General features: G+C 29.8%; 55 protein-coding genes and 3 other annotated features. Of the genes, 6 read left to right on the forward strand and 49 right to left on the reverse strand.

Features of this window, described 5'->3' with window-relative positions; translation table 11 throughout:
• Positions 1-55 precede the first annotated feature (55 nt).
• From DW911_RS06375 to DW911_RS06480, 22 genes are all read right to left on the reverse strand, one after another.
• Positions 56-679 (reverse strand): ribonuclease HII, encoded by a 624-nt coding sequence (locus DW911_RS06375; RefSeq protein WP_118607615.1) that lies wholly within the window; start codon positions 677-679, stop codon positions 56-58.
• The gene (gene ylqF, locus DW911_RS06380) at positions 672-1,529 is read right to left on the reverse strand and encodes a ribosome biogenesis GTPase YlqF (protein WP_233541817.1); all 858 of its coding nucleotides are present in this window, start codon (positions 1,527-1,529) and stop codon (positions 672-674) included. The genes DW911_RS06375 and ylqF overlap by 8 nt, the downstream gene beginning before the upstream one ends.
• Before the next feature lie 2 nt (positions 1,530-1,531).
• Positions 1,532-2,077, reverse strand: a complete 546-nt coding sequence (lepB, locus tag DW911_RS06385) for a signal peptidase I (RefSeq protein ID WP_118431693.1) — start codon at positions 2,075-2,077, stop codon at positions 1,532-1,534.
• A gap of 82 nt (positions 2,078-2,159) precedes the next feature.
• Positions 2,160-2,510: a 50S ribosomal protein L19 gene (gene rplS / locus DW911_RS06390; protein WP_118431695.1), complete on the reverse strand. Its 351-nt coding sequence runs from the start codon at positions 2,508-2,510 to the stop codon at positions 2,160-2,162.
• A gap of 107 nt (positions 2,511-2,617) precedes the next feature.
• Positions 2,618-3,337: a tRNA (guanosine(37)-N1)-methyltransferase TrmD gene (trmD, locus tag DW911_RS06395; protein ID WP_118431697.1), complete on the reverse strand. Its 720-nt coding sequence runs from the start codon at positions 3,335-3,337 to the stop codon at positions 2,618-2,620.
• A complete protein-coding gene (gene rimM, locus DW911_RS06400) occupies positions 3,327-3,815 on the reverse strand; it encodes a ribosome maturation factor RimM (protein WP_233541818.1) in 489 nt (162 codons plus the stop codon). The genes trmD and rimM overlap by 11 nt, the downstream gene beginning before the upstream one ends.
• Before the next feature lie 37 nt (positions 3,816-3,852).
• The gene (locus tag DW911_RS06405; protein ID WP_118431701.1) at positions 3,853-4,101 is read right to left on the reverse strand and encodes a KH domain-containing protein; all 249 of its coding nucleotides are present in this window, start codon (positions 4,099-4,101) and stop codon (positions 3,853-3,855) included.
• Between the two features lie 2 nt (positions 4,102-4,103).
• The gene (gene rpsP / locus DW911_RS06410) at positions 4,104-4,376 is read right to left on the reverse strand and encodes a 30S ribosomal protein S16 (protein ID WP_118607616.1); all 273 of its coding nucleotides are present in this window, start codon (positions 4,374-4,376) and stop codon (positions 4,104-4,106) included.
• Between the two features lie 84 nt (positions 4,377-4,460).
• A complete protein-coding gene (ffh, locus tag DW911_RS06415; protein WP_118431705.1) occupies positions 4,461-5,855 on the reverse strand; it encodes a signal recognition particle protein in 1,395 nt (464 codons plus the stop codon).
• Between the two features lie 9 nt (positions 5,856-5,864).
• Positions 5,865-6,194, reverse strand: a complete 330-nt coding sequence (ylxM, locus tag DW911_RS06420; protein WP_118431707.1) for a YlxM family DNA-binding protein — start codon at positions 6,192-6,194, stop codon at positions 5,865-5,867.
• The gene (gene ftsY / locus DW911_RS06425; protein WP_118431709.1) at positions 6,194-7,177 is read right to left on the reverse strand and encodes a signal recognition particle-docking protein FtsY; all 984 of its coding nucleotides are present in this window, start codon (positions 7,175-7,177) and stop codon (positions 6,194-6,196) included. The genes ylxM and ftsY overlap by 1 nt, the downstream gene beginning before the upstream one ends.
• Positions 7,178-7,190: 13 nt before the next feature.
• Positions 7,191-10,142, reverse strand: a complete 2,952-nt coding sequence (locus DW911_RS06430; RefSeq protein ID WP_118607617.1) for a chromosome segregation protein SMC — start codon at positions 10,140-10,142, stop codon at positions 7,191-7,193.
• A 15-nt stretch (positions 10,143-10,157) separates the two neighbouring features.
• Positions 10,158-11,543, reverse strand: a complete 1,386-nt coding sequence (locus tag DW911_RS06435) for a sensor histidine kinase (RefSeq protein ID WP_118431713.1) — start codon at positions 11,541-11,543, stop codon at positions 10,158-10,160.
• Positions 11,540-12,214: a response regulator transcription factor gene (locus DW911_RS06440; protein WP_118431715.1), complete on the reverse strand. Its 675-nt coding sequence runs from the start codon at positions 12,212-12,214 to the stop codon at positions 11,540-11,542. The genes DW911_RS06435 and DW911_RS06440 overlap by 4 nt, the downstream gene beginning before the upstream one ends.
• A 98-nt stretch (positions 12,215-12,312) precedes the next feature.
• Complete coding sequence (locus tag DW911_RS06445) at positions 12,313-13,962, reverse strand: CvpA family protein (protein WP_233541819.1); 1,650 nt, start codon at positions 13,960-13,962, stop codon at positions 12,313-12,315.
• Complete coding sequence (locus DW911_RS06450) at positions 13,943-14,893, reverse strand: DHH family phosphoesterase (RefSeq protein ID WP_118431717.1); 951 nt, start codon at positions 14,891-14,893, stop codon at positions 13,943-13,945. Before DW911_RS06450 ends, DW911_RS06445 begins: the two co-directional genes overlap by 20 nt.
• Before the next feature lie 79 nt (positions 14,894-14,972).
• Positions 14,973-16,193 (reverse strand): acyltransferase family protein, encoded by a 1,221-nt coding sequence (locus DW911_RS06455; RefSeq protein ID WP_118431719.1) that lies wholly within the window; start codon positions 16,191-16,193, stop codon positions 14,973-14,975.
• Between the two features lie 103 nt (positions 16,194-16,296).
• Positions 16,297-17,496, reverse strand: a complete 1,200-nt coding sequence (locus tag DW911_RS06460; RefSeq protein ID WP_118431721.1) for an acetate/propionate family kinase — start codon at positions 17,494-17,496, stop codon at positions 16,297-16,299.
• Between the two features lie 115 nt (positions 17,497-17,611).
• Positions 17,612-17,827 carry an alpha/beta-type small acid-soluble spore protein gene (locus DW911_RS06465; RefSeq protein WP_118431723.1) on the reverse strand — a complete coding sequence of 72 codons (216 nt, stop codon included), beginning with the start codon at positions 17,825-17,827 and terminating at the stop codon, positions 17,612-17,614.
• A 56-nt stretch (positions 17,828-17,883) separates the two neighbouring features.
• On the reverse strand, positions 17,884-19,080 hold the full coding sequence (gene thiI, locus DW911_RS06470) for a tRNA uracil 4-sulfurtransferase ThiI (RefSeq protein ID WP_118431725.1): 1,197 nt from the start codon (positions 19,078-19,080) through the stop codon (positions 17,884-17,886).
• Positions 19,081-19,083: 3 nt separating this feature from the next.
• Positions 19,084-20,217 (reverse strand): cysteine desulfurase family protein, encoded by a 1,134-nt coding sequence (locus DW911_RS06475; protein ID WP_118431727.1) that lies wholly within the window; start codon positions 20,215-20,217, stop codon positions 19,084-19,086.
• Between the two features lie 65 nt (positions 20,218-20,282).
• Positions 20,283-22,025, reverse strand: coding sequence for a septation ring formation regulator EzrA (locus tag DW911_RS06480; RefSeq protein ID WP_118431729.1), 1,743 nt, complete (start codon positions 22,023-22,025; stop codon positions 20,283-20,285).
• Positions 22,026-22,123: 98 nt separating this feature from the next.
• Between DW911_RS06480 and DW911_RS06485 the strand changes: the two genes are divergently transcribed.
• On the forward strand, positions 22,124-22,759 hold the full coding sequence (locus DW911_RS06485) for a gamma-glutamyl-gamma-aminobutyrate hydrolase family protein (RefSeq protein ID WP_158568163.1): 636 nt from the start codon (positions 22,124-22,126) through the stop codon (positions 22,757-22,759).
• Here DW911_RS06485 and DW911_RS06490 read toward each other — a convergent pair.
• The 3 genes from DW911_RS06490 to truB are packed head-to-tail and all read right to left on the reverse strand — an operon-like array spanning position 22,741 to position 25,378.
• Positions 22,741-23,583, reverse strand: a complete 843-nt coding sequence (locus tag DW911_RS06490) for a DMT family transporter (protein ID WP_118431733.1) — start codon at positions 23,581-23,583, stop codon at positions 22,741-22,743. The genes DW911_RS06485 and DW911_RS06490 overlap by 19 nt on opposite strands.
• A gap of 38 nt (positions 23,584-23,621) precedes the next feature.
• A complete protein-coding gene (locus tag DW911_RS06495) occupies positions 23,622-24,536 on the reverse strand; it encodes a bifunctional riboflavin kinase/FAD synthetase (RefSeq protein ID WP_158568165.1) in 915 nt (304 codons plus the stop codon).
• Positions 24,536-25,378: a tRNA pseudouridine(55) synthase TruB gene (gene truB, locus DW911_RS06500; protein WP_118431737.1), complete on the reverse strand. Its 843-nt coding sequence runs from the start codon at positions 25,376-25,378 to the stop codon at positions 24,536-24,538. The genes DW911_RS06495 and truB overlap by 1 nt, the downstream gene beginning before the upstream one ends.
• Positions 25,379-25,473: 95 nt before the next feature.
• On the opposite strand from truB, the gene DW911_RS06505 reads away from it, so the two are divergent.
• Positions 25,474-26,220, forward strand: coding sequence for an ATP-binding protein (locus DW911_RS06505; RefSeq protein WP_199669463.1), 747 nt, complete (start codon positions 25,474-25,476; stop codon positions 26,218-26,220).
• Here DW911_RS06505 and DW911_RS06510 read toward each other — a convergent pair.
• The 17 genes from DW911_RS06510 to DW911_RS06590 all read right to left on the reverse strand — a co-directional run bounded on the left by DW911_RS06510 (position 26,217) and on the right by DW911_RS06590 (position 44,884).
• Positions 26,217-26,768, reverse strand: coding sequence for a phosphatase PAP2 family protein (locus tag DW911_RS06510; RefSeq protein ID WP_118431739.1), 552 nt, complete (start codon positions 26,766-26,768; stop codon positions 26,217-26,219). The two genes, DW911_RS06505 and DW911_RS06510, sit on opposite strands and share 4 nt — an antisense overlap.
• 1 nt (position 26,769) lies before the next feature.
• Positions 26,770-27,639 carry a DUF368 domain-containing protein gene (locus DW911_RS06515; RefSeq protein ID WP_118431741.1) on the reverse strand — a complete coding sequence of 290 codons (870 nt, stop codon included), beginning with the start codon at positions 27,637-27,639 and terminating at the stop codon, positions 26,770-26,772.
• A 90-nt stretch (positions 27,640-27,729) separates the two neighbouring features.
• The gene (locus DW911_RS06520; RefSeq protein WP_118431742.1) at positions 27,730-28,434 is read right to left on the reverse strand and encodes a response regulator transcription factor; all 705 of its coding nucleotides are present in this window, start codon (positions 28,432-28,434) and stop codon (positions 27,730-27,732) included.
• Positions 28,427-29,584 carry a sensor histidine kinase gene (locus DW911_RS06525; RefSeq protein WP_118431744.1) on the reverse strand — a complete coding sequence of 386 codons (1,158 nt, stop codon included), beginning with the start codon at positions 29,582-29,584 and terminating at the stop codon, positions 28,427-28,429. The genes DW911_RS06520 and DW911_RS06525 overlap by 8 nt, the downstream gene beginning before the upstream one ends.
• Before the next feature lie 80 nt (positions 29,585-29,664).
• Entirely contained in the window at positions 29,665-30,897 is a 1,233-nt protein-coding gene (gene tyrS / locus DW911_RS06530; RefSeq protein WP_118431746.1) for a tyrosine--tRNA ligase, read from the reverse strand.
• Positions 30,898-30,929: 32 nt separating this feature from the next.
• Positions 30,930-31,129, reverse strand: a binding site (T-box leader).
• A 37-nt stretch (positions 31,130-31,166) separates the two neighbouring features.
• Positions 31,167-32,417, reverse strand: a complete 1,251-nt coding sequence (locus tag DW911_RS06535; protein ID WP_118431748.1) for a chloride channel protein — start codon at positions 32,415-32,417, stop codon at positions 31,167-31,169.
• Positions 32,418-32,450: 33 nt separating this feature from the next.
• Positions 32,451-33,461, reverse strand: a complete 1,011-nt coding sequence (locus tag DW911_RS06540) for a LacI family DNA-binding transcriptional regulator (protein WP_118607618.1) — start codon at positions 33,459-33,461, stop codon at positions 32,451-32,453.
• Positions 33,461-33,940 carry a YtxH domain-containing protein gene (locus DW911_RS06545; protein ID WP_118431751.1) on the reverse strand — a complete coding sequence of 160 codons (480 nt, stop codon included), beginning with the start codon at positions 33,938-33,940 and terminating at the stop codon, positions 33,461-33,463. The genes DW911_RS06540 and DW911_RS06545 overlap by 1 nt, the downstream gene beginning before the upstream one ends.
• Positions 33,941-33,958: 18 nt before the next feature.
• Entirely contained in the window at positions 33,959-34,243 is a 285-nt protein-coding gene (locus DW911_RS06550) for a DUF948 domain-containing protein (protein ID WP_118431753.1), read from the reverse strand.
• 46 nt (positions 34,244-34,289) lie between these two features.
• A complete protein-coding gene (locus DW911_RS06555; protein WP_118431755.1) occupies positions 34,290-35,600 on the reverse strand; it encodes a UDP-N-acetylmuramate--L-alanine ligase in 1,311 nt (436 codons plus the stop codon).
• Positions 35,601-35,714: 114 nt separating this feature from the next.
• On the reverse strand, positions 35,715-36,788 hold the full coding sequence (locus DW911_RS06560; protein ID WP_118431757.1) for a M24 family metallopeptidase: 1,074 nt from the start codon (positions 36,786-36,788) through the stop codon (positions 35,715-35,717).
• Complete coding sequence (aspS, locus tag DW911_RS06565; RefSeq protein ID WP_118607619.1) at positions 36,775-38,529, reverse strand: aspartate--tRNA ligase; 1,755 nt, start codon at positions 38,527-38,529, stop codon at positions 36,775-36,777. The genes DW911_RS06560 and aspS overlap by 14 nt, the downstream gene beginning before the upstream one ends.
• Positions 38,522-39,805 carry a histidine--tRNA ligase gene (gene hisS / locus DW911_RS06570; RefSeq protein ID WP_118431760.1) on the reverse strand — a complete coding sequence of 428 codons (1,284 nt, stop codon included), beginning with the start codon at positions 39,803-39,805 and terminating at the stop codon, positions 38,522-38,524. The genes aspS and hisS overlap by 8 nt, the downstream gene beginning before the upstream one ends.
• A gap of 34 nt (positions 39,806-39,839) precedes the next feature.
• Positions 39,840-40,035: a binding site (T-box leader), on the reverse strand.
• Positions 40,036-40,092: 57 nt separating this feature from the next.
• Entirely contained in the window at positions 40,093-42,321 is a 2,229-nt protein-coding gene (locus DW911_RS06575; RefSeq protein WP_118431762.1) for a RelA/SpoT family protein, read from the reverse strand.
• 42 nt (positions 42,322-42,363) lie between these two features.
• Entirely contained in the window at positions 42,364-42,882 is a 519-nt protein-coding gene (locus DW911_RS06580; protein WP_118431764.1) for an adenine phosphoribosyltransferase, read from the reverse strand.
• A gap of 50 nt (positions 42,883-42,932) precedes the next feature.
• Positions 42,933-44,558, reverse strand: a complete 1,626-nt coding sequence (recJ, locus tag DW911_RS06585) for a single-stranded-DNA-specific exonuclease RecJ (protein ID WP_118607620.1) — start codon at positions 44,556-44,558, stop codon at positions 42,933-42,935.
• Between the two features lie 38 nt (positions 44,559-44,596).
• Positions 44,597-44,884 carry a post-transcriptional regulator gene (locus tag DW911_RS06590; RefSeq protein ID WP_118431768.1) on the reverse strand — a complete coding sequence of 96 codons (288 nt, stop codon included), beginning with the start codon at positions 44,882-44,884 and terminating at the stop codon, positions 44,597-44,599.
• A gap of 64 nt (positions 44,885-44,948) precedes the next feature.
• On the opposite strand from DW911_RS06590, the gene DW911_RS06595 reads away from it, so the two are divergent.
• Positions 44,949-46,244 (forward strand): oligosaccharide flippase family protein, encoded by a 1,296-nt coding sequence (locus DW911_RS06595; protein ID WP_118431770.1) that lies wholly within the window; start codon positions 44,949-44,951, stop codon positions 46,242-46,244.
• Here the strand turns inward: DW911_RS06595 and DW911_RS06600 are convergent.
• The 7 genes from DW911_RS06600 to DW911_RS06630 all read right to left on the reverse strand — a co-directional run bounded on the left by DW911_RS06600 (position 46,230) and on the right by DW911_RS06630 (position 52,611).
• Positions 46,230-47,339, reverse strand: coding sequence for an aminotransferase class I/II-fold pyridoxal phosphate-dependent enzyme (locus DW911_RS06600; RefSeq protein WP_118431772.1), 1,110 nt, complete (start codon positions 47,337-47,339; stop codon positions 46,230-46,232). The two genes, DW911_RS06595 and DW911_RS06600, sit on opposite strands and share 15 nt — an antisense overlap.
• The gene (locus DW911_RS06605) at positions 47,339-48,067 is read right to left on the reverse strand and encodes an amino acid ABC transporter ATP-binding protein (protein ID WP_118431774.1); all 729 of its coding nucleotides are present in this window, start codon (positions 48,065-48,067) and stop codon (positions 47,339-47,341) included. Before DW911_RS06605 ends, DW911_RS06600 begins: the two co-directional genes overlap by 1 nt.
• On the reverse strand, positions 48,060-48,740 hold the full coding sequence (locus tag DW911_RS06610; protein ID WP_118431776.1) for an amino acid ABC transporter permease: 681 nt from the start codon (positions 48,738-48,740) through the stop codon (positions 48,060-48,062). The genes DW911_RS06605 and DW911_RS06610 overlap by 8 nt, the downstream gene beginning before the upstream one ends.
• 2 nt (positions 48,741-48,742) lie before the next feature.
• Positions 48,743-49,480: a transporter substrate-binding domain-containing protein gene (locus tag DW911_RS06615; RefSeq protein WP_118607621.1), complete on the reverse strand. Its 738-nt coding sequence runs from the start codon at positions 49,478-49,480 to the stop codon at positions 48,743-48,745.
• A gap of 52 nt (positions 49,481-49,532) precedes the next feature.
• Positions 49,533-49,735: a binding site (T-box leader), on the reverse strand.
• 59 nt (positions 49,736-49,794) lie between these two features.
• Positions 49,795-50,049 carry a hypothetical protein gene (locus DW911_RS06620; protein WP_118431780.1) on the reverse strand — a complete coding sequence of 85 codons (255 nt, stop codon included), beginning with the start codon at positions 50,047-50,049 and terminating at the stop codon, positions 49,795-49,797.
• Positions 50,050-50,059: 10 nt separating this feature from the next.
• Positions 50,060-50,827 (reverse strand): Cof-type HAD-IIB family hydrolase, encoded by a 768-nt coding sequence (locus DW911_RS06625; RefSeq protein WP_118431782.1) that lies wholly within the window; start codon positions 50,825-50,827, stop codon positions 50,060-50,062.
• A gap of 38 nt (positions 50,828-50,865) precedes the next feature.
• Positions 50,866-52,611 (reverse strand): ABC transporter ATP-binding protein, encoded by a 1,746-nt coding sequence (locus DW911_RS06630; RefSeq protein WP_118431784.1) that lies wholly within the window; start codon positions 52,609-52,611, stop codon positions 50,866-50,868.
• A gap of 75 nt (positions 52,612-52,686) precedes the next feature.
• Here DW911_RS06630 and DW911_RS06635 point away from each other — a divergent pair, with 75 nt between their 5' ends.
• The 3 genes from DW911_RS06635 (at position 52,687) to DW911_RS06645 (ending at position 56,533) form a co-directional block, all read left to right on the forward strand.
• A complete protein-coding gene (locus DW911_RS06635; protein ID WP_118607622.1) occupies positions 52,687-53,619 on the forward strand; it encodes a Na/Pi cotransporter family protein in 933 nt (310 codons plus the stop codon).
• A 90-nt stretch (positions 53,620-53,709) separates the two neighbouring features.
• On the forward strand, positions 53,710-55,380 hold the full coding sequence (locus tag DW911_RS06640) for a Na/Pi cotransporter family protein (RefSeq protein ID WP_118431787.1): 1,671 nt from the start codon (positions 53,710-53,712) through the stop codon (positions 55,378-55,380).
• 97 nt (positions 55,381-55,477) lie between these two features.
• Positions 55,478-56,533 (forward strand): hypothetical protein, encoded by a 1,056-nt coding sequence (locus DW911_RS06645; RefSeq protein ID WP_118431789.1) that lies wholly within the window; start codon positions 55,478-55,480, stop codon positions 56,531-56,533.
• Positions 56,534-56,608: the final 75 nt, after the last annotated feature.

Raw genomic sequence — 56,608 nt, forward strand, 5'->3', positions numbered from 1 at the left:
CTAAAGTTGTCCCCTAAATAATTTGGCTTTCCCCCTAAATTATTTGGTTACCCCTTTATACGTCTAAAGATAATTGTTTTTGTAATACCGCTTGTACTGGCTTAAAACTTTTACGATGAATAGGACATGGTCCGTATTGAGCTAATGCTTCTTTGTGGTATTTAGTTACATATCCTTTATGCTTTTCAAAACCATATTGAGGATAAGTTTTACTATGTGCTATCATTAAACGATCTCGCGTTACTTTGGCTAAAATACTAGCTGCTCCAATTGACATTGAAAGAGCATCTCCCTTAATAATTGCTAGATGTTCAATATCGTGTAGTGGCATAGCATCAGTTAAAGCAAAGAGCCCATCACGTTTTAATGCTTCTACGCATTTTTCCATTCCCAGTTGACTGGCACGATAAACATTCAATTCATCCACATCTTCAACAGAAATGATTTCAATATGATAAGCAAGTGCATTTTTAATAATTTCATCATAAAGCAAAGATCGTTTCTTTTCACTCAGTTGCTTTGAATCGTTAATCCTTTCATCATAATAACCTTTTGGAAAAATAACACCAGCAACAACTAATTCACCAGCCATAGGACCTCTTCCCGCTTCGTCAAGACCGATAATATACTGATAACCCTGTTGATAGTACTCGTTTTCAAATTTCAAATGATCAATCATGTGGCGTCTCCCAAGTGATACGAGCGACTGCACCGTCGAAAATATCTTTAAAAACCAATTCAATCACACGATCATAATCCGTTTGTCCTCGTATTGGTTTGATTTTACGATTATTAGCAATATCATCAAAACACTTTTCAACCCAATCCCCATCTAAATCAATTTCAATTTGATAACGGTCTTCAAAAGCTCCAGGATAATGATTAACAATATATTTTACAGCATAAATAAACAAATCATCTAAAGGTAAAATTTGTTGCTTAATTGATCCAATTAATGCGATATTTCTTGCTACTTCTTCACTTTCAAATTTTGGCCATAGTACTCCTGGTGTATCAAATAATTCAAAATCTTTATCAACCTTAATAATTTGTTGTGCTTTAGTTACCCCTGGCTTATTACCCGTCACTGTTGCTTTTCTTTTAGCTAAACGGTTAATAAATGTAGATTTACCAACATTAGGAATACCTAAAACCATTGCTCTCATTGCTCTTGGTTTTAAACCTTTTTTGCGTTCGCGCTCCATTTTTTCTTTTAAAATATCTTTACACATAGAAATGATTTGTTGATATTCATTAAAGTTTTTTAAATTAACAAGCATTGCATAATAGCCCTTTGCTTGATAAAAATTCAACCATTGTTGACTCATCAAAGGGTCAGCAAGATCTTTCTTTGTCATTACTATCAAACGGGGTTTTTGGTTGATAATTCCATCGAACATAGGATTTTTTGATGCGTAAGGAGCCCTTGCATCCACAAGTTCAATAACAATATCAATTAATTTTATTTTATCATTTATTTCTCTTTTTGCCTTAGCCATATGACCAGGAAACCATTGTATTTGTGCCATCTTTAATCCATCCATTTCATATGATTAAAAGGATATAAAACTAATCCTCTTTTTCCTAAAATATCTTTAAAATGAAAAGTACCTAAAGTTCTTGAATCAGCTGAATGCAAACGATTATCACCTAAGACAAAAAATTCATTATCTTTCAAAGTAATTGAAAAATCGTTTGTAAACTGTTCGGCATGACTTTCTTTTTTGGCTTGTTCAACATACTTTTTATTCAAGTAATTTTCTTCATAAAACTCACCATTAATATAAAGTTTATCGTTTTTATAAACAATTGTTTCACCCGGTAAACCTATTACTCTTTTGATAATCTTTTTATCCAATACTTCACAATTTAAAACAACAACATCAAAACGCTTAATGTTTTTTTTGTTTAAATTAACCATTGATACTAAAGCAATATCTTGATCACTCAATGTGGGATACATTGAACTTCCTTCTACTTTAATTGGCAACAACAAATATTGAAAAGTTACAACCATAGCTAAAACCATTGCTAATAGTTCAATAATTATTTTAATCCACTGCGATATTTTCTTCATATTATTTCCTCTTATTCATGTAATAAGATTATACTCTTTTTTATTTGTCAAAGAAAGAAAAAAAGAAATGGTTTCCCATTTCTTATTTTCTAATTTCTTTAATTCTTGCAGCTTTTCCAGATAAACCACGTAAGTAATGTAATTTTGCTCTGCGTACTTTACCAACTTTAACAACTTCGATACGATCGATAATTGGTGAATGAACTGGGAAAGTTCTTTCTACACCAACTTGGTAAGAAATTTTTCTAACTGTAAAAGTTTCAGCAATTCCTTGACCTTTCTTAGCGATACAAACCCCTTCAAATAACTGAATACGGTATTTATTACCTTCTTTAATTTTTACATATACTTTTAAAGTATCTCCAGCTTTGAAATTAGGGATATCAGATTTTAATTGTTTTTTTGTAATTTCTTCAACTAATTGTAAATTCATCTTCATTCTCCTCTTTCTTCATTAATAGTCTTAGATGTTCATTCGATTAACCAGCGGAACATTTGCAGTCTTGCGACTTGTATATTATACCATTATTAAATAATAAATCAATGTTTTTCTTCTATTTCTGCCAACATTTTTAATTCTTCTTCATTAAATTCATAATTTTCTAGCAAATCTGGTCTTTTAATATATGTTTTCTTTAATGATTGATATTTACGCCACTTACGGATATTTTCGTGATGACCAGAAAGCAACACTTCTGGAACATCATTACCATCATAACTAAAAGGACGCGTATATTGTGGATATTCTAATAAGCCAGCAGCAAAAGAATCATCATCGTGACTTTCTTGACGAATAGCACCATCAAGTAAACGAATAATAGCATCACTCACTACCATACTCGATAATTCACCACCCGTTAAAACATAATCACCTATTGATAACTCTAAATCCACATAATCTCTTACTCTTTCATCGAAACCTTCATAATGACCACAAATAATAACAAGATGTTTAAATGTCGATAATTTTTGGGCTACACCATGATTTAAAGTCGTACCTTGAGGCGACATTAAAATAACAAAGCTATCATCATCAACAGTTGTTTTTAAACAATCAACAATTGGCTGACACATTAACACCATCCCTTGTCCTCCGCCATAGGGATAATCATCAACATGTTTATGTTTATCAAGTGTAAACTCTCTAAAATTATGAAGGTTAATTTCAACAAGGCTCTTATCAATTGCTCTTTTGATAATTGATGTATTTAAAAATCCAGTAAACATTTCAGGAAAAAGTGTGAGTATATCAATCTTCATCAACAAACCCCTTAATTAACTCAACATCAATACGTTGATTATCAATGTCCTCATTTTTAATAAATGCATCAACATAAGGAATAGACACTTTTTTCTCATTTGTTTTTATAACTAAAATATCATGAGCCCCATTATTAGATATTTCAATAACTTTTCCAAGATAATTTTGATAATTGTAAACATCGCATCCAATTAAATCCTCATAGAAATACTCACCTTCATCTAATTCGATATCATCTTTTGAACCATATACAAATAATCCTATATATTTTTCAACCAAATTGATATCTTGCATATCTTTAAAGCTCACTAAATAGTTTCCTTTATGCATTCTTACTGTTTGAATAACGAAAGGGTTTTGATCAATATAAATAACATTCCCTACAACAAATCGTTGATCAGAAAAATCACTATATGATCTAATTTTTAATTCACCTTTTAATCCGTGTGTTCCTAAAATTTTACCTATCTTTAACATTCTCATTCCTCCAAAAAAATAGATGTGCCAAGCACATCTATTCATAAGATTCGAACTTAATATCTAATTTTTTATCAGATAAACGTCCTGCAACAGACATGAACTGACGCATCGAATTTGCCATAACACCTTTACGTCCAATAAGTTTTGCAATGTCACTCTTTGCAGAGAATACATGTAAAACCACAACGTTTTCATCTAATGAAGGCATTTGTCGAACTTCTAGATGTTCTTTGTCTTCTACCAATTCAATTGCAATATCTTTTAATATTTTTGCGTAATCCATAATTATTTTCCTGATTTAGATTCAGCAAATTTTTTCATGATACCTTCTTTAGATAATAAGTTTCTAACAGTATCAGATGGTTGAGCTCCAGTGTTTAACCATTTTAAAATGTTTTCTTCTTTTAAAGTAACTTGAGCTGGGTTTTTAGTAGGATCATATGTTCCTAATAATTCGATAAATCTACCATCTCTTGGTGCTCTTGAATCAGCTGCTACGATTCTATAGAAAGGTGCTTTTTTAGCTCCCAATCTAATCATTCTTAATTTAACTGCCATTTATATTTCCTCCTATAATTTCTAATTAACATGGTTAATTTAACATACTAAAGAAAAGGTGTCAAGTATTTTTACTTAACACCTTTATTTTTTCTTTCTTTTTTTATGACGGACTTTTTTACGATTTGCATTTCCTACAAAATGATTACCACCACGTCCAGGCATAGGCATTCCTGTATTAGGATCTAAACCTGACATTTTTTTCATCATTTGTTTAGATTGATCAAATTGCTTTAATAAACGATTTACTGCTTGTAAATCTTTACCACATCCAGCAGCAATTCTTTGTTTTCTAGATAAAGAAATAATACTTGGGTCTCTTCTTTCCTCTTTTGTCATTGAGAAAATAATAGATTCAGTTTCTTTTAATCTCTTTTCTGAGTCCTCATCATTAATATTTGGCATTTTAGGCATTCCAGGAATCATTTTTAAAATTCCTGATAATGGTCCCAACTTTCTTAACTGTTGCATTTGTGCCAACATATCATCTAAACCGAATTGTCCTGATTGCATACGATTAAATGCTTTCATTGTTTCTTTTTCATCATAAACATCTTGTACTTTTTCAACTAAAGAAACAACATCTCCCATTCCTAAAATACGATCAGCCATACGATCTGGATAGAATAAATCAATAGCATCTAATTTTTCACCAGTACCAATAAATTTTATAGGTACATTTGTAATGTGACGAATTGATAAGGCACCACCACCACGTGAGTCCCCATCTAATTTCGTAAGCACTGCACCAGTAATAGCTAATTTATCATTAAATGATTGTGCTACATTAACAATATCTTGTCCAGTTAAGGAATCGACAACCAATAAGATTTCATCAGGATTCGCAATCGATTTGATATTTGCTAGTTCTTGCATTAATGGTTCATCAATGTGTAAACGTCCAGCTGTATCAATAATAATAACATCATGATGATTTTCTTTTGCATAAGCCATCGCTTCTTCAACAATCGACTCTGCACTTTGACTTGTTCCTTTTTCATAAACAGGTACTTCTAATTGTTCTCCTAATATAACTAACTGATCAACTGCAGCAGGACGATAAATATCAGCTGCAACAAGTAATGGTTTTTTCCCATATTTTTTTGTAATTAATTTAGCAATCTTCCCTGAAGTAGTTGTTTTACCAGAACCTTGTAAACCTACCATCATGATTACTGTTGGTGATGTATCAAAAGAAACCTCACTAACACTACCACCTAGTAATTCAACTAATTCATCATGAACGATTTTTACTAAAACTTGTCCTGGTTTTAATGAACCTACTACATCAGCACCTATCGCTTTCTCTTTTGTCGTTGCGATAAAGTCTTTAACAACTTGATAATTTACGTCTGCTTCCAATAAGGCTAACCTAATTTCAGTTAGCATTTCTTCAATGTTTTTTTCTGTTAACTGACCTTGCCCAGATACTTTCTTTAAAGTACTTTGCAATCTTTCAGATAATGAATCAAATGCCATATAATCCTCCTATATTTCTCTTAACATCTTTAAATGATCCTCAATATTTTGATGATCCGACTGAATTTCTTCTTCTAATTGGTTAATTAATTTCAATCTTTCCTGATGTTTTTTTAATAATTGTAATTTTTCTTCATATTTTTCTAAAGAGTGAATTGCTTTTTTAATATTGTCATAAATTGCATTTCGACTTACATCTTTCATTAATGCAATTTCAGATAAGGATAAATCATCATCATAATAAAGATGTAAATACTCTCTTTGCTTATCCGTTAACAAATTTTCATAACAATCCATCAATAAATTAATATGTTGCTTTTTCTCTAATAAATCTTCCATTATTGACCCTCAACCAAATTCTTACATAAACCATAAATATATTGTTCAAGATCAAATTCTTGTAAATCATCAACCTGTTCTCCCAAGCCTACAAATTTAACGGGTATATTTAATTGATCTTTAATAGATAAAACAATTCCACCTTTGGCTGTTCCATCCATCTTAGTCAAAACAATTCCTGTAATATCAGTGATTTTTGAAAACTCGACAGCTTGCGAAATACCATTTTGTCCTGTTGTTGCATCAACTACTAATAATGTTTCCTGTGGACCATCAGGAACAACTCTTTTAATAATACGATTCATCTTTTCTAATTCGTTCATTAAATTCACTTTATTTTGAAGGCGACCAGCAGTGTCACAAATCAAAACATCTGCCTGTGATTCTTGTGCTTGTTTTAAAGCATCAAAAACAACTGCTGAAGGATCACCACCCTCTTTACCTTTAACAATATCTACACCAACGCGTTTTGCCCATACATCAAGTTGATCGATTGCACCCGCACGGAATGTATCTCCCGCAGCCACAATAACTTTTTTTCCTTCTTGGCTAATACGATGTGCTAGTTTTCCGATTGTTGTTGTTTTACCAGCGCCATTAACACCAACCATCAAAATAACAGTAAGTCCTTCACTAGCGTAATTAATCTTAGTAGACATGACGCTTTCGTTTGCATAAATCACAAACATTTTATCAACAATAATATCATTAATTAAACGAGGATCAGTAATATTTTGTAATCTCACTTCCGTTTTAATTTCACCGACAATTTTGATGACCATTGAAACGCCAACATCAGCCATAATTAAAATATTTTCTAATTCTTCAAAATACTCATCATTAATTTCTCTAAAACGAGCTGCTAGTTCATTGATACGATCAGACAAAGTTGTATTCGATTTATCTAATCCGGCCACATATTTTTCATTTTGTTTTGCTGATTTACCAACTAATTTTTCTTTAACTTGCTTAAAAAATCCCATTTTCTATCCTCCTTTATGCCTGATTATCAGAAAGGCCTATTGCTTCTTCAAGTTTAACACTTACCAACTTAGTGACCCCTTTTTGTTGCATTGTTGCCCCATACAAAAGATCGCATTCTTCCATTGTTCCTTCACGATGAGTAACAACAATGAATTGTGTTTGCGTAGAAAATTCTCTTAAATATTTAGCAAATCTTTCCACATTGGCAATATCCAACGCTGCTTCTACTTCATCTAAAATACACATTGGTACTGGTTTAACACGAAGTATCGCAAATAAACATGAAATTGCAATTAACGCTTTTTCTCCTCCAGAAAACAAAGTAATATTTTGTACTGCTTTTCCCGGAGGTTGGACATCTATATCTATTCCTGTTTCTAAAATATTATCAGGATCAGTATATTTAATTTCAGCATGACCACCACCGAATAATGATCTAAACACATGATTAAATTCATAATTGATTTTTTCAAATGTTGTCGAAAAACGTTCAATCATAATTTCATCCATTTCATTAATGGCCTTAAGAATCTTATCTTGAGCAGCAATCAAATCAAGTCGTTGTGTATTCATTGATTCATAACGTGAAGATACTTCTTTATATTCTTCAATCGCATCTACATTAACATGTCCTAAAGCATGAATTTCATTTCTTAATGTGGCAACTTGATATTTTGCATTTTCAATATCTATTTCTTCATGATAAGTTTCTAAAGCAAATTCATATGTCATTGAATAATCTTCATTTAAACGATTTAAATAATTATTTAAATCTCTTTCTTTAGTTGCTGCAAGAATTGCTTTTTCATTTAATTTTGCTTGAATGCCGTCTTTTCCTTTTCTTAAATCTCTTAATTCAACATCTAACTGTTCATTTTGATTTGTATAGTTCATTCGAATTGCTCTTGAAGAACGTAACTGTTCATCAAGATCTTCTTTTTTCTTAACCGCATTATTCAATTCGTTAATTAAATTATTATTGGTTTTTCCAGAAGAAAAATCTTCAAATTCTGTCTTTTGTTGAGATAATGTCTCATATTCTCCTTTAGCAAGAGTGATTTCTTCTTTTTTATTTTGAATCACAACTTCCAATTTTGCATAAGACATTTGTTTTTGTAATAAAGATTGAGAAATATCTCGTGATTTATTTTCTAGTTTATGTAATAAATCCCTTTTTTCAATCATGTTCATCTCTTCATTTTTAATATCAACAGTTAATTGTTCAAGTTCTCTTTTTTGTGCCATAGTAGAATGATTTTTTCGATTGAGCGAACCACCTGTTAATGAACCACCAACATTGATAATATCGCCATCTAATGTTACCACTTTATAACGTGTAAAAGTGGCTTTAGATATAGCACTTGCATGCTGTAAAGTATCAGCAAGAATAACATTTCCAAGTTGATTTAAAATAACATTATCGATTTGCTTTTCACTTGTAACATAATCACTTAAAACACCGAGATATCCGTCACTATTTTGGCAAATCAGATGATGTTCTTGACGTAAAGTTCGTGGTTCCATGATTGAAACTGGTAAAAAAGTAGCTCGTCCAGCACGATTATCACGTAAAAATTTAATAGCTTTACGTGCTTGAATATCATCTTGAGTAACCACAAACTGCATAGCTCCTCCAAGAGCCACACTAATAGCAAGATCATACTTTTCATCATATTCTAATAAATCACCAAAAACACCTACAATTCCAGGATTAGAATGAGCTAAATCCATAATTGCTTTTACTCCGGCATGATAATTAGATCGACTTTCTATTTGTTCTTGTAAAATATCTTTTCTTGATTTATCTCTTTGAATTGAAGAAGTTAAACGTGTAATCTCATCTTTTAAAGATGACATTGTCCGTTGCATTTCATCTTGATCATTTCGCATTTGATTCAAATCTTTTTCTGTTTGTTGGAAACGATCAATACGATCGTTATACTCTTCAATAGCTTCTGATATCATTTCTTTTAAATGACTTAATTTTAGTGCAATATCTTCATTATTTGTATTTTCTAAAACATATTTACGCTTTTGATCAATTTCAACTTTTGCCATTTCTAATCGTGACACATCAGACATCGCTGTATAAACTTGTTCTTGTAATTGATCAATGTGACGATCTAAATTATACATTTCTTTTTTTATTTCATCATTAGCATTTTGTTTTAATAAAATATCAGCATCTAAAGATGCTTGTTTTTCATTAAGTTCTTTAATAATACCACTTAATTCATCAAGTACAATTTTTGTATCATGTATTTCTTTAACTAAAACATTCACTTCAACTGATTTAAGTTTTTCTTTTAAATCTAAATATTTTTCAGCTTTTTCCTTTTGCCTTTTTAAAGGATTCACTTGCTTTTCTAATTCATAAACAATATCCGCAATTCTTTCTAAGTTATCTTGTGTTCTCTCTAATTTTCTAATTGACTCTAGTTTTCTCTTTTTGTACTTAGATACACCCGCCGCTTCTTCAAAAATAGCACGACGATCTTCTGGCTTGTTATCTGCAAAATGAGAAATATTGCCCTGAGAAATGATAGATAAAGAATCACGTCCTAATCCTGTATCCATAATAAGTTCAGTAATATCTTTTAAACGACATTGCTGCTTATTGATATAGTATTCAGCTTCATTTCCTTGACGATATAATCGTCTTGTAATTTCAACTTCATTATAATCATACTTCATAGTACGATCAGTATTATCAAAAACCAGTGTAACCTCAGCAACATTTTGCGCACGACGATCTTCTGAACCAGCAAAAATGACGTCAGCCATATTGCTTCCACGTAAAGATTTTACAGATTGCTCACCTAAGACCCAACGTACTGCATCAGAAATATTTGATTTTCCACAACCATTAGGTCCTACAATTCCTGTAATACCAGGTTGAAACTCAACATTGACTTTATCTGCAAACGACTTAAAGCCATGCAATTCTATTCTTTTTAAATACATATTTTAACCTTTCTTTTAAGATTTATTAAATGATAATCTTTCTTTTAAAGATTCTTTTTCTATTGGTAATTTTACAATAAAAGTTGTTCCAACATCGACCGTTGATAGAACATCAATTTGACCATGATGTAAATCTACAATAGATTTAACTATCGCTAAGCCTAGTCCATTACCATCAACACTGCGTGCCTTATCTTCGCGATAAAATCTTTCAAAAATATGAGAAATAACTTCTTTACTCATACCAATACCTGTATCTTCAAAAGTAAGTTCAACTTCTTTAGATGTCTTTTTAATCATAATTGTAATTAAACCATTTTGATTTGTATATTTGATTGCATTTGACAATATATTAGTCCATACCTGCTCTAATCTTTGTTCATCACCTACAATAAATATATCTTTTTTAGGTTTTTCAAATACTATCTCAATATCTTTTTGGTTTGCTTGAGACTCTTGTAAAGAAATAACACGATTTATTTGATCTACTAGTGAAAATGTAGTCATTTCTAAAGTAATTTCTTCTCTATCAAGCAGTGTCAATTGTAGCATATTTTTAGCTAATGTTGAAAGTCGTTTACTATTAAATAATATAATATCTAAATATTTTTCTCTTTGTTCTTTTGGCAAATCTTCCTCTTTTAAAATATTAGCGAACCCTTGTATCGAGGTAAGGGGTGTTTGAAACTCATGAGAAACATCTGAAATAAACTTTTGCCTTGTTTCATCTTGCTTGGCAAGTTGTTGTGCCATCTGATTAAACCCTTGATTCAAACGAGATAACTCGTCTGTTCCAACACAATCTACTCTTACATTATAATTACCTTTTGATAATTCCTTTGTAGCTTTTGTAAGTCTTGTAATAGGTTTAACGATTATGTCTGCCACTGCCAGAAAAACAACACTTCCTGACAAGAAAATACATCCTAAAATTAAAACAGCAGAACTAATAAAAGAATTTTTATCACGGCTCATATCTTTTTGAACAAAAATATAATAATCTTTATTTTTAATATGTCTCAAATGACCATAAGAAAGAATATTGTGCTTATTAACATAAACCTTTTCATCGTTATTATCTTTCAAAAAATATTCAGCTATTTTTTCTTTTGAAACAGCATTACTTTTTTTACCATAAACATGATAACCATTATCCATTGAATAACAAACAACCGTATTTTCTGAAGATAAAGCATATTCTTGTAATGTATGATCAATCTTATCATCAGGAACATTTTCAATTAAACCACATACAAAATCACCTGTAGATTCTAATTCTTCTTGTACGTTTGATTCTATTTGACTGTAATTGCTTCTTACTGCTATATATCCTGTTACTGAAAAAGAAAAGATAATTGTTACTAAAAAGCCAAAAATAAGTTTTGCATAAATCGATTTCATCGATCAACCTCTATTTTATATCCTAGACCTCTTACTGTAACCACACTAAATCCCGGTAAATGACCAATATTTTCCCTAATTCTTTTGATATGAACATCCACAGTACGATCAAAACCATCATAATCCATTCCCCATATTTTTTCGATTAATTGCTCACGAGAAAAAATCTGATCTGGATGTTTAGCAAGTTCAAAAACAAGTTCAAACTGTTTTAAAGGCAAATGAATAATTTCATCATGATAACGTATTTCATATTTATCACCATCAAAAGCAACTTCACCTAATCGAATTACATTTGAGGTATTAATTTCATATCGTTTCATAATAGCTCGAACACGTGCCATTAATTCATTAGGATCAAATGGTTTTACTACGTAATCATCAACCCCTACTGAAAATCCTCTCAATTTATCTTTACTTTCTGCTTTTGCAGTTAACATAATACAAGGAATATCTTTAAATTCTTTTAAATTTTCAACTAACTCAAAGCCATCCATTTTAGGCATCATGACATCAATAATAGCTAAGTCTATATACTCTGATTCTAAAAGATTTAATGCTTCTTCACCATCACCGGCTTCAATGACATCGTATCCTTCTTTATTTAAATAAAATTTAATTAACTCTCTAATATCTTTTTCATCATCTACAACTATGACTTTTGGTTTCATAAATTACACCTCGATTCATGTATAAGATTATATCATAATTTATCTAAAATGAATATACTAACTCCTCAACGTAAAAAAGGCAGATATGAACATCTGCCTTATTGATATTCGATTTCACTTACAACTTGTGATGAGGAAGAAGTATCAAGAAAATGAATAGTAACTTGTTGTCCACTTTGTAATAGAGGCAAGTGATCTGAAATACTTATTGGTGCAATATAAACCGTATCACTACCTTCTAATTTGAAATAATAATAACTATTTCCTTCTTTTACTGCTGCTGTAATTTGACTTACTGTCCCTGTGAGTTTGACTTTCTTAGTTTTTGTATGTGTTTTGCCATTATCTCCAAGTGTTGCATAATATGCTTTTTCTGCTTCTGCAACAGTGCTTCCTGTTGCTACAATTTGATAGTTTTTAACACTAACAAATGCGTACTGTTTAACCAAGTTAGAACTATCTTTTAAAGATAAAAAGTATGTTGGTTCTCCACCCGCATTAATAAGAATTGGGAAAGTAGCATCATAGTGTAGATTTTGTACTTTTCCTTCTGCCGAAGACATTGCTGAGTATTCTTCAGCTCCTGATATATTATAATATTTTCCTTCTTTAGTTCTTAAATTAATCAAAGCAAATCCGACATTACTTGCATCTTTAGAAACTGATGTTAATCCTGTATATAAATAAACATCATCATTTAATGCCAAATAATTATAACCATCCGTTGGTTGTAATACACCCTTTTGAGAAAGTAAAGTATTAAGATATCCTTTACCATATTTACCATAGTTTTCTAATTGATTAATAATCAACTTAGCTGGATAAACACGATCGACCCAGTTTGGTATCTTATCAATATTATAGTATTGATGTTTTCCATTAACTGCATTAACTAAAACAGCGCCAACAATATCTTTTCCACCGAAAGGACCAATCTGATAATCATATACAGGTGCAATCCAATATGGTGTACCTTGCTCATCAATTTCAAATGCTAATTCATCAAACATTTTTGTAGGATAATTTTTTCTTAAATGTCTTTCTATTTTACGGGAAAAATGATCAGACTTAGAATATTTCATACCTTCTTTAAGTTTAATAACTTTAGATTCTTGAGAAACCATATCAACTGATATATATCCCGGTAAACCTTCTTTTCGATTTGTAAACCATTTAATTAAATCACTGTATTCTAACGGTGTAACTCTAACGGGTTTATTCTGATAATTAATTTGATCATATGATTCATCAACATCAAATTGTGAAACATAGTTCACCATTTGACCCATTTTACGGTCACCTAATTTAATAGCACTTTCACGATCAACAACTGGAATTGATTGATAAGAAATGGTTTTATTATCTTTGTAAAAATCAGCTTTTTTATTAAGTGTTAATTGTGTTTGATAACTTTTAGCATGAAAGTATGGTTGGCTATAAAAAGTTCCAACACCTAGATAAACTATAAACAACCCCGCCAAAACAAAACAATATTTAGATATTTTATTAAATTTCATTTGTAAAAATGAATATAATGTTCCAAATATCATTAAATTACATACTATATAAATAATAAATACTGGTGATTTTAGATTAAGTGGTACTAACATTAAATATTCACTTATGCCAATAATAATTATCATTATTAAGCATGATTTAAGTAAAGCTTTAGAACTTGGCTGATGCTTTATTGATTGAAATGAATTATTTTTGAAAGAATGGAAGAAATCATAAATTTTCTGTTTCATGTATAGCCTCCTTTAAATCAACAATTAAACTTTGTAATTCATCCAATGATTGCAACGTTGCTCCACTAGCAAAAGCATGACCCCCACCATGATACTTATTCGCAATTTCATTAATTTTAACACCTCGAGAACGAATACTCACACGCCAATTATGATCTTCTACATTTTCAGTAATGGCCATCCATACTAAATATTCTTTGTATCCCGAAAAAATATTAACAAAATCAGAACCCCTAGAACGAGGAATATCTAACTCTTTTAAATCTTCATCTTTTAAAACATAATAAGAAATGCGACCATCAACAACTTGATGATTATAAATAAAACGATTAATTTCAATATCTTTTGCATTCTTTAAATACATCGCATTATAAATTTCTTCAATATTAATCCCTTTAGTCATTAATAATGATGCTACATTAAATGTTTCGTCACTTGTACTGTTATACATAAAACGATTTGTATCACCAATTATTCCCATATAGATAGCACGTGCTCCTAGTTTACTTATATTTAAGTGATATTGTTCTTGCAACATTAAGCCTACTAATTGACTACATGAACTGGCTTGTGGATCTTCAAAATTAATAATTCCATATTGATCAACAACAATATGATGATCAATTTTGATAAGTTCTTGACATTGTTGATAACTTTCTCCATCAATTCTTTCATGATTTGCAGTATCCAATACAATTCCTAAAACCGACTGATTAAAATCAGGTAATTTTTGATCAACATCAAATCTAAATTTACTTACTAAATCACTTGAAAAATCTCCAGCTAAATATACTTTTTTATCATTAAAATTTGATTTAATCAAATCATACATTCCAAACTGACTGCCAAAAGCATCATAATCAGGATTAACATGTCGATAAATAACAATCTCTTGATATTCTTTTATTTTTTCAATTATTTCTTTAATCATTTTTATTTTCCTTTCACATTATTCAACACTATTATAGTGCGATTATATCATAAATAACTCATTAAAATCTCTTTTATTCCTACCAAAAAACATGTTTCTTTAATTCAATTATCATTTTTGAAATCATGTGTGTAATCAATAATACGATGATAATGTATAAAAAAGGCTGATTATAAATTCTTTTAAACTGTAATGATACGCCAAAAATAACCATTGGATGAATTAAATAGTAATACTTTGAATATTGTCCAAATGAAAATGAAAGATGAGATTTATTTTGTATATAGATTGTACATACGAATAAATAATAAGTAACAGGAATACATGATAATAAAATATTACTATCTAATCTTTTCGTATCATGTAATAATATTGCTTCAAAGATTAAAAAGAAAAAAGAAATAATTAATTTAAGAAAACAATAATTTGAATAAGCATGTTCTTTTAATGATATCTTGTACCCTAATACAACATAAAATAAACCAAAAAATAAAAAGTTTCGTGTAGTAAAAAAGATATGATAATAATGAGATACTACTTCTTTAATTGATATCGGTAATACTCCATAATATGTCTCCGTTGCCCCAAAAAGCAACAACAAAAATGATATCAATAATAAACTATGAATATTGAATTTCTTTTTCCATTTTTTTAAAACTATCAAAGATAAAATAATTGCTGGAAAATACCACAAATGATAATAAACCCCTGAATAACAAAGAACAACAATGACCACAATGGGCAATAATAACACAATCAAAACAACTGACCATAACATAGAAATATGAGGACCACCTAAATAGTCATTGATTTGGGATAAATATGGCACAATCGAAGCAATCATAACAGGCACATACATAAGACTCCAAAATAAATATAAAGGAATTGTTTTCTTTATATATAAATCAATATAACAAGGATTCTCTTTTTCTTTTTTAGCGACAAAGTAGCCTGTGATAACAAAAAAAATAGGTACACATATACGCGTAACAATATTATTAAAAGCTAAATCCAATTCATTAGAGAAATGAGCAAATGGTCTTAGGTGAAGAATAATAATTAAAATTGATGAAATATATTTAAGAATATTTAAATTTTGATAGTAAAGTTGATGAGTTTTAAAATTTATATCTATATTTCTTTGAATTTTTATCGTAAAAAAACTAAAAATAACGACCATCAAAAAAAGAACTGACGGTTTTGCTAATCCATTTTCTATTTGAAATACATTAATATACTTTAAAAACAAAATAAGTATTGCTATAAAAAAAGTGATGATTAATTCCTTTTTATACTTCATAAAATAATTTCCTCGCTTAAGAATTTAATTATAAATAATTATACAATAAAAAAGATGAATCACAATAGTATCAAGCCACGTCATTCATCTTTTTGTTTTTTTATTATTCTAAATTCAATAATCTTACTGTATCTCTTGCTATCATAACTTCTTCATTAGTAGGAATAACCATAACTTTAATTTGTGAGTATTGATGCGAAATAACACGATTTTCATCACTACGTGTATTATTTAATTCTTCATCTAAGAATACCCCAAAAGCACGAGACACGTTATCGATGATAATACGTCTTAAATAAGCAGCATTTTCACCAACACCCGCTGTAAAGACAATCGCATCACAGCCACCTAACTCAGCATAATATTGACCAATATATTTAGAAACAATGCGAGCATATAACAACCCAGTTAATAAGGCTCTTTCATCCCCTTCTTTAAATAATGCATTTTCAATATCACGCGAATCAGATGAAATACCAGAAACACCTAACATACCTGATTTTTTATTATAAATTTCTAAAACTTCATCTGGTGTTTTATTCAACTTCTTACATAGATAAGGCATAATAGATGGATCAACATCCCCACAACGCGTTCCCATCATCAATCCAGCTAAAGGTGTAAATCCCATTGAAGTATCAATACATTTGCCATCTAAAACAGCTGAAATACTTGCTCCATTTCCTAAATGGCAGATAATAATTCTTGATTCTTTAGGATCACCTAGCATATGAATAACTTGTTGAGCACAATACTTATGACTCGTACCATGAGCACCGTATTTACGTACCTTTAAATCAGTATAGTATTCTAATGGTAAAGGATATAAATATCTTTCTTTATCTAATGTTTGATGAAATGCAGTATCAAAAACAAAGACATGTCCCACATCCGGTAACGCCTCTTTAAATGCGTTATAACCAATGATATGTGCTGGATTATGAAGCGGTGCTAACTCAGCTAATTCTTCCACTTTTTTTACAACATCTTCATCAACAACAACTGAATCATCAAAGTATTCACCTCCATGAACAATTCGATGACCAACAGCATCTATTTCATTTAAATTTTCAACAATATGATAATCAACTAATGCCTTTAATAATAATTCTACAGCCACTTGATGATCAGGAATTGGTAATTCTTTTTTTATTTTTTCACCATTAACCTTAATAACAAAATTTCCTTTTTCTAGTCCAATTCTTTCTACTAAACCAGAAGTAATCACTTCTTCGCTTGGCATATTAAACAATTGAAATTTTAAAGATGAACTTCCTGCATTGACTGCCATTACTTTTCCCATAATACTCCTCCTAACATCATAATTCTATTGTACAAAATTCAAGACACAAAAACAATAGAAAATGATAGCGATTACAAAAAAAGACAATACTCATTAGCATTGTCTTTTTTATTTGTTATTTAGATTGGTTATAAGATGATCGAGACATTTGTTCTTGTCCCATTTGAACTAATCTTTTAGTGATTTCACCACCAACAGATCCATTCGCTCTAGCAGTTGTATCAGGACCTAAATTAACACCAAATTCGTTAGCAATTTCATACTTCATTTGATCAATGGCATTTTGAGCTCCCGGTACAACTAAACGATTACTTTTACTGTTTTGTGTCATGTGTATCACCTCCTGACACAACTATTTTGTGTCAGAATTCAAAAACTATGCATTTTTTAAAAAATTAATTCATTATTTTTATATTGATTATCAATGACAATTGTTTCCACTGTATCTACACACTCATCAACTAATGATTCATAATCAAAAGTAGCTTCAAAAGCTTCAGCTTTATATGATTTAGGTTTAGTAGCTGGCGCTTTAGGCGTAAAAATTGTACAACAATCTTCATGTGGACGAATAGAAATATCATACGTATTAATTTTATTAGCGATATCAATAATCTCTAATTTATCCAAACATAAAACTGGACGTAATACCGGTAACTTAATCACTTCATTAATAACTTGCATACTGTTTAATGTTTGTGAAGCTACCTGACCAATACTTTCACCATTTACCAAAGCCAAACAATGATTTTTTAAAGCCACTTTTTCACCAATACGATACATCATACGTCTCATTACAGTCATCGCATAACTTTCATCACAATGATCATAAACAGCTAATTGTAACTTGGTAAAGTTAACAATATGAACTGTTATTTTTCCATGTGTATAATGTCTTAACTGGTCAACTAAATCAAGCATTTTTTCACGGGCAAATTCATTTGTATAAGGTGGTGCCGCAAAATGAATACATTCAATATCAACTCCACGTTTTAATGTCAAATATCCAGCAACAGGTGAATCAATACCTCCAGATAACATTAACAGTGCTTTTCCACCAATACCAACCGGATAGCCTCCAGCACCTTTAATCACATCAGTCATAACATAGATTGCATCATGTCTAATTTCAACTGTAATTAACATTTCAGGATGATGAACATCGACCTTTAATTGACGATTTGCATGATGAAATAAATGTCCTGCAATTTCACGATTAATATCTTGAGATTTACCAGGAAAAGATTTATCACTTCTCTTTGTATTAATTTTAAATGTTGTTTTGTTATCTTCATTAACCAATTGAACAATGGCATCTTTAACAACATTTAAATCCTTCTCAAATTTAAAAGCATTAGAAAAAGAATGAATTCCAAAAACAGTTTTTAACTTTTCATTTACATCAAGATGATTTTCACCATTCAATAAAATATACATACGATCATATTGCAAATCATACTTTAATTTTTTAAAATCAGATAAAATCTCTTGTGTATTTTTCAATAATTTTCGCGTAAATAGTTTTCTATTTTTCCCTTTTGTTGTCAGTTCACCAAAACGAACTAATATATAATTTGCTTCCATTTCTTACCTCTGTTTCTTAATGTTCTTTAACGTTTCTTGTAAACAATACCCAAATTTATCAAGGTCTTCTTCATTTGTCAAATAACTTATACTCACTCTTAAAGCACTTTTAGCACGTTCTTGATCAATGTGAAGAGCCTTCATGACTCTAGATACATCGCTTGTTTTAGAACTACATGCACTACGTGTTGAAATATAAATATCTTTCGATTCTAAATCATGTAAAATTACTTCCGGTTTATAACCAATACAAGAAAAATTAATAATAGCTGGTGAACATATTCCACCACTATTAATAAAAACGCCATCAATATCATTTAAAATATCTCTTAAATAGTGATTTAGATGTTCCACTTTTTCTAAATGTTCTTTTTGATTTTCCAATGCAAGTCTTAATGTTTTAGCAAAAACAATATTTGTACAAGCATTACTTGTTCCCCCTCGTAATGAGAATTCTTGTTGTCCCCCATTAATAAGTGATACTAAACTTGTATGTTCATTTTTATATAATATACCACTTCCCTTTAACCCATTAATTTTATGAGCCGAAAAAGATGCACAATCTATGCCTTTTAAATCAATTGGCATTTTTCCTAAAGCCTGAACCATATCTACATGTAATTTAACCAATTCATGATCTTTTAAAACTTCTTTAATTTGTTCAATAGGTTGAATCGCTCCAACTTCATTATTAATAGCCATAATTGATACGAGTATTGTATCATCACGAATACTCTCCTTTAAATCTTGAATTGAAATATGTCCAGTTTGATCAACTGGTAAGTATGTGACATCAAAGCCAAAAACCGATTCCAATTGTTTACAGCATTCATAGACCGATGAATGCTCAATTGCGCTTGTAATTATATGTTTACCTCGATTTTGATATTGAAAAGCAATCCCTTTTATAGCCATTGTATTGGCTTCACTACCACAACTCGTAAATATAATTTCATTATTTTTTACACGAAACATTGAAGCAATTAAATCTCTAGATTTTTCCATTAAGCGATTAACTTCAATTCCCTTATGATAAATACTATCAGCATTATAAAAGTATTTTTGCAATAATTGATAATAAGTATTCAAAACCTCATCGTTTAAAGGTGTTGTTGCTGCATAATCTAAATATATCATTTTAGCCTCCTTATCTATTTTATTCCATCATTGTTGATATATGACTAAAAGCGTTAAAAATAGTCCTATTCACTTGTTTTAGGACTATTTTTATTGACTAACATTTCATAAGATCCTGGTTTGATCTTTTCAATAATTTCTACTGCTGTTGATAAAGCTTTAGTATATTCACCATTTCTAAATAATAGTTCTGCTTTAGTAAGTTCTGTATTGACTTCAAGGAATGATGATCTAAAACGATTACCGTAAACAATAGCATCTTCTACCATTTCAGCAGTAACAATTAAATTATGAACATTATCATATAATTTATAAATCACATCTCTTGCTGCATCCACTTGTGATGACAAACTCGCAAGATCAATAGGTCTTTTTCTAATAAAATTCAAAATAGCATCTGCTTTTTGATAAGAATCTTCAATATAATCTTTATACGATTCACTAATCATTGGTAAATGTTTATTTTTAATTTCTGATTTAATTTCTAATAGAACAATATTAATGTTATCTAATTCATCCATTGCTCTTTTTTCTTGAATCTTTAATGATTCATCAATTTCATTATATTTTAATAATGAATCATAGAAAGGCTGTGCTTTCTTTTGAATTGCGTCAAGTTGTTCAATCATAGATGCATAGGAAAAATCTTTACTTTCAATAACACGTGTTACTTCACCCAGTTCATCTAAAACTTCTTTAAACTGATCATAATCTTCTTCGACAGTTATTGGATAATCATCTAAAATATAATTTTTCTTTAAAGAATTTAACGATTTGACTCCTTTTGTTAAACCTTGTTCAACCTTTTGAACAAATTGATAACATTCATTTCTTTTATGTGCATATACTTCATATGCAGCTTCTTCTTTTTCAAAATCTTTGTTAAGTTCATTCATGTCTTCGGTCATCACTTCAATAGTTTGACCTACATTTTCTAGTTTTAAAGACTTAATATCAGCCGTTACATTTTCTAAGTCTTGTTCAATTTTATTCATTCTAATTGAAGTATTTAATCTTTCTAATGCAAAATCATGTTCCTTCATGTTTGCAATCATGCGTTTCAATTCTTCAATACGTTTTGGAAAATACTGTCTAACAATAGAAATATAAGTAGGTAAATCCCGTAAATTAGCATCTAATAAATCAATATCTTTACTAATAGCTGCTGTCTTTTTCTTTGCTGAATCAAAATCTTGATTATTCATATCATTTTCTAAATCAACAAAACGTTGATCAATATTTTCAAAAGTTTGAGGAATAATAGGAACAAAGTCTTCTATTTTAAAACGTACACTTGCATAAGTATCATTCGTCGCACGATACTTTTCTTTTACCTTTATAATTTCTAAACGCTGTACATTTTCAATCTCGGTAATCACTTCTATTTTCTTTAGCAATTCTTTAGAACGTGTTTCATAATCATTAATTTCCTGTGTTAATTGTTCGATATCTTTTTTTACACCCTTTAATTTACGGTAGAATAAAGCTTCATCAATATCTGTTAACAAAGCAACGATATCATTATTTAAAAATTCATTTAATTGTTGATATTCACTAGCGTAAGCTTTATATTTATCAACTAATTCAGGCATATTTTTAGAAATACCTTTGACTCTTCCTAAACGGTATTGAACAGGTAATGTTTTAATTGCATTCATCCTATTTTCTAATTCAACAACATCTTTACGATATATTTTTAATTTAATTAAACGATAAACTATAATAAAGGCAATAAGCACACAAAAACCGATAATTCCAAAAAAAACATATTTATTACTTAATAACATGAGTATCTTATTTAAAGACATATTTCCAACCTCTTTTAATTAAAATTTCTTAAAAAAATTATACCATAATGTCTAGTTATTGTCCAAACCTTAAGGCAACAAACTCACAAGGAGAAAACATGTCAAAACTATTACTTACCCTTCTTAGAACCAAAAATAAAGATACCTTCTACCTTTATAAGAATTACTTTGATTATTTAAAGCAAAAAGGAATAGATTTAATATCCATTTATGATTTATCAAAAACAAATTTAGATTTACTTATACAATTAAGTGACGGATTACTTTTAACTGGTGGCAAAGATATTCATCCTCACTTTTATCATCAAAATTGTCATCACCTTGAAGCCTATGAAACCTTATCCATTGATGAAATTGAATTACATCTGATTGATTACTTTATTCAAAACCAAAAACCTATTATTGGTATTTGCAGAGGCATTCAAACAATCAATGTCTATTTTGGTGGCACGTTAAAACAACATATCGTCCATCATCAAGGTACCCAACATCTCATTTATCCCGTCAAAAATTCTTTACTTAGTCAATATATTCCTCATCCAATACAAGTCAATTCTTATCATCATCAAGCAATCGACCAGTTAGGAAAACATTTAAAAATCACTGCCTATAGTTCTGATAGCATTATTGAAGCTATTGAAGGAAAAAACATTCTTGCTTTTCAATGGCACCCAGAAAAAATGAATCAAGAACCACTACTAAATATGATTGATGATTACTTGGAAGAAAAATGATACTTTAAAAACAATGTATAAACAATCACCAAAAAGCCAACAATAGCATACTGTGACATTTGTTCATGTAAAATAAAAAATGAGAAAAGACATGTAAAAATTGGATTTAAACTTAAAAAGAAAGAAGTTTTAATCACGCCTATTTGTTTGATTGCTAGAAAATAAATAGATTGAATATATGCATACCCTATTCCTGAGGTCAGTATTAACAGCCATAACGATAAAGTGTCAACTGTCTTAATAATCATGTTTTGATTGATAAAAGCACAAATTATAATTAATTCAATCATACTTAAAAATAACAAATAAAAATTATAAACCAAAACATCTTGAAGTTCCCGCTTCTTCATAAGATAATTGCCACCATTATATAAAACAAGTCCACTTAGCATCAAATAATGCCCTACTGATAAACTTTTTACTTGAAAACGTATTGTTATCAAAAAACCAAGCAAACCTAAAACCAGTAAAATTATATCCTGATAAGATATTTTTCTTTCAAAAATAAAAACAAGTATAATCATGATAATGGGTGATAAACAATTCAATGTTGCACTGGTACAACCAGACAATAAAAAAATGGCGAAATAAGTACAAACAAAATTTAAAACATTAACCAAATTAGCATCAATAATCATATATTTAATAGAAACTTTTATCAAACGATGATGTGTAAAACCTAAATAAATGCCCATTGAAAGTGTTGAAATAATCATTTTTAAACAAATTAAAAATAGAGGATGAAAAAACAAACTATTCATTTTTACGACAATTATATTTAACCCCCATATTACACCTGCAATAACCAAATAAAAATAAATCATATCATCACCTTATCAATTATAAACAAAAAAAGAAAGTATTAATCACATCGACAAATAATACTTTCTTTATCTTTTTTTAATTGTTTAATAAGCGCATCAACATTTTCAAATTTACATTCATCACGAACCCTAAACAAAAACTCGATTTTTATTACCTGATCATAAATATCCTGATTAAAGTCGAAGATATTAACCTCTAATGACATTTTATTTAAAGCACCTAAAGTAGGATTATAACCAATATTAGCCATAGCTAAATAGCGTTTGTTTTGATAGTACGCATAAACACCATAAACACCCTTTTTCATGGTCACATAGTGTCCATAATCTACATTTGCAGTTGGAAAACCTATTTTATGACCATTATGTCTGCCATGAATAACTTGTCCAATAATTGAATAGTTTCTTCCTAACATCTGATTTGCTTTTTCAATTTCACCTTGATGCAAATACTCTTTGATACAAGAAGAAGATACTTTTTGATCATTCATATCATATTCATCAATAATGTCCACATCATAAAAATGTTGAGACAATTGTTTTAAATGATCCGCCCTTCCTTTTGCACGATATCCAAAAGTAAAATCAAAACCACATACAACATGTTTTACATTAAGATTGATAAAATAGTTTTGAATAAACTGTTCTGGCGAAAGTTTTGCAACTTCTTCATTAAAATCAATAATCAAAAAGTAATCAAACCCTAATTCTTCTAACATTATTTCTTTTTGTTTCATTGTCATTAAATAAGTCGTTTTTTCCTTTAAATAAACAGTTTTAGGATGAACATCAAATGTCATAAATGCTTTTTTTAACGATTTTTCTTCACTTACTTTTAAAACCTGATCTATCAATCTCATATGGCCACAATGAAGACCATCAAAAAAACCAATCGCTAAAACAGATGGCAAAAGATGATAAGTTTCATTTAATTTAATATGAACAATTTCCATTACCATAATCCTCTTACATTTTTTAAATAACCTTGTCCATCATCTTGATACATAGCAAGAACATGTCCTTCTTTATTATAAATAGCAACCATACCTGTTAAATCACTTTTAATCTTTTTACCATGAAAAACAATATTTTCATCTTCAACAACATACTGAGGATAACATTTTAATGCCTCATCTAATGTAATCACATTAAAATCACCAGCCTCTATTTCTTCAAGCGTTGCACATTGTTCTATTTTAAAATCACCCGAACATGTTCTTATCAATTTTGCCATATGACCAGGATAACCTAGTTTTTTGGCGATATCCACGCATAAAGAACGTATATATGTTCCCTTTGAACAAGATACTTTTATTTTTATAAGATGGTCATGATAATCCAATAGTTGAATATCATGAATCGTAATGGATCTTGGTTCAACTTTAACTTCTTCTCCAGCACGTGCATACTCATACAATTTTTTTCCATTTACTTTGATAGCTGAATACATAGGTGGCATTTGCTTTTGAAAACCAACAAATTGTTTTAAAACATTTTCAATTTGTTCTTTTTTTATTGGTTGGACTTCTTTAGATTCTATCACTTTACCACTAGCATCATAAGTATCCGTACTTGTTCCTAGTGATAGCGTTGCAATATACTCCTTATCATCAGCTGTTAAAAATTGAATCGCTTTTGTTGCCTTATTAACACACACAACCAGAACTCCTGTAGCATCTGGATCTAAAGTCCCACAGTGTCCCACTTTTTTTGTTTTCAATTTTTTTCTTAATATACCTACAATATCATGACTCGTATATCCACTTGGTTTATTAACCAAAATAATTCCATTCATTTTCATCACCGCACTTATTTTAACAAATAATGAAATATAATGAAAGAGATTGCTTTCTTTCGTTATAATCTATAGAATAAAAAATGGTGATATAAATGACAATGAAAAAAGTATTAGGCTGTATTCGAAAAGCCGATGAAGAATATTCAATGATTGAAGATGGAGATAAAATATGTGTTGGCGTTTCTGGTGGAAAAGACTCTATGTTATTACTCTATTGTTTATCTCTATATAGAAAATTTGCATCCGTCAAATTTGATGTCATAGGTGTCCATATTGATATGGGATTTGGTAATATGGATTTTAGTGAGGCTGATCAATTTTGTAAGAAAAACAATATTGAACTTTATCACGAACCAAGTCAAGTATACGAAATATTGAAAAGAAATCTTACTCATGATGGAAGATTACCTTGTTCATTGTGTTCAAAATTTAAAAAAGCACTTGTGATTGATGGAGCAAAAAAATATGATTGTAATAAAGTTGCTTTTGCACATCATGGTGATGATGCTGTTGAAACTTTACTTATGAATATGGTCTATGGAGGTAAAATTGCAACATTTACTCCTAAAATGTATTTAGATCGAACACAAATGAATTTTATAAGACCTCTTATTTATGCAAATGAAGATGATATCATTGCTGCTGTCAATGAAGCACATGTTCCCATCGTTATTTCTACCTGTCCAGCAGATAAACATACAAAGCGAGAAGAATTCAAACAACTTCTTCACTCAATATATAAGACTTATCCACAAGCTAAAACTAATTTATTAACATCTCTATCTAATGAGGAAAATACAATGTTATGGCATAAAGAGCCAAGAAAAAAAGAAGATTAATGCATTGGAATCTTCTTTTTTTGTGTTTGACTATATTTTTGTATTTGATTGTAAAAACGATAAGCTAACCAACTAGATAAATATCCAACAAGCATTCCTCCTAAAATATCACTAGGATAATGGACATATAAATACATACGAGAAATTCCCATTAACAAAGCCAATATCAAAGTTGATGTAAATAATCTTTTTTGTCTTAAAAGATAACATATTCCTGCAACCGCAAAAGAAATGGCTGTATGTCCCGAAGGAAAAGAATAATCATTAGGTTTAGCAATAAGTAGATTAATATGAGGATTAAAAACAAAAGGACGTGGTCTAGCAATAAGTGGTTTTAATAAACCGTTACATAAAATTAAATCAATTATAATACTTAATAACATCATCAAGCCCAACGTCCTTGTCTTACGATAAATAATAAGAATTGTGGTAAGTCCAATCCATATCAACCCTTTATCCCCTAAGTGTGTTATAAAAACCATAATTGTATCCAATAATGGAAATCGTATTTTTTGTATCAAGTTTAAAAACATTAATTCCCCGTTCATATTATTCACTTCTTTCTTTTATAAATTGCATAAATAAAACTAACGCTAAACCGATTAAAGCGTAAATAATATGAAAGTGTTGTAAGTCTAATGGTAATTGTTTAACAGCTAATGTTGTAGGTCCCATAATAATAGCATAAAAAGAACCTATCATCATTCCTAGCACCATAAATAAAGTCTGCACTTTATATTTTTCTAAACAATATTTAATTAATTTAACAACTGTAAAAACACCAAACAGCACTCCAAAGCCAAAAACAACTAGTGAACCAAATGCAGAAAAATGTAAAGAAATAATTTCTTTAATAGATGTTATAACTGGTATATATGCTCCAAAAATGAGCAAGATTGTTGAGCCAGAAATACCAGGTAAAAACATAGCTGAAATAGCTAACATTCCCACAATAAATAACTTTAAAAATAAACTCAATGATAATTGGGACATCTTCATTTCTTGCATATGAAGATAACTATTAGCAAAAGTAATCAGTGCTACAACAGTTATTCCTAATACACAAAATAAAATTCCCTTCTTTAATTGTTTAAATGTATCTTTTTCCTCATTGATAATTAAGGGGATTGATCCTAATATAAAACCAATAAACAATGAACTTACTTGATATATTTGTTTTTCAAACAACGATGATAAAATAATCACTGCAAGCAGCATACCAAAGATCCACCCTACCGCTAATTTAATTAAATAACATATTGCGCTTTTTTTGTGTTCTATATTTCCATACAACAAATCATAAATAGATGAAATGAAACGATCATAAAATCCCATTATAAATGCTACCGTACCCCCAGAAACTCCAGGTACACTATCAGCTAGTGCCATCATAAAGCCATTAAAAGCAATCTTTAACATAAATAAAACCTCCTTAACTTTAATTTCATCATAACAATGAATATTAAATAATAAGGAGGTAAAATCTAAACATTTTCTAAACAATCATTTTTAATTATTCAAACGATATCCTACACCCCAAATTGTTTCTATAATTTGGGGATTTTTATAATCATCTTCTATTTTTTCTCTTATTCGATTAATATGAACCATCACCGTTGCACTATCCCCTATATAATCATATCCCCATATTTTTTCAAATAAATCTTCTTTAGCAAAAACAATATTAGGATGCATAGCTAAAAATTCTAACAGTTCAAATTCTTTAGGAGGAAGCTTGATTTCATTGTTTTCTTTAAATACACGCCAGCTATCTTGCCTAATGGTAATATCCTTCACTTTTATAATTCCATGACTTTGATTTTCATCTTGATGAGATCGTTTTATTCTTTGATATTGACGAATATGAGCATTAACACGAGCAACCAATTCCGAAGGATCAAACGGCTTCGAAAGATAATCATCAGCTCCCAGACCAAATCCTTTTATTTTATCAGGAATTTCATTTCGCGCTGTAACCATGATAATTGGGACTTCGACTTCTTGCCTTATTTCATTACATATTTGATATCCACTTTTACCTGGCAACATTAAATCAAGAATAATGAGATCTACATGATGTTGACTTAAATATTGTTTTATCTCCAATCCATCATTTAAAACAAATGGATCAAATCCTGAAGCTTTTAAATATGTTTCTTCAATTAATGCAATATCTGCGTCATCTTCTATAATAAGTATTTTTTTATTATCCATTCCCATCTTCCCTTTCTAACTTAAAGTACATTTTTATACATAAGCCCCTATCATTTGTTGCTTCAATGTGTCCATTCATTAATTCCACTAAACTTTTAACGATATATAAACCTAAGCCATGCCCTTCTTTATCATTTCTTGAAGGATCAACACGATAAAATTCTTCAAATATTTTACTTAATTGATTTGTAGAAACTCCTGTTCCATTGTCACTCAAACATATTTCTACTTCATTTTCACACTTGATTGCTTCTATTTGAATATCAACTACATCTTTATCTACATATTTGATGCTATTTTCAATTAAATTGTCTAAAATACGCTGTAATTGCATGCCATCCACATTAATTGTAATTGCATCGACTGATTTCAATATGATGTGGACATAATTAGGCAATACCTTTCGTTTAGATAAAACATATTGATTTAGATATTGATTGAGATCTATAAATTGTTTGTTTATAGATATATGATTTGTCTTTAGCCTAGATATATAAAATAATTGATCTAACAACAGTTCCATTTCTTCACTTCTAGCATAAGCCATTTGAATAAACTGCATTTTCTTTTCCGGTGTATCAACAACACCATCAATTAAACATTTCATTGTACCCTTAATAGCCGTTAATGGTGTTCTTAAATCATGAGAAATTCCCGCAATCATGTCATCTCTGCTTTTTTCATATTTTTGATTTTTTAAATAAGATTCTAATAAATCACTTTGCATTTCATTAAACGTCTGAATGACTTCTTTAAATTCTTCATCACCATCATATTCAATAGGTTTTGTTAAATCATTCATTTTAATTCTAGATGTTGCTTCTGTTAAATAATTTAATGGTGTCATAATCGTTTTAGAAAGATGATATGTAAATAACTGGCTTATTATAAATAATATAAAGATACAAACTAATCCATCTATAACAAATAAAAAAAGAAACTTATTACTATGAAGAGTAAGAAACTCTACAAAATCTTCTATTCCCTTTGTCATCATAATCTGTTTTGCAGAAAGAATTAAATCTGATTCCATCATTTTAATATAAAATTTTAAAAACAAAATATTAACTACAAAAAAAGAAATTAAAGTAAGTAATACCATCATTGTATTAGAAATAAATATTCTTTTTTTTACTGACATTGCTTTCATTAAAACCACCACCTACAATCCATTGTATAAATCAAAAATAAAAAGTAAAGTTATAACCATAACTTTACTTATTCTTTACATTAATCAATATGTTTTAAAACAAAATATCTTTTCTTACCTCTTCGAATAACTGTTGCTTCATTACCAAAAGCATTTTCTCTTGAGACAACAAATTCAATATCTTTAATTTTTTCACCATTAATTAAAACTGATCCACCATTAACAAATTCCCTTGCTTCTCTTTTAGATTTAGCTGCGCCAACTAAAATCAAGGCATCTAAAATATTAAGTTGATTTTCTTTAGTTTCTACTGTAGGAACACCTTCAAAAGCAGCCTTTACTTGACTTAGTGTTAAATTTTGAATTTGTCCTGAAAATAATGTTTGTGAAACTTGTAATGCTTCTTGGTAAGCTTCTTCCCCATGAATAAAAGTAATGACTTCTCTAGCTAAAGCTTTATGTGCTTCACGTAAATGAGGTTGTATTTTATTTTTTTCCTCTAATTCATTAATTTCATCAGGTGTCAAGAAAGTTAAGAATTTTAAATAATCTATTACTTTATCATCTTCTGAATTAATAAAGAATTGATACATTTCATATGGTGATGTTTTTTCTCGATCTAACCAAATAGCTTTTCCATTTGTTTTACCAAATTTTGTACCATCGCTTTTAGTTAAAAGAGGCATTGTAAATCCATAAGCTTCTTTCCCTGTTTTTTTACGAATAAGTTCAATTCCTGCAGTAATGTTTCCCCATTGATCTTGTCCAGCAACTTGCATTTGACAATCTTTATTTTCATGTAACCAATAAAAATCCATTGCTTGCATAATCATATAAGAGAACTCAGTATAAGTAATTCCTAAATCTAATCTTCTTCTTACAATATCTTTATTTAACATATAATTGACATTGAAGTATTTTCCATAATCTCTTAAAAAATCAATAAAGTTTAAATCTTTTGACCAATCATAGTTATTAACAACTTCAAATCCAAATATATCTTGTGCTTGTTTTTTTAAACAATCAAAATTATGTTGAACTTGTTCTTTAGTAATCATTGGTCGTTCAGTATCAGGTTTTGGATCACCAATTAATCCAGTCGCACCACCAACTAATAATATTGGATTATGACCTGCATCTTTTAATCTTTTACTAATTAAAAATGACGAGAAATGACCAATATGTAAACTGTCACCTGTAGGATCAGTTCCAATATAAAAAGTCATGCCACCTTTATTCAATTTTTCTTTTAATTCTGGAGAACTTTCATCTTTGATTAATCCTCTCCATACTAATTCTTCATAAATTCCCATAATTTCCTCCATTAAAATAAAAAAAGAATTCATCAAAGGACGAATTCTCGCGGTACCACCTTTATTTATGTATTATTACATACTCTCCTATTTTGATAACGATGTTTCCACCGTCTAAGCTTTTCACTTAGAAGCTCCAGAGTGTATTCATTATATCTATTGATCTATTTTCACCAACCATAGACTCTCTAAACAAATCAATATAACTACTTGTCTCTTTCATTGCTGTAATCTAATCATAAAAAATTTTATTAATAAAGTCAACCTTCTCAACTCGCATTTTTATTAATAAACGAAGGTGATGTTTTTGAATACACAATTTTTTGTGCTTGATATAAACTAAAATAGCCCGATAAAACATAGCCAAAAGCAACAACGATAGCAAATGGAACAAAGTTTAAACCACCAAACATTTCAATACCTAGCGCTAAACTTGTAACTGGACAGTTTACAACACAGCAAAACATCGAAACCAATCCTAATGATGCGCCAATATGAGGATCAATACCAATAATCATACCTATTGTATATCCAAGTGTCGCTCCAATAAAGAAAGTAGGAACAATTTCTCCTCCTTTAAATCCGCAGCCAATTGTAACCGCCGTAAAAATAGCCTTTAAAATAAAGTCATAATAATGAACGTTTTTTGTCATAGCATTTTCAACAATGTTCATTCCTGCACCCAAATAATCATGTCCAAAAAAGAAAACTAAAACTAATAAAATAAGTGATCCAACACATACTCTAAGATAAGCATTTTCAATCCATTTTTTAAACAACTTATGTCCATAATGCATCATAATAATGAAAATAATAGAAAAAAGTGCAATAAAAAACGAAAAAAACAATAACTTAAAAAAGCTCATCACATTGATATGAAGTAGTTTACTTATCTTAAACGACTCAGGATGACACCCAAAATAACGTGCCACCCCAGCAGCTATCAAACTACTGCACAAGCAAGGTACAAATGCAGCATAATAAAATATTCCAACACTGACTACTTCCATAGCAAATAAAGTTGCTGTAATAGGCATTCCAAATAATGCAGAGAAAACCGCTGACATACCACACATAATTAATATCGACATTTGTTTTTGATCAGCATGTATCATTTTTCCAAATGCAGTAGCAAGAGAGCCACCAATTTGTAAAGCAGCTCCTTCTCGTCCACTAGAACCACCAACCAAATGAGTAATCACTGTCGCTAAAAAAATAGCCGGTGCCAACAAAACAGGAACTTTATCTTGTTGACGAATAGATTTAATAATCGTATTTGTTCCAGGCTCGCATGCTAGATGAACACTGCGATATAAATACACAATCAAAATACCACCAAGTGGTAATAAATAAACAATCCATGCATTATCATTTCGAAATTCAGTTACATAATTAACCGACAAGCAAAAAGCCGCACCAACAACACCACATATTCCACCAAGAATAACAGCAACAAACAAACATCGTGTAATAAAAGACAAATTTTCTTTTAAGTCAGATAAAAATTGTTCTAAAAACATAATTTCCCCCTTATGTAAAAAACTTCTAAAAAATTAGAAGTTCTTTGTCGTATTTCTTGGAATTCGCATATATGTAACAGGTACTTCTTTAGTATCAATTTCCTCATCATTTAAAATTTTAGTAAGTAATCTAACTGCTAATGCACCCATATCATAAACAGGAACATGAACAGAAGATAATGAAGGTCGACACATTGAAGCATAACTTGTATTCATGAGACCAATGACTTCCATATCATCAGGTATCATAATGTGATTATCAATTGCTGCATTAACAACAGCAACTGCTTCTTTATCGTATCCGCAAAATACTAAATCGTGTTTATGATTTTTGAAATATTCTAAAAATTGAGGATAACTTTTTTCATAATGAGTTGAAACTTTCATAACTTGCTTATCAAAATCAAATTGTAAATTATGTTTTTGATAGGCTTTTTCAATACCCATTATTAAATCATCGGATTTAATTAAATTTTGTTTAGGATTAACAAATAAAATATCATTTTTACCTTTTTCTAAATACCGATCAATAATTTCATAAGCAATTTGTTTAGCGTTAACATATATTGATCCTAAGTAGTCATTTGATGCTTGTGTACCAATAACAACAGTAGGAATTTTATATTTAGCCATGATATCAATTTCTTCTTGTAATTGATCATTGTTAAACAAAATAACACCATCCACTCTTGATTTAACAATCTTTTCAGTTACTTCTTTAACAGCATTTTCATCTCCTAAATCGTCAGTCGTATACATGTTAATATTATAATCTAAATGACGTCCTGTATCACCGATACCACCAATCATATCTTTAACATGGGCAAATAAAGATTGCGGAAAGACAATCGCAATGGAAGTCGTTTTACTTGTTGCAAGTCCACGAGCCACTTCATTAGGTTTAAAATCTAGTTTTTCAATGACATCAAGTACTTTTTGTTTTGTTTTTTCACGAACAACAGATGATCCATTAATAACACGAGAAACAGTAGCAAGAGAGACCCCTGCCTCTCTTGCTACGTCATAAATAGTGACTTTTTTCATTAATCTTTTAAATCATCTAAGATAACATCAATTTCATCTTCAATGTTATCAATTCCTTCTTCAATTGCTTCAGAAAAATCATCTAAATCTTGTTCTTGAATTTTTGTTTTAACATCATTAACTGTAGTGCTAATTTGTTCACCAACTTTTGTTAAAGTATCTTTAACTGTTGCGTATTGTTCACTTTCTTGAGCTTTTTTTGCTAATTCATCTAATTTTGTTTTTAATTCATCTAGTTTTTCTTTAGTTGTATCTTTAAACTCATCTACATCAAATTCATCAATTGCTAATTTAATATCGTCAATTGTTTTATTAATTAATTCTTGATATTCTTCTTTTGACATATTTTTAGCTGTATTATAAGTTTCTTGCCCTTTTTCTTTAAGAGTCTTTCTTAGTTCACTCCCTTTTTTTGGAGCAAATAACATTCCAGCAACCGCACCTATACCTAGGGTTGCGATAAATCTACCTAATTTCATAATACCTCACCTTTCTTTTTATTTTTTTACAAAGCGTAAAATTGTTTTAATTGGATTAAATTTAGGTCTGTTAGGATCAAAGAACTTTGCTACTGTTTCTACAGGAGCATTAAGAAGATCTAATTTATAATTAACATCATCTAATATTTTATCTACCCTTTTTAACGTATCTTGAGCCATTTCAACAGTTTCCCCAGCTTGTTTTACTGTCACTGACGTTCTAAGTAATAAAATACCAAGACCAACCAATGCAAATGCACCTGATAAAATCAATACACAGTAACATATATCCATTGCACTCATAACAACACCTCAACTTTCTTATAAATTATACCATATTATTATTATTTTAAATAGTTTTTTTCATTTCAATGACTTTTTCTTCAAATTTGTAAATATCTTTACTACTCATAAATAAGAAAACGCATCCATTATATTGAGATAATTCTTTAGCTCCCGCTTCGTTTTCTTCAATAACCTTTGCACGAGGTAAATATTTTGCGATATCATAAATATCAATATCAATACCATCTTCGTGTTTTGCATTATCTGGAAAAGGTACAAAATATGGATGATCTGCTAAATCCATTGATGCAGCAAATTCTTTAGCAAATCTTGCGCCTCTTGAAAAACGATCTGGTTGGAATATCGCAACAATTTCCTTTCCTGGATAACGTACCCTTGTCGCTTCGATAACATATTTAATAGCTGTTGGATGATGAGCATAATCATCCACATAAATGTTATTTCCATCTTCAGTTACTGTATAACGACGCTTTGTTCCTTTGAATGTTTGTAATTTATTTAAAATATAATCGTAACTCATATTTTCTAAGTAACCTAAAGTAATAATAGCTAATGAGTTATATAACATATGCATTCCATATAATGGTATGTTAAAATGTCCAAATAATTCTTGATGAATATAAACATCAAACGATAAACCTTTAACTGTATCTACTACATTGACAGCACGAACATCATTGTTTTCACCCAGACCAAAACGCATAACACGTTTTTTAAAGTGAATTTTTTTAATATTTGGATCATCACCCCAAACAATTACCGTATCTTTAACTTGATTCGCAAATTTTTCAAAGGATTGAATATAACGTTCAAGATTACCAAAATAATCAACATGATCTAATTCAATATTATTAATAATAGCATAGTTAGGATAATAATTTAAAAAATGATCTTGGAATTCACATGATTCTGCAATAAAATATTTGCTATCTTTTTGACCATGTCCAGTTCCGTCACCAATTAATACTGATGTTTTATCAAAATCTTCAAATAAATGATAAGCCATCCCTGTTGTTGTCGTTTTACCATGCGTTCCTGCAACTGAAATAGAAATATAATTTTCCATAAATTGTCCTAAAAACTCAAAATAACGATAACATGTCACATTTGGATTAGCTAATGCTGCTTTTACTTCAACATTCGTTTCATCAAAAGCATTACCGATAATAACTGTATAGCCATCTTTAATATTATTCGCATCAAATGAATAAATTGGAATGTTTCTCTTTCTTAATTCATCTTCAATAAAAATATATTTATCAATATCACTACCACAAACTTCGTTTCCTAATTCATAAAGAATGGTTGCTAGTGGAGCCATCCCTGAACCTTTAATTCCTATAAAATAATACATAATGTCACCTCACACAATATTTTACCATAAATCAAAAAAAATGTATTCTTGATATAAAAATTAGTCTTTATTTTTTAAATAAAATTTTAATCAAAAAGCGAGTTTCCTCGCTTTTTAGATAATTTGTACATCTTTTGTATAACTATTTAAAACACGACATCCATCTTTTGTTACAAGCACTAAATCTTCTACCCTAACACCAAATTGTCCTTCTAAATAAACTCCTGGTTCAATAGAAAAAATCATACCTTCTTCAACTTCCATTTCAAATTGTGAAGAAACATCTCCATACTCATGAACGTCTCTTCCAATAAAATGTCCTAAACGGTGATTAAATTGTTTTCCATACCCTGCTTCACTGATAAGATCTCTAGCAACCTTATCAATTTCACAAAGCTTTACTCCCGGTTTAATCATTGCTTCAGCAGCTTCATTAGCTTTTTTTACTAAATCATAAACTTCTAATGCTTGTTCACTAATTTGCTTATAAAACACTGTTCTGGTCATATCAGAGCAATATCCTTTATATTTACATCCCATATCAATAATAATACTATCTCCAGGTTGTAAACGAGAATCATCATTACCATGATGTGGATTGGCACCATTTTTACCAAAGGCAACAATGGGTTCAAAGCTGTTTCCTTCAGCGCCATATTTACGATAAATATCTGGTAATTGTTCTGCAACTTGTTCCTCTGTTAAATCTTGACTACATAATTCAATAACATCATTCATTGCTAAATCATTAATGCGACTTGCTTCAATCATCAATTCTTGTTCTTGTTCATCCTTTTTCATACGCACTAAATCAACACAAGGTGAAGCATTAATATATTTTATATGTGGTAATTTCTTTTGTAATGCTAATAAAAATTTTGCTGGCCATGTTTTATCAATTCCAATACGTTTAGGCTGATTCATATGATCAACTATTGTTTGCACAGCATCATCACTATCACTATGCCACACTATTTCTACGCCTAGATTATCTTCCACAAAGAATAAATTATTTAAGAATAATTTATGATCTCCATTTTTTCCTAACATTAAAACATACATTCTTTCACCAGGATGGTTTTGATAATCCAAACAATAATCAATAGATTCTGGATCACTAATTAGAAAATAATCTAAATCAGCTTCCTTCATTAATTCAAGAATATTTTCAACTCTATTCATTTTCATCTTTAGTCACCTCTATTCCTAATTCTTCTAATTGAACTTGGTCTACTTTATTTGGTGCTTTTGACATTGGACAAGTTGCACTCGCATTTTTAGGGAATGCAATAACATCTCTAATTGAATCACTACCAGTAAGCAACATTGCTAGACGGTCTAACCCTAAAGCAAAACCACCATGAGGAGGTGTTCCGTATTTTAAAGCTTCCACAAACCATCCAAACTTATTTTCAATTTGTTCTGGTGTTAAACTTAATGCTTTAAATGCTCTTTCTTGAAGATCTTGTTCATAAATACGTTGAGATCCTCCACCTAATTCATAACCATTTAATACAATATCGTATGCATCAGCTAAACAATGAGCAGGATCACTATCTATCTTATCAATATCACTATCTTTAGGACGTGTAAATGGATGATGCATTGCATAATATCTTTGTGTTTCATCATCATATTCAAACATAGGGAAATCAACAACCCATAATAAACCTAATTCTTGAGGATCATATAATTTTAATTCTTTACCTAAATGATTACGTAAAGCGGCTAATGCATCACATACAACTGTATATTTAACATCACTTACAAATAATAATAAGTCATTATCTTCACCATTCATCGTATCTAATAATCTTGTAAGTTGTTCTTCATTAAAGAATTTAACAATTGGACCTTCTGCTTTACCATTAACCACTTTCATCCAGGCAAGACCTTTGGCTTTATATGTTTTTGCTAAATCTGTCAACTTATCAATCTTTTTACGAGAATATTGATCAGCTGCATTTTTAACATTTATTCCTTTAACATATCCCTTATTATCTAAAGCATTTTTAAAAACCATAAAATCAACATCTTTAACAGTTTCATTTAAATTTACAAGTTTCATATCAAAACGAATATCAGGCTTATCAATACCGTAAGTTTCCATAGCATCATGCCATGTCATACGTGGTAAAGGTAATTTAACATCTATTCCTTTAACATCTTTGATAACTTGAGCCACCATTTGTTCACCAATTGAAATAATTTCATCGGTATTCATAAAACTCATTTCTACGTCGACTTGTGTAAATTCTGGTTGACGATCTGCTCTTAAATCTTCATCTCTAAAACAACGTGCGATTTGATAATATCTTTCAAATCCAGCAACCATCAACAATTGTTTAAATAATTGTGGAGATTGAGGTAAAGCATAGAACTCTCCATTATGTACTCTAGAAGGAACTAAAAAATCTCTTGCTCCTTCTGGTGTTGAACGATTTAAATAAGGTGTTTCAATATCAATAAAATCATGTTCATCTAAGAAGTGACGTATACTACGTGTAATCTGATGACGTGTCATAATTTTATTTTGCATCACCGGTCTTCTTAAATCTAAATAACGATATTGCATTCTGGCATCTTCGCTTGCATCAGTTTCATCAGTTGTATAAATAGGTGTCACATTAGCAGTGTTGATAATATCAATTTGTGATGCTTCAATTTCAATGTCTCCAGTAGGCATTTGTGGATTCTTACTAGATCTTTCAACAACTTTACCTTTAACATGTAAAATGTATTCATTTTTAATTTCTTTAGTAACTTCCATTGATTCATTAACAATAATTTGTGTAATACCATATCGATCTCTTAAATCAATAAAAACTAATGATCCTAAATTCCTTTTTTTAGCAACCCATCCTTTTAATTCAACGGTTTCGCCAACATTATCAATTCTTAATTCACCATTATTATGTGTTCTATTCATGTTCATGTCCTCCTGACATATGATTTTCAATATATGCAACAATATTTTCTAATGGAACTTCATCTTGAGTATGTGAATGATTACATTTCATATTGACTACTTCTTTTTGAACTTCTTCATCCCCAATAATCATTGAAAAATGAGCGTGATAACGATCTGCAGATTTAAATTGTCCTTTTAATCCTCGATCACATTGATCCATATCACAAGTAAATCCATTAGCTCTTAACATTGCAATAATTTGTACAGCTAAATCTTTAGCTTCACTACCTAAAGGCATAATATAAACATCTAATCCGTCTTCATCATCATCTTGATCATCATCTAAAGCTAATAATAATCTTTCCATTCCAAACGCAAATCCTACACCTGGAGTAGCCGGTCCACCTAACTCTTCAACTAAGCCATTATAACGACCACCACCTCCAACAGTAGCACCAGCGCCTAATTTTGGATCATCAGAGATGATTTCAAATACAGTATGTGAGTAGTAATCTAAACCTCTAACTAAGTTTGTATCAACAACATAATCAATTTCCAAATCATCTAATAAAGAACAAACTTTATCAAAATGTGCTTTAGCATGGTCACTTAAATAATCAATTGTTTTAGGTGCTGATTGCATGGCAGGATTTTTAGCATCTACTTTACAATCTAAAATACGTAAAGGATTTTTATCAAATCTTGCTTTACAATCAGAACATAACTGGTCTAATACTGGAGCAAAATGATCTTTCAAAGCTTGACGATAAGCATCTCTTGATTGATCATCTCCTAAAGAATTAATGTGTAAAGTTACATTTTTAATTCCTAATGCTTCTACAACAGTAACAGCCATTAACATACATTCTACATCTACATATGGTGATTCTACACCTAACATTTCAACACCATATTGATGAAATTGTCTTTGACGTCCATTTTGTGGACGTTCATACCTAAACATTGGTCCCATATAATAAACTTTTTGTAGTTTTTCAGGTAATCCATACATTTTATTTTCAACGTATGCTCTTGCAATTCCTGCAGTTCCTTCAGGACGAAGTGAAAGCATTCTTCCTTTTTTATCAGCAAAAGTATACATCTCTTTAGAAACAACATCTGTTGTATCACCAACTGCACGATTAAACAATTCTGCATGCTCAAAAATCGGTGTTCTCATTTCTTTTACATTATAATTTGCACTAATTGTTCTTAACAATTGTTCTAACTTAATCCATTTACCAGACTTTTCAGGTAAAATATCTACTGTACCTCTTGGTGCACTATATGCCATAAATTTTCCTCCTTAAAATATAAAAACGTCCTTCAATAAGGACGTTATTAACGCGGTACCACCTTAATTCGTATTTTCATACGCTCTTATATCTTAACGCGATTAACGTTTGCTTCTACTTACTTCAAAGCAACTCCTCCCAAGTGTCCCACGATTCTATCATCAATGTTTTCACCAGCCACATTGTCTCTATTTTCAAGATATCGTTTAATCTTGTTCAACGGATTAACATGATTATATTAAATTATCATTAAAAAATCAATCACAATCAAAAATAAATTCTATTTTTAATGGATAACTCTTCTAATTGTATAAATACCTTGAATACGATCTAGATTGTCAATCGCTTGTTGCAAATGTTCCGCATCATCAACAGCAATCTTAACCTTAATAATTGCTTTAATATCCTCACTTACATCTGCATGAATATTTAAAATATTAATTTTCATTTGTCCAAGCGATGTAATAATATCATTTAATAAATTCGTTCTATCTAAAGCATCAATTTCCAAATCAGCATTAAATTTCATTGTTGAAACAGATGCAAAATCCCAATAGACATCAATTAAACGATTTTTAATATCTGGTTGATTAACATTAGGACAATCTTTTCGGTGAACTTTAATTCCTTGCCCTTGTGAAACATAACCTACAATTTGATCACCGGGGATTGGATTACAACATTTCGATAATTGAATTTTTAATCCTGTTACTCCCTTAACAACAACACCTTGACTAGATGACGATTTTTGTTGTTTATTGATGACTTCATTATTTTTTTGTAACATCTTTGATAAATTATCAAAGAAGCCTGTTTTTTTAGGATTCACTTTTTCTAATAAAGTCATAACTGATAATGATTTTTTACCCACAAAATATAAAATATCATCAAAACTTCTTGCTCCAAAGGAACCTAAATATGTTTTATATGTTTCAGAATCCATGAATTTCTTTTCATCTAATCCACGTTTTTTTAATTCTTCTTTTAATAGTTTTCGACCTTCTTCTATTGTATCTTTACGTGTTTCAGCTTCTTTATTGGCTAAAAACTGTCTTATTTTATTACGTGCCCCTGCAGTACGTACAAATTTCAACCAATCTTCGCTAGGACCTGCACTTTGTTTATTTGTTTTAATCTCACAAACATCACCTGTATTTAATTGGGTATCAATAGGTACCATGACATTATTAACAATGGCCCCAACAGTATGATGTCCTACTTCAGTATGAATACGATAAGCAAAGTCTACTGGAGTGGAACCGTTCGGTAACTCTACAATTTTACCTTGTGGTGTAAGAACATAAACATTTGCTTCAAAAATATCTCTTCTTAAAGAATCATAATATTCTTTAGCATCACCATCTTTAAAATCATCAGAAATAGAAATAAACTCTCTTAACCACTGTAGCTTTTCACCAATTTCTTTTTGTTCAGCTTTAGCTGAATAGCCTTTACCTTCTTTATAACGCCAATGAGCCGCAACCCCTAATTCAGCAAGTTCATCCATTTCTTCAGTACGTATTTGTACTTCAAATGTATTGCCATCCTCACCAATAACTGATGTATGCAAAGATTGATACATATTTGGTTTAGGCATCGCAATATAGTCTTTAAAGCGACCAGGAATTGGGCGATAGTGATCGTGAATCAATCCTAAAACACTGTAGCAATCTAACTTATTTTTTAAAATGATACGAATAGCATAAAGATCATAGAGTTCATCAAATCTTTTATGCTTTTTAAACATTTTTTTATAAATGCTATAGATTGATTTAGCACGTCCCATTATACGATAAGAATAATGATTATCATCCAATAATTGTTTTACATGAGCCATCATTTTATCGACTGATTCTTTTCTTTCTTCTTCTTTATTTTTTAATAAAGTCGCAATTTCTTGATACGCTAATGGATCAAGATACGATAAAGCAAGATCTTCTAATTCAGTCTTAATATCGCTTAACCCTAAACGATGGGCAATCGGCGTATAAACTTCTAATGTTTCTCTTGATATTCTTTTTTGTTTATCAGGTCGCATATATTGCAAAGTACGCATATTATGCAAACGATCCGCAAACTTAATTAAAATAACTCGAATATCTTTAGCCATGGCAATATAAATTTTTCGATGATTTTCAGCATAAACATCAGCTTCATCTTTAAATGGCATTTTATTAATTTTAGTAACGCCTTCTACTAGGGTCGTAATTTCTTCACCAAAATTTTCAACCATTTCTTCACGACTTACATCACAATCTTCCATGACATCATGTAATAAGCCAGCAGCGATAGTACTTGGTCCTGTTTGTAGTGTAGCAAGAATATATGCAACCCAAATTAAATGAATTGTATAAGGTTCCCCACTTTTTCTTTTTTGACCTGCATGTTTATCCATAATAAAATCATAGGCTTTATGAATCAGTTTTAAACTGTCTTCATTTTTAATGTAAGTTGTACAAACATCTAATACATCATCAATTGTGATTTTATCTCCTGCTTTTTTATAATCATTCATGATCCCACCCCCTGATATGATAAAAGAGAGTGACCCTCTCTTTTAATACTTTAATAAAGAATAAACTGGATAATCTTTTAACTTATTTCTTCCATCCAATCCTTCTAGTTCAATTAAAAAAACAATACCAACAACTTCACCTTTAAGTTTTTCAACCAACTTGATAGCAGCCTCTACTGTTCCACCTGTAGCTAATAAATCATCAATAATAACAACTTTTTGTCCAGGTTGAATACTATCGCTATGAATTTGAATTTCATTTTTACCATATTCCAAATCATAGCTTTCACTAATGACTTCTCTTGGTAATTTATGAGGTTTTCTTACAGGAACAAATCCTGCATTTAATTCATAAGCAACTGGACATCCAAATAAAAATCCTCTTGCTTCTGGAGAAGCAATTAAATCAACATCTTGATTTAAAGATTGTATCCAATCTTTCATTTGCTTAATTGACTCATGATAAGCTTCTTTGTTTTGCATTAAAGGTGTAATATCTCTAAAAATGATCCCTGGTTCTGGAAAATCAGGAATACTAGCGATATATTGTTTTAAATCCATAATGACTCCTCCTACTCATTTATTATAACAAAAATTATAATTGAAGAAAACTATTTAATATCTTCTAAAATCATATTGATTGATTCTGTATTTAAATATTTATTAATCTTCAATTTGCCATAAATTTGTACTTCTTTTTTATTTTTAAATTCATCAATACAAGGACAGTGAAAATAAAGAGCCTGCATATTACAATGAGGAAGTTGTAAATCAAAACGCAAATGTTGTCCTTGACCTAAAAGACGAGTTTGACTTACTGGAACATGTTTTAACATAAAAGTCGTTTCTTCATTTCCTTGACCTTGAGGTTCCAATATACTCAATTGTTTAACAGCAGATAATGAAATATCATCTAAAGATACTTCTAACGCTTCTTTTCTTTCTTCAATATCCTGTCCATATTTTTCAATATAACGAGCAATATCTTCTTTAAATTGAGTCACATCCTCCTTAGCAACAGAAAAACCACCCGCTAAAGCATGACCACCGTACTGTAATAAATCATCACTTAAAGTATTAAGGATTTTATTAAGTGGCAGTTCCTTTATGCTACGCGCACTTCCACGATAGCACTGACGAACTTGATCATAAGTCATGACAAAACTTGGCTTACGATACTGGCTCGTATATTTTCCTGCCACCAATCCAACAATCCCTTCTTGAATATCTTGATCATAAACATAGAGAAATGGAGCATCTTCGTTGTTTTTTAAAACATTTTTATATTGTTTATTTGTTAAACTTCTGCGATCATTATTAATTCTCATTGCAGCATTACTCATTTTTAAGATAAAATCACGATCACAATTCTTTAAAAAATATTTAACCAAATGATTAGGATGAATAAAATGTGGTAATCGACCAAAAGAATTGATTTTAGGTGCAATAATAAACCCAATAGAAGTCATATCATATACCCTGTTTTCACCTAATAATAAATCTAATTGAAGATAATGTTCTTGATTCATAAATTGAAATGCTCTTTTAACTAAAGAACGATTTTCATCAAGTAAAGGCATCATATCACTAATTGTTGTAATTGCCGCAAGACAGTAAAGATACTTATCATGTTTTCCTAAAAGAGCACTTGCTAATTTATACGCAATAAAACCACCACTAATTTCTTTAAATGGGTATTCTGGTGACATTTTAGGATGAATAATCGCAAAAGCATCAGGTAATTCGTCATAATCATGATGATCACTAACAATAACATCTACTCCTAATTCATTAGCCAGTTCAATTGCTTCATGTGATCTAATTCCATTGTCAACAGTAATAATTAACTTATACCCTTTATCATATATTTCTTGTACTTTTTGTTTATTAAGTCCATAACCATCATCACTGCGATGAGGAATATGATAGCCCACTTTCTTACCCAACATTGAAAATGCTTGTACTAAAATAGCTGTAGCCAAAATGCCGTCACAATCATAATCTCCATAAATACAGATATTTTCATTTTGTTCAATGGCTTCCTTAATACGTTCTAAAGCCATTTCTCCTTCAAGAAACAATGAAAAATCATGGTAAATAAGTCTCGGAGACAACAATGATTGTACATCTTCTTCATCAAATCCTTTACTATCGATAACCTTAGCTAATAAGGAATGGATTGAAAATTGTTGCATATAGTGTTTATAGTTATGACTTTCTATTATATTCCAATTCATAATTTAACTCCTTTAATAAAAAAATAGTTGCAAAGCAACTATTTTGAAATAAGATCCTGGAATGCATCTATATTCAATTGAGATGCCTCTTTAACCACTTGAACACTTAAATAATCAAATAATTCAGAAAATTCTAAACCAACAATATCATCGACTAATGTGCACATTGGTAAAGATGTTTTATTCTTCCACTTTACATTAAATAAGTAATCTTTTATTTGTTTTTCAGAGATATTATGAATGTCTTGTTTTCTAAATTCGCGTGTTTTTAATTTTATCAAGAAATTCAAATCGTATTTGGTAAAACGAGAATCGTTCTCACTCACTTAATATCCCCTCCATTCGTACCTTTCTATTATAAATGAAAATTCGACATAAAGGAAGTCTTTTATGAAAAGAAAACTGATCAATTCATTTCTTATTCTTTCTGTAAGCTCTGCCATATCAAAAATATTTTCAATAGCTAACAGAATGATGTTATCAAGACTTATCTCTCAAGAAGCCATGACTCTTTATCTACTCATTATTCCTACATTATCTTTATGTATTACTTTAGGACAATTTGGCATCCCCTCTGCTGTATTTAGACTAGTTAGTCATCCAAAATATAATCGCTTTAAAGTTGTTATAAGTGCTTTCATTTTAAGTATTTTTACCGTTAGCATCATTTGTTTAACACTTTTTTTTTCTAGTCACTATATAGCCTATCACTTATTAAAAAACAGTTTAGCTTTCTATCCTATTTTATCATTAATCCTCTTTATTCCCTTAGTCAGTATCAGTGGTATCATTAAAAGTTTTTACTTAGGAAAGGGACATTTATACATTATCGCAAAAGCACAAATCATTGAAGAAGTAAGCCGTTTGCTTTTTACTTATTTCATTTTAGTTCGTCCCCTTTCATATGATCTTGTATTTACTGTTACAGTTATTTATTTATCAATGAGTATTGGTGAATTAACATCTATTATCTATATGTTAGTAAAACTTAAAGAAAAGTATTCTTGTCCGTATCCTATTACTTATGAAAAAAGTCTATCTAGAGAAATACTTAATATTTCTCTACCCCTTACAGGGTCTCGATTATATCATTGTTTTGTAAATTTCTTAGAGCCTGTAACTTTAATATTTGTTTTAACATCCTTGGGTTTTAATCAACACACCATTCACCATCAATACGCAATTATGTCAGGTTATGTTGTTTCTTTGCTTGTTACACCTACTTTTTTTACAACTGTTATTTATCGGTTATACTTACCAATTGCCCAAAAAGATTTATATTACAAAAAACATAGTACTTTAAAGCATCTCTATTTAGCCTTATTTTGTTCATTTTTAATTAGCATCCCTTTCACTTGTGCCTTTTATTTTTTTCCAAAAACATGTCTATCAATTATTTATAACACCACACAGGGATATCGAGAACTCAAATATATGTGTATTCCTTTTACTCTATTTTATTTACAGACCCCTTTTTCTGTAATTTTACATGCTCAAAATAAAAACAAGGAAATGTTTATCATCTCCTTGTTAGAATGCACTTTAGAAATTATTTTAACATACTTGTTGTCATATGTTTATTATACCCACAGCGTTTTAGTAAGCTTATTATTTGGTTTATTGCTTACTTTATTGATTAGTGGATTTCTATGTTTTTTCTCGTTAAAAAAATTAGATTGTTTTTAACCAATTGCCAAAAAGTGTTAATCCTTTTTTAACTGTTTGTGGATTATTGGCTAATCCAAAACGTAAATGATACTCTAAGTCAAAACATGCTCCAGGTACAAAAAATACACCTGTATCTTGTTGTAACTTTTCCGCCAGAACAGCCGAAGGTATATCAAGATGATATTTTAAAAAACATACTGTTCCATGATCAGGAATAACACAACTAACCAAAGGATTATCTTTAAGCCATGATTTAAAATACTTTTTATTCTCTTGGATAATTGACTTATTGCGTTCAATAATTTGGTCATAATGTTGAAATACGACACACGCTAAATAGTCGCTTAATGAACCACTACTGATAATATGATAATCTCTTCTTTCATTAATCATTTTGATAAGATTTTTATCAGGTGTTTTTATCCAACCGATACGCAATCCTGCCGCAGATAATATTTTCGATATTCCTGCAGTGGAAATTCCTTTTTCATAAATATCACTGATAGAAACTTCGTTTTCACCTAAGCCACGATATGCTTCATCACAAAAAATATATAAATCATGTTTACGTGCAAGCACCACTAATTTTTCTAAAAAAGTTTTATCAAAAGTTGTACCAGTAGGATTATTAGGTGTTGTTAAACAAATCATTTTCGTTTTTGGTTTAATCAACTTTTCAAATTCATAAATAGATGGAAGCCAATCGTTTTCTTCTTTTAAATTGACAAAATCAACAGAAACACCTAAAGATTGAGGAAAACTGTATATCTGTTGATATGTTGGTGTGATGGTAATGATATGATCTTGTGGTTCTAATAAAGAAATAAGTACAAGTTCATTAGCATTAATACCACCATGAGTAATAGCAATTTGATCATCATCACCAGTTTGATATAGTTTCAAAATACCTTGCTTTAACTGATGTGATCCTTCTATTGGTCCATAATCCAACTTCATATTCAAAATATCTTGAATTTTAGTTTCTTTATCTTGAGAAAAATTTAATAGTTCATCAAGCGTTAATGATTGAGCACAAGCATCTGCTAAATTATATAAGCAATTATTTTCATGCAGAGTCATCCATGTCTCTGCTTTAAAGTTATCAATTTTCATTAATGCATAACCTTTTTCAAGAAGTCTTGAGCTCTTTGACTTTTAGGATGGCTAAAGAATTCTTCAGCATCATTTTCTTCGACAATCTTACCACTTTCAAGGAAGATAACACGATCAGCAACAGTTCGAGCAAATCCCATTTCGTGAGTGACAACAATCATTGTCATCCCCTCTTTAGCAAGTTGTTGCATAACTTCCAATACTTCAATAACCATTTCTGGATCAAGGGCACTAGTTGGTTCATCAAATAACATGACCTCTGGTTTCATACATAAAGCTCTTGCAATGGCAACCCTTTGTTTTTGACCACCAGATAGCTTATTAGGGTATTCATTTTGTTTATCTAACAGACCTACTCTATCTAAGTATTTTCTTGCCATTTCTTGTGCTTTTTGTTCGTCTTCATGAAGGACTTGTACTTGTGCGAGTGTTAAATTTTCTAAAACTGTTTTATGAGGAAATAAATTGAAATGTTGGAAAACAAATCCCATCTTTCTTAATAATTGAGGATAAGTTTCTTTGTTATTTTCATCAAATAATTGATTATCAATATAAACTGAACCTGATTCAGGTTTTTCTAAACCAATTATACATCTTAACACTGTACTTTTCCCAGACCCTGATGGTCCAATCAAAGCCACGATTTCACCTTTTTTTATTTCTAGTGATACATCATCTACAGCTTTTAAATCTTTAAATTTTTTTACAATATGTTCTACTTTAATCACTGATTGCAAACCTTCTTTCTACTCTACGTGCAAGATAAGATGTAGCTAGTGTCATAATTAAATAAAGCACTGCAGACATCAATAATGGTGGAATTAAATTAAAAGTATTCGCCCCTAAAATTTGAGCAGAATATAATAATTCGGTCGCTCCTAAAACAGAAATTAAAGAAGAATCTTTAATTAATGTAATAAATTCACTCACGATTGGTGGAATAATTCTTTTAAAAGCTTGTGGTAAAATGACTAATTTCATCGTTTGACCATAACTTAATCCTAATACTTTACATGCTTCCCATTGTCCTTTATCAACACCATTAATTCCACTACGAATAAGTTCAGTAGAATAAGCACCACTATTAATACTCATAGCCACGGCACCACAAATATAAGGATCAGGAATAAATCTTTGACCAGTAAATGATCTCATCATTACTGGAAAAGCAATGTATAAAAACAATATTTGTAATAACATTGGTGTTCCACGAATAAGTTCAACATAGATATTACCAATAATACGTAAAATACGATGTTTTGAAATTTTTGCTGCTGCACCTAATATTCCAAAAATAAGTCCAAAAAATAAAGCACAAGCGGCTAGTAATAAAGATTTACCAGCCCCTTGTAATAAGAATAATAGATTGTCAGTAGTCATAAAGTTAACTAATGCACTCACAATTATGCTCCCCACTTTGTTTTTAAATCTTGATATTTGTCAGATTTAATAAATTCTTTTAATGCTTTATTAATATCTTTCATTAAATCTTCATTTCCTTTTTTAGCAAGAATTAAGTTTTCTTCTTGTAATAAAGTTTCATCTAACATTCTAAATCCAGCTTCTTTTACATAGTTTTTAGCTACTGCTTCATCTAAGATAACAGCATCAATTCCACCAGAATTTAATGTTTCAATTAATACTTTAACATCTTTAACAGATTTAACATTTGCATTTTTAATATCTTTAGCAACTGATTCACCTGTAGTAGCAAGTTGAGCTCCAATGTTTTTACCTTCTAAATCAGCAGCAGTTTGAATAGAACTATCTTTTGCTACTAAAGCAACTTGTTTAGAATCATTATATTTATTTGACCAAATTACATTTTTCCAATCTTTATGGTAAGTAAATCCAGAAATACCTAAATCAATTTGATCAGAAGTAATACTTGTAGAAATTGTATCAAAAGACATTTTTTTGAATTTATAAGAATAATTTCCACCATTTTTATTCATGATTTTAAATAATTCCTTTGTCATATCAACATCAAATCCAACCATTTTGCTTCCATCTAATGATTCATAAGGTGGATAATCAGGAGAAATACCAACTAAAACTTCTTGTTTTCCTCCACTGCTTGCACATCCGGCAACTGTTACTGCCATGATACAAACTAATAATAACTTCATTAATTTTTTCATACTTTTCCCTCATCTTTCTAACTCAATGTAATAAAAAATCTCTTAGCCTAAGCTAAGAGACGAAATATCCGCGGTACCACTCTTATTGGTATGAAATCATACCCTCCTCACCTGTAAAGCCGGTTTGCTTGTTATCCTATGTATTCAGATAACCCTCTCCAAAGTGCGCTTCATTCTATCAACTATACTAACCTTCCACCACCGTTAGCTCGCTATCATATTCTTTAGAATTACTCTCTTTTTCATTGAGTTTATTTATATACCTGTATTATAGATGATATTCATCTTTTGTCAACATTATATAACATTTTTATTTATTTCTTTGATAAAACTTTATCATTAAATTCATTAACATAATTTATGGCTTTTTCTAACATAGGATTAAAACTCTCAAGCTGTTCAATCACTTCATCTAAGTCTTCATTAGTTTGTTTAATTTGATCTTTTACTTCTTGGTTAGATTTAATAATACTGTTCTTTTTTTCTTGTGATTTTAAAATAAACATGCATCCTAACCATAGCAATAAAAAAATGCCTACAATCATCAATATGTATTTAATTATTGTCATCTTTTACCTCCTAATCAATCCATCCAAAATGTTTACATGCATATTCAATGCCATCATCATCATTTCTTTTAGTAACAAATGTCGCTATTTCTTTAAGTTCATCTTTAGCATTACCCATTGCAATAGATATAGGTGCTTGCTTGATCATTGAATAATCATTGTGCCCATCACCAAAAACAACGATATCCTCTTTATTACCACCAATCATTTCAATCATATCTAAAATACCTTGATATTTATCAGTTGGTTCAACAATAAGATGATCACCAAAATAACGCATATGATCCAACCCATTAAGATGTTCTAATTGCTTTTCTTGTTTTTCACTAAGATAGATAAAAATTTTAAATATCTCTTTTACATGATGAAAATCAAGTTCTGGGTCATATTTTAATTGACCATGTATTTGGCAATTTAAAACAGAAGATGTATTAGAATAAAGAACTGGACTATTGTCTAATACAACTGCGTAAGGCAACTGTTTATTAATACATTCATCAATTAAAGTTACTGCCTTATTAGAATCAAGTGGCTTAATATATTTTACTTTACCATTTAAAGTAATTCCATTACCACCATCCGTCACTAAATTATCAATTTTAGACAATTGTGCAAATTCTTTAGCCATCCATTGAGCACGTCCAGTAGCTATCGCAACAAAATGTCCATTTTGGCGAAGTTTATCTAATGTTCTAAAAGTACTATCCAGTATCTTCCCTCCTGGATTAGAATCCGTTAAAGTTCCATCAATATCAAAAAATAAATATTTTTTACTCATTAAGTATCACCTCATTGTATTTATTATATAACATATTTCTATAAATGGTCAGTTGTTTTAAACTGCATTTTATACAGTCTTGCATATTCACCGTTTAATTTCATTAAATCATCATGACTACCTTGTTCGCTTATCCCATCATGCGTTAAAACACATATTCTTTTAGCATTTTTTATTGTTGATAGGCGATGTGCAATGACAAATGTTGTCCTATTTTTAGCTAATTTTTCAAGCGATTCTTGAACAATTCTTTCACTTTCATTATCAAGCGCACTCGTTGCCTCATCAAAAATTAAAATTGGCGGATTTTTTAAAAACACTCTGGCTATCGATAATCTTTGTTTTTGTCCACCTGATAATTTAACTCCTCTTTGCCCACAATCAGTATCATATCCTTGTGGTAACTGCATAATAAAATCATGAGCATTCGCTTTTTTGGCTGCTTCTATACATTCTTGATCACTAGCATTTAGATTACCATAACGAATATTATCAAGAATTGTACCATTAAATAAATAAACATCCTGCTGAACGATACCAATGTTATTTCTTAAAGATGATAGTGTTACATTTTGAATATCTTGATTATCAATGAAAACATGCCCACTTGTTGGCTCATAGAATCTTGGAAGCAATGAACAAATTGTTGTTTTCCCGGCTCCAGAAGACCCAACAAAGGCAACATATTCTCCTGCTTGAATATCTAAATTAATATTTTTTAAAACATAAGGTGTTTGATTATTGTAACGGAAACTCACATGATCAAAGCTTACTTTTCCTTTTACATTTGTTAAAGCAACAGCATCTTTTTTTTCTTTAATATCCGGCTCGATTTCCATCATTTCCATAAAACGTTCAAATCCGGTAATCCCCTCTTGAAATTGTTCAGTAAAGTTTAATAATTTTTTAACTGGGTCAATTAAGTTAGTAATATACAATAAAAAAGCAATCAAATCCGCTGTCGTAATAGCATGATGAGAAATAAATAAAGTTCCAAAAAAGATAACTGTAATTGTAATGAGGCTTGTAAACATTGTTAATCCGGCATTATATTTTCCCATATAGTAATAACTATTTCGTTTACTTTCCACGTAGCGATTATTTTCAACATCAAAACGTTTCATTTCATCCTTTTCATTAGCAAAGCTTTTTACAACCCGAATTCCTGATAAATTATCTTCTATCTTGGCATTAATATCACCTATTCGTTGTCTATTTCTTTTAAACGCTCTTTTCATTTTGATATTATAGAACCAGGCAAAGCCAAACATAATAGGTACAAATAAAAAGATAATTAGCGTCAATTTTAAATCAATTGTTGATAAAATGATAAAACTACCCACAAATTTAATAATTGAAATCACAATATCTTCTGGACCATGATGATAAAGTTCTGTTAAAGAAAACAAATCATTAGTAAGTCTCGACATTAACTGTCCTGTTTTTTGTTCATCATAAAAAGAAAAAGATAATTTTTGATAATGTTCAAATAATTCATTACGTAAATCTCTTTCCATATACGTCCCCATTACATGCCCCATGTAACCTATAAAATAATTACATGCATATTCTACAAATACCAGCATAAGCATAATAATACCTAACTTATATATAAGTTGTATATCAACGATTTTTTGTACTAAAACAACTCCCGTTATATAACGTGTTACTAAGGGAAAAATAAGTGTAATTCCTGCTGCAACAATAGCACAAAACATATCTGCAAAAAATAACTTTAAATAGGGTTTGTAGTATGAAAAAAATTTATTCCATCTTCCTTGCATCATTTCACATCCTTTTTTGTCATTGTGTCATAAATGTAAAATAAATTCAATTAAATCATTTAAAGGAGCATCGCCATGCTTTATCAAATTTTACACATCATTCTTGGTTTAGGACTCTTTTTATTTGGTATTGAGTATATGTCTCAAGGTATTCAGGCTTTCTCTCAAAAAAGAGTAAAACAAATCATTGAAAATTATGTTTCTTCTCCTATAAAAGGCATTGTTATTGGTACTCTTACTACCGCAGTAATTCAATCAAGTTCTGCTATTACTTCCTTAGTTATCACTCTAATCAAAGCCAATACAATGACTTTAAATCAAGCAGTTGGAATTATTGTTGGTGCAAATATCGGTACAACAATGACTGCCTTTATTGTAAGTTTACAAATTGAAAACTTATCCATCTATTTTATGATTATCGGTTCATTTCTTATCTTTATTTCTAAATTTCCAAAAATAAGTTTAATAGGACAAATTTGTTTTGGTTTTGGTTGTTTGTTTTATGGTTTAGAAATAATGAATCTCTATTTAGCACCTCTTGCTCATACATCCTTCTTTCATGAGATAATACTTATCTTGTCCAAAAATCCAATCTATGCTCTCACTGGTGGTATCTTTTTAACTTGTATTATTCAATCTTCAAGTGTCATGATTGCTATTATTCAACAATTAGGACAACTAAAAATGATATCTCTTGTGAACGCTATTGCATTTTTACTTGGCAGTAATATTGGTACTACGATAACAGCCACTTTAGCTGCCTTAGGTGATTGTAAAGAAGCAAAGCAAGCCGCCTTCTTTCATTTTATCTTCAATGCTGGAGGTGTTTTGATTTTTGCATTATTTTTATACCCCTTTAGCTTATGGATGTCACAAATAAAAATGCACTATCATTTATCATATAGTATGACAATTGCTCTTAGTCATTTTTTCTTTAATATAATCAGCACCATCGTGATTATCCCCTTTATAAATAAAATATCTTACTGGATAGAAAAGTTAAAATAACCCAAGTGTTAAGATTTCGTTAAGATATTAATGATTTTCTTTACACTTTCTTAACATTCTAATATATTTATGCTATAGGAGTGTGAATATATGACATTATCACAAATTAACTGGCCCTTAATTTTGGCTGGACTTGGATTATTTTTATTTGGTATTGAATACATGGGGGATGGTTTAAAAAGTTATTCTGGTGATAAACTTAAAGATATCATTGATAGATATACTTCTAGCCCTCTTAAAGGTATATTAATTGGTGCCTTTGTCACTTGCTTAATTCAATCTAGTTCAGGAACGACCGCTTTAACAATCGGTTTAATTCGTTCTGGACTCATGAATTTAAATCAAGCAGTTGGTATTATTATGGGTGCTAATATCGGAACTGTTATTACCTCTTTTTTAGTTGGTTTAAAAGTATCAAAATATGCCGTTTACTTTATTATTATTGGTGCTTTTGCCCTTATGTTTTCTAAAAATAAAAAGACAAAATATTTAGGACAAATTATTTTTGGTTTTGGTTGTTTATTCTATGGATTAGATTTAATGGGAGAAAATTTAGGAATGATAGCTCAAGTTCCTGAATTCACCCAAGTTACAGAGTACTTAGCACAAAACCCATGGTTAGGATTATTAGGTGGAACTTTACTTACTACAGCTATTCAATCATCAGCAGCAGTTATTGCCATTATTCAACAAATGTATGGTGCTGGTGCTATTGGTTTGAATATCGCTCTTCCATTTTTATTTGGATCAAATATCGGTACCACAATTACCGCTATCCTCGCTTCAATCGGTGGTTCCATTCCTGCAAAAAGAGCTGCTTTTTTCCATGTTCTATTCAACGTTGTTGGATCATTAATCTTTATGATTGTTTTATATCCTTTCCAATCCTTAATTAATTGGATTGCTTCATTGATTCCAATTACGCCAGAATTACAGCTTGCTTTAGCTCATGGAATTTTTAACATTACTACAACAATTCTCTTCTTCCCATTCATTAGTAAAATTGTTATTTTAATTAAAAAAATTATTCCAAATCATGCTAAAGAATTACAAATGGATTTAAGTGAATTAGATACGAATGTTGTTCAATTATTTCCTTCTCACGCACTTGCTATTTCAAAAAGCAAAATCATTGAAATGGGACAAATAACAATTGAAACAGTAGAAGCTTTAAAAGCATATTTAGAACAAAAAAGCAGTACTGCTAAAGATAGTGTTTTAGAGTTAGAAAATGCCATTAATTTGCTAGATAAAAAAATCACAGAATATCTTGTATTAATTTCACATGAACAACTTAATGACCATGATTCTAATGAATATCTTGCCAATATGAAATCTATAAAAGATTTTGAACGCATTGGCGATTTAAGTATTAATATTTTAAAATTTGTTGAAGCTATTTTTGATGAAAGAGAAGATTTTTCTAATGAAGGAAAGCAAGATTTAATCATTATGTTAGATATGGTTATTGTAATGATCAATAAAGCTGTCAGTGCTTTTGATAGCCATCAAGTTGATGATATTAACTTTGTTGATGAAAAAGAATCTGATTTAGATTACTTTACGAAAAAAGCAAAACAAAGACATATTCAACGAGTAAGTAATGGTATTGAAAAGTCAGCACTTGTCAACTCTACATATGTTGATATCTTATCAAACTTAGAAAGAATGGGTGATCATTGCCAAAATATTGCTGAATCATATGCACTAGAAGAAGCAGCATTTACACCAAGCGAACCTGATTCTGCTTTTTCAAAATAATAAGTAAAAGCTATAAGAAAATAACTTATAGCTTTTTTATTGACGAAAAGTATTACATTTGTTATGTTTTAATTAATAATTTTAAAGGAGACAGATTATGTCATATCGTATTTTTGATTACCATGTGGATGAATTTTTGCTATTTGAAAATAAACTTAATACTTTATCAGTTAAAGGGTACAATCCCTATAGTTTAGATTTAATTTCTAAAATAAAAAAAGATAACCAACAATATCACTATGTTTGTGATATTGCCCTATTTAAAAAAGGACAACCAAAAAAAGATGAAATTGATCGTATGATTAATTCTTATCTAGAAAATGGTTACGATTATTGTGGAAGAGTAAGGAAAATCTATGTTTTTAGATCTAAAGAAAAACTAGCTTATCGTTATCATCAAGAAACTGATTTTATTCCTTATTTTAAAGAACAAACTAAATCAAGAATTACCGGTTTTGCAATCAGCCTGCTTTTTTCTCTCGCCGTTACCTATTTTATTAGTACCAATATTCAAATAAAAAACATGATTACCAATGGTTCAATCATGCTTTATCTATCCTATATACCTATTTGTTTAACAATTCTTTACTACACATATAAAAACTGGATTGTCCATGAAAAAATAAGAAGACAATTCTTAAAACAGCAAGACTTCACTAAAGAAAAACTTAATCAATTATCCATGCATAAAAAGAAAGTTAAATATATGATAGGATTTTGTTTGATTTATGTATTGGCTGGTTTTAGTTTAGATTATCTTCAACGAGATATTCACCCACTTGATTCATCAATTCTTACCTTAAATGATTTATCTTTAACACCGTCAAAAGACCAAACTTATACTTCATCTCGTAGTATCCTCACTCAGGGTAAAATATGCACTGAAACAAATCAAAAAGATATCATTCATAGTGAAATTTACACATTAAAAAATCATCAATATAGTCAAACTTTCTTCAATCGACTACTAAATGAACACAGTCATAATAGACAAAAAAAAGCAATAAATAAAAATACTTATCTTATTGCCTCATCAAAGCATTATGATACGGTTATCATGTTAGAGCACAATAAAATCATTTATGTCACTACATCATTGGATTTAACTCAAAATAATTATGCTCATAAAATCATAAAATTTTATAAAAAATAAAAGAAAACTCTTTGAGTTTTCTTTTCAGATTGTTGACAAACCTATACCTTTACATAAAGATATAGGTTTTTTATA

It is taken from the genome of Erysipelatoclostridium sp. AM42-17 (assembly GCF_003480255.1).
Classification (GTDB): Bacteria; Bacillota_I; Bacilli_A; order Erysipelotrichales; family Coprobacillaceae; genus Faecalibacillus.

What these genes read in the sequence shown, in the direction of transcription:
- DW911_RS06375 (WP_118607615.1), bottom strand. Translation starts at nt 679, where the DNA reads ATGATTGATCATTTGAAATTTGAAAACGAGTACTATCAACAGGGTTAT.
- ylqF (WP_233541817.1), bottom strand. Translation starts at nt 1,529, where the DNA reads ATGGCACAAATACAATGGTTTCCTGGTCATATGGCTAAGGCAAAAAGA.
- lepB (WP_118431693.1), bottom strand. Translation starts at nt 2,077, where the DNA reads ATGAAGAAAATATCGCAGTGGATTAAAATAATTATTGAACTATTAGCA.
- rplS (WP_118431695.1), bottom strand. Translation starts at nt 2,510, where the DNA reads ATGAATTTACAATTAGTTGAAGAAATTACAAAAAAACAATTAAAATCT.
- trmD (WP_118431697.1), bottom strand. Translation starts at nt 3,337, where the DNA reads ATGAAGATTGATATACTCACACTTTTTCCTGAAATGTTTACTGGATTT.
- rimM (WP_233541818.1), bottom strand. Translation starts at nt 3,815, where the DNA reads ATGTTAAAGATAGGTAAAATTTTAGGAACACACGGATTAAAAGGTGAA.
- DW911_RS06405 (WP_118431701.1), bottom strand. Translation starts at nt 4,101, where the DNA reads ATGGATTACGCAAAAATATTAAAAGATATTGCAATTGAATTGGTAGAA.
- rpsP (WP_118607616.1), bottom strand. Translation starts at nt 4,376, where the DNA reads ATGGCAGTTAAATTAAGAATGATTAGATTGGGAGCTAAAAAAGCACCT.
- ffh (WP_118431705.1), bottom strand. Translation starts at nt 5,855, where the DNA reads ATGGCATTTGATTCATTATCTGAAAGATTGCAAAGTACTTTAAAGAAA.
- ylxM (WP_118431707.1), bottom strand. Translation starts at nt 6,194, where the DNA reads ATGGAAGATTTATTAGAGAAAAAGCAACATATTAATTTATTGATGGAT.
- ftsY (WP_118431709.1), bottom strand. Translation starts at nt 7,177, where the DNA reads ATGGGATTTTTTAAGCAAGTTAAAGAAAAATTAGTTGGTAAATCAGCA.
- DW911_RS06430 (WP_118607617.1), bottom strand. Translation starts at nt 10,142, where the DNA reads ATGTATTTAAAAAGAATAGAATTGCATGGCTTTAAGTCGTTTGCAGAT.
- DW911_RS06435 (WP_118431713.1), bottom strand. Translation starts at nt 11,543, where the DNA reads ATGAAATCGATTTATGCAAAACTTATTTTTGGCTTTTTAGTAACAATT.
- DW911_RS06440 (WP_118431715.1), bottom strand. Translation starts at nt 12,214, where the DNA reads ATGAAACCAAAAGTCATAGTTGTAGATGATGAAAAAGATATTAGAGAG.
- DW911_RS06445 (WP_233541819.1), bottom strand. Translation starts at nt 13,962, where the DNA reads ATGAAACAGAAAATTTATGATTTCTTCCATTCTTTCAAAAATAATTCA.
- DW911_RS06450 (WP_118431717.1), bottom strand. Translation starts at nt 14,893, where the DNA reads ATGATTAAAGAAATAATTGAAAAAATAAAAGAATATCAAGAGATTGTT.
- DW911_RS06455 (WP_118431719.1), bottom strand. Translation starts at nt 16,193, where the DNA reads ATGAAGTATAAAAAGGAATTAATCATCACTTTTTTTATAGCAATACTT.
- DW911_RS06460 (WP_118431721.1), bottom strand. Translation starts at nt 17,496, where the DNA reads ATGGGAAAAGTAATGGCAGTCAATGCAGGAAGTTCATCTTTAAAATTT.
- DW911_RS06465 (WP_118431723.1), bottom strand. Translation starts at nt 17,827, where the DNA reads ATGACACAAAACAGTAAAAGTAATCGTTTAGTTGTACCGGGAGCTCAA.
- thiI (WP_118431725.1), bottom strand. Translation starts at nt 19,080, where the DNA reads ATGGAAGCAAATTATATATTAGTTCGTTTTGGTGAACTGACAACAAAA.
- DW911_RS06475 (WP_118431727.1), bottom strand. Translation starts at nt 20,217, where the DNA reads ATGATATATTTAGATTATGCAGCAACAACACCTTTAAACGATGAGGTT.
- DW911_RS06480 (WP_118431729.1), bottom strand. Translation starts at nt 22,025, where the DNA reads ATGTCTTTAAATAAGATACTCATGTTATTAAGTAATAAATATGTTTTT.
- DW911_RS06485 (WP_158568163.1), top strand. Translation starts at nt 22,124, where the DNA reads ATGTCAAAACTATTACTTACCCTTCTTAGAACCAAAAATAAAGATACC.
- DW911_RS06490 (WP_118431733.1), bottom strand. Translation starts at nt 23,583, where the DNA reads ATGATTTATTTTTATTTGGTTATTGCAGGTGTAATATGGGGGTTAAAT.
- DW911_RS06495 (WP_158568165.1), bottom strand. Translation starts at nt 24,536, where the DNA reads ATGGAAATTGTTCATATTAAATTAAATGAAACTTATCATCTTTTGCCA.
- truB (WP_118431737.1), bottom strand. Translation starts at nt 25,378, where the DNA reads ATGAATGGAATTATTTTGGTTAATAAACCAAGTGGATATACGAGTCAT.
- DW911_RS06505 (WP_199669463.1), top strand. Translation starts at nt 25,474, where the DNA reads ATGACAATGAAAAAAGTATTAGGCTGTATTCGAAAAGCCGATGAAGAA.
- DW911_RS06510 (WP_118431739.1), bottom strand. Translation starts at nt 26,768, where the DNA reads ATGAACGGGGAATTAATGTTTTTAAACTTGATACAAAAAATACGATTT.
- DW911_RS06515 (WP_118431741.1), bottom strand. Translation starts at nt 27,639, where the DNA reads ATGTTAAAGATTGCTTTTAATGGCTTTATGATGGCACTAGCTGATAGT.
- DW911_RS06520 (WP_118431742.1), bottom strand. Translation starts at nt 28,434, where the DNA reads ATGGATAATAAAAAAATACTTATTATAGAAGATGACGCAGATATTGCA.
- DW911_RS06525 (WP_118431744.1), bottom strand. Translation starts at nt 29,584, where the DNA reads ATGAAAGCAATGTCAGTAAAAAAAAGAATATTTATTTCTAATACAATG.
- tyrS (WP_118431746.1), bottom strand. Translation starts at nt 30,897, where the DNA reads ATGGGAATTTATGAAGAATTAGTATGGAGAGGATTAATCAAAGATGAA.
- DW911_RS06535 (WP_118431748.1), bottom strand. Translation starts at nt 32,417, where the DNA reads ATGTTTTTAGAACAATTTTTATCTGACTTAAAAGAAAATTTGTCTTTT.
- DW911_RS06540 (WP_118607618.1), bottom strand. Translation starts at nt 33,461, where the DNA reads ATGAAAAAAGTCACTATTTATGACGTAGCAAGAGAGGCAGGGGTCTCT.
- DW911_RS06545 (WP_118431751.1), bottom strand. Translation starts at nt 33,940, where the DNA reads ATGAAATTAGGTAGATTTATCGCAACCCTAGGTATAGGTGCGGTTGCT.
- DW911_RS06550 (WP_118431753.1), bottom strand. Translation starts at nt 34,243, where the DNA reads ATGAGTGCAATGGATATATGTTACTGTGTATTGATTTTATCAGGTGCA.
- DW911_RS06555 (WP_118431755.1), bottom strand. Translation starts at nt 35,600, where the DNA reads ATGTATTATTTTATAGGAATTAAAGGTTCAGGGATGGCTCCACTAGCA.
- DW911_RS06560 (WP_118431757.1), bottom strand. Translation starts at nt 36,788, where the DNA reads ATGAAAATGAATAGAGTTGAAAATATTCTTGAATTAATGAAGGAAGCT.
- aspS (WP_118607619.1), bottom strand. Translation starts at nt 38,529, where the DNA reads ATGAATAGAACACATAATAATGGTGAATTAAGAATTGATAATGTTGGC.
- hisS (WP_118431760.1), bottom strand. Translation starts at nt 39,805, where the DNA reads ATGGCATATAGTGCACCAAGAGGTACAGTAGATATTTTACCTGAAAAG.
- DW911_RS06575 (WP_118431762.1), bottom strand. Translation starts at nt 42,321, where the DNA reads ATGAATGATTATAAAAAAGCAGGAGATAAAATCACAATTGATGATGTA.
- DW911_RS06580 (WP_118431764.1), bottom strand. Translation starts at nt 42,882, where the DNA reads ATGGATTTAAAACAATATATCGCTAGTATTCCTGATTTTCCAGAACCA.
- recJ (WP_118607620.1), bottom strand. Translation starts at nt 44,558, where the DNA reads ATGAATTGGAATATAATAGAAAGTCATAACTATAAACACTATATGCAA.
- DW911_RS06595 (WP_118431770.1), top strand. Translation starts at nt 44,949, where the DNA reads ATGAAAAGAAAACTGATCAATTCATTTCTTATTCTTTCTGTAAGCTCT.
- DW911_RS06600 (WP_118431772.1), bottom strand. Translation starts at nt 47,339, where the DNA reads ATGAAAATTGATAACTTTAAAGCAGAGACATGGATGACTCTGCATGAA.
- DW911_RS06615 (WP_118607621.1), bottom strand. Translation starts at nt 49,480, where the DNA reads ATGAAAAAATTAATGAAGTTATTATTAGTTTGTATCATGGCAGTAACA.
- DW911_RS06620 (WP_118431780.1), bottom strand. Translation starts at nt 50,049, where the DNA reads ATGACAATAATTAAATACATATTGATGATTGTAGGCATTTTTTTATTG.
- DW911_RS06625 (WP_118431782.1), bottom strand. Translation starts at nt 50,827, where the DNA reads ATGAGTAAAAAATATTTATTTTTTGATATTGATGGAACTTTAACGGAT.
- DW911_RS06630 (WP_118431784.1), bottom strand. Translation starts at nt 52,611, where the DNA reads ATGCAAGGAAGATGGAATAAATTTTTTTCATACTACAAACCCTATTTA.
- DW911_RS06635 (WP_118607622.1), top strand. Translation starts at nt 52,687, where the DNA reads ATGCTTTATCAAATTTTACACATCATTCTTGGTTTAGGACTCTTTTTA.
- DW911_RS06640 (WP_118431787.1), top strand. Translation starts at nt 53,710, where the DNA reads ATGACATTATCACAAATTAACTGGCCCTTAATTTTGGCTGGACTTGGA.
- DW911_RS06645 (WP_118431789.1), top strand. Translation starts at nt 55,478, where the DNA reads ATGTCATATCGTATTTTTGATTACCATGTGGATGAATTTTTGCTATTT.